Origin of the sequence: Kineosporia sp. A_224 (assembly GCF_002198655.1) — a bacterium.
GTDB lineage: Bacteria > Actinomycetota > Actinomycetes > Actinomycetales > Kineosporiaceae > R-H-3.
In genome coordinates this window covers 25,628-80,305 of sequence record NZ_MWLN01000204.1, presented here as the reverse complement: position 1 = coordinate 80,305, position 54,678 = coordinate 25,628, and the positions used below count along the sequence as shown (strand labels likewise).

The window sequence follows — 54,678 nt, the reverse complement described above, 5'->3', positions numbered from 1 at the left end:
TGGTCGCCGACGCGGCGCCGCGGTCCGCTNGCCCGCCGCTGCCGCCGCTGCCGCCGCTGCCGCCGCTGCCGACGTCGTCGACCCGGTGTGCGGGATGACGGTCCGGCCGTCGCCCGCCGCGTTCCCCTACGAGCTCGACGGCACCACCTACCACTTCTGCTGCGCCGGCTGCCGGACGGCGTTCTCCAAGGCCCCCAACGACTACCTCCCGGAGGGTTCGCGGTGCTGATCACGAACACGTTCGAGGTCTCCCAGCCGCTGCAACGGGTCTGGGAGTTCTTCGGGAACATCCCGCAGGTCGCCGCCTGCCTGCCCGGCGCGGCCATGACCGACGACCTCGGCAACGACACGTACGGCGGCCACGTCGGGATCCGGATGGGCCCGGTGAAGATGCAGTTCGCCGGCAAGGCCGCGATCACCGAGCGGGACGAGGCGGCGCACCGGATCGTCATCGACGCGTCCGGGGCGGACGAGAAGGGCCGCGGCCAGGCCGCGATGCTCGTCACCGCCCGGCTGTCCGCGGCCGGCGGCGCCACGAAGGTCGTCGTCGAGCAGGACCTGCAGCTGTCCGGCGCGGCCGCGCAGTACGGCCGCGGCATGATCAACGACGTCAACGCCGTCCTGCTGCGGGACTTCTCGGTCAACGTCCAGAACCGGATCACCGCCATCGCCGAGGGCCGCGACCCCGACTCGGTCGGCACCGCGGCGGCCGCCAGCGGCCTGGCCATCGGCCTGCAGGCCGTTCGGATGGCGCTGCTGCGGGTGTTCCGCCGGTTCTTCCTGCCCTACCGCCCGGCGACGAGCTGAGGAGCTCCTGATGACTCTCTGGTGGATCGGCAACGCCCTGCTGCTGCTCGTCGTGGCCCCCGTGCTCGTCGCGCTGCTCAACCGGGTGCTCGCCGCCCTCGAACGGATCCGCGGTGCCGCGGACGACATCCTCGCCGGCGGCGTCGCGCTCGTCGGGGAGCTGGAGCCCGCTCCGGCACTGCTCGCCAAGACCGACACGACGGTCGCCGCCGTCGCCCAGGGCGCCGTCCGGTACGCCGGCTCGGTCGCGAAGCTGCTGGGCTGAGAGGAGCCGACATGCCTGCCGTCGCCGTGGTCACGCTCGTGATCGCCACCGTCATCATCGCCGCCGCCGCGCTCGGGCTCGCCCGGGTCATCGGCCACCTGAAGGCCGTCGCCGGCACCCTGGACGCCGTCATCGGCGGGGTCCGGGCGGTCGCCGACCGGACCAGCACGGTGCCGACCGTCGTGCCGTCGGTCAACGCCAGCCTGAAGCCCGTCCGCGACTTCTGCGAAACGATCTGAGGAGCCCGATGTCCGTCCTTCACGCCGCCGGCGAGGGGTCGACGACCGGCTGGGTCGTCGGCTACACGATCGGGGTCGTCGTCGTCCTCGTCGTCGTCGCACTCGTCGTCCCCATCCTCCTGCTGGCCCGCCGGATCGGCGGCCAGGCGCAGGCGATCGACGACTCCCTGCAGGAGTCGGTGCGCAACACGGCGGCCCTCGCCGGGCTGCGCACCACGAACGAGCACGTGCCCGTCATCGTCGCGGGGCTGCAGCGCGGCCGCGCCCGGCTGGGAGGCTGACCCGTGAACGCCACCGTCGCCCTCGCCCTGACCGACACCCAGCGCCAGCTGTGGTGGGGCGCGATCATCGCCGGGCTCGTCGTCGTCCTCGCCGTCGCGGCCCTGCTCACCGTCCTCGTGCTGCTGGTCCGGACCATCGACCAGCGGGTCGCCGCGGTCAAGGCCACCCTGGCCCAGGCCGCCGCGAACACCGCCGACACCGCGCTGCTCGCGCAGACCGCGGCCGGTGTGGACGCCGTCCTCGCCGAAGGCCTCGAGCACCACCTGTTCCTCGGCCGCGTCCTCGGGAAGGTCCGCACATGACCACGCTCGTCGTGCTCTCCGTCGTCGACGTCGTCCTGCTCGTCGCAGGGCTGGCGCTCTACCTGTGGATCGTCGGCGGCCAGCTCGGCCGGGTCGCGACGAACCTCGAGGACTGCGCCGAGCTGGTGCGCACGATCAAGCGCAACGCCGAGGCGATCGAACCGGGGCTGCAGCAGGTCACCCGCACCGGTGGCGTCGTCGCCGGCGCGCTGCCGCTGCTCTACGGGATGGCCGAGGGCATCGTCGCCGGGGTCACGTACGAGCCCGCCCCCGCGGAGGAGCTCGCGCACCCGGCCCCGGCCCGGCCCGCGATGGGCCGTCGCCGCACCCGGCTGCACGAGGGCGTCGGCTACGACCCGGAGAAGCTGCCGGCCTGACGGCGCCCAGAGTGCAGCCGGACCCCGAATCTATTCTATGAACTTCTATGTCGATGGCACGTGTCGCTATGGATTCTATTCATAACGAGCCATAGGCTCACCGCGTGACCCTTTCGGGCAGCCAGGAGCAGGTGCCGGACGACGCCGCTCGCGTCAAGCAGTGGACCGAGGGCGGCGAGTCCTACACCCTGGAGTTCAAGAGCGAGCAGCGCGAGAGGATCAACGACCGCGACCTCGTCGAAGCAGTGGTCTGCCTCGCCAACGGCTCGGGGGGAGTACTCCTCCTCGGCGTAGAGGACGACGGGACGATCACGGGCTCCCGGCCTCGGCACGAGTCCGGGCGAACCGACACGCTCCGGGTCCAGGCGCTCATTGCGAACCACACGCAGCCCCCCGTGTCCACGACGGCGACGCTCGTCGACGTGGACGACAAGGTCGTCCTCGTCGTTCATGTACCTGACAGTCCTCGCGTCGTCGGCACCAGCCGTGGCACCTACGTGCGGCGCGCAGTGGGCGCTGACGGTCGACCCACCTGCCTGCCGTACCACGCGCACGAGATGCTGGCCCACGAGGTCGACCGGGGCGCCGTCGATTGGGCTCGGCTGACCGTCAGCGGCGCCACGGCCAGCGATCTCGATCCCCTCGAATTCCACAGACTCCGGCGACTCGTCAAGACAGCCACCGGGACGTCGGACCACGTCCTCGCAGAGCTGTCCGACGAGGAGATCGTGAGCGCTCTCGGGCTCGCCACCCATGACGGGAGCGTGACGTCCGGCGCGCTGCTCCTCTTCGGCAAGGACGACGCTCTCGCACGCTTCCTACCGACGCACGAGGCAGCCTTTCAAGTGCTGCGCGGCCTCGAGGTGGAGACGAACGAGTTCTCCCGGGCTCCCCTTCTGCGCCTGGCCGAGGAGTTGTTCGCCCGGTTCCGCGCTCGCAACAGCGAGGAGGAACTCGACTTCGGTCTGCTCCGTATCCCCGTGGCGTCGTACTCCCAGACCGCGTTCCGCGAAGCATTGGCGAATGCACTCATCCACCGCGACTACACCCGGCGCGGTGCGGTGCACGTCCAGTGGAGCGAACATCAGCTCGAGATCTCGAGCCCTGGCGGCTTCCCGGGCGGAATTCGGGTCGACAACCTCCTCGTCGCACCACCTCACCCTCGAAGCCCGTTGCTCTCCGATACGTTCAAACGCGCGGGTCTCGTGGAGCGAACCGGCCGCGGCATCAACCGCATGTTCGCCGAGCAGTTGCGCGTCGGCCGCGAGGCACCTGACTACGGCAGGAGTTCAGCCGACCACGTGGTGGCAGTCCTTCCCGGAGGGCCCGCCAACCTTGCGATGACTCGCTGGGTGCTCGAACAGGAGGCAACCCGAGGCCGCCCGATCGACCTGTCGGACCTTCAGGTCCTGACCGAGCTCAGCCGTGAGCGCCGAGCCTCTACGGGTGAGCTCGCGATCGTGCTGCAGCGCAGCGAGGCGGAGGCCCGACGGCTCCTGACACGAATGGTCGAGCGAGGTTGGGTCGAGGCCCGCGGCGAGGGCAGGGGGCGCAGCTGGCACCTGTCGGCCGCTGTCTACCGAGCGTTGGAGTCACCTGCCGGGTACGTCCGCACCCGAGGATTCGAACCGCTCCAGCAAGAGCAGATGGTGCTGCAGTACGTCGAGGCTCACGGGAGCATCACTCGGGCCCAGGCCGGCGACCTGTGCTCGCTCGCACCCGAGCAAGCCGGTCGTCTGCTCCGCAGGCTGTCCGACAAGGGCAACCTGGTCATGCGCGGCGAGCGGCGTTGGAGCACGTACGTCCTGCCGTGATCGGCGGGCATACGCCCGTTGTTGTCACCCGGAGGCCTCGTCCGTCGGCGTCTTCGGAGTCGTCAGGGGTCCCGTGGTCGCCGGGGTGCTGTAGCCACCGATCCACTCCTGCCGCCAGGTCGACTCGTACTGCTCGTCGTTGCAGGACGGCTTGTACACCGCGAGCAGCTCGTGGACGATCTGCTCGCGGTGCGACGGCAGACCGCCGGGCACCTCGAACCAGGCGACGAAGAGCTTGAAGCGGTCGCCGGCGCGCTTGACCCAGCGTGCGGAGTGCTTGTGCTGGAACGGGAAGCCCACGGTCGAGAGGTCGTCGGCGTGCCAGGCGTAGATGACCGCGAACTGCTCGCGGGCGGGGTCGGTCTTCGCCATGACGACGTAGACGCCCGGCTTGGCCGGCGCGGTGAAGCCGGCGAGCACGCGCGGCCCCTCGAAGAAGTAGCCCGAGAGCGTCCCGAGGCGGATCATGCGGGCCGGTCCCAGCCCTCGTCGTCCTCGTCCTCGCTGACCGCGTCCTCGTGCACGACCGGCCACGCGGGCAGCCCGGCCTTCCCGGCGGCGTCGGCGAAGAGCTCGCGGCCACGGGTCAGCGCGTCCTCCCGGGAGCCCGCCTCGACGACGAGCTGCGCGCCGTAGCGCGGGGTGCCCAGCCCGGACGCGATCCCGCCGTGCCCGGCGACGGCGTCGGCGAGCTCGACGACCTCCTCGCGGGTCACCACGCGGTCCCCCTCGGCGACGACCGAGACGCTCCACCTCACGACAGCTCCTCCTTGTCCCGCAACGGCTTCACTCGTCGGGCGTCACAGCGTCGGCAGGATGCCGGCGAAGTCCTCGAGGCTGCGCAGGTCGTGGCCCGACAGCAGCAGGTCGACGTACGGGGCGGCGACCATCATCCCCATCGTGCTCGGGACGAAGTCCACGGCGTCGCCCTTGTGCGGGTTGAGCCAGACGACCGTCCGGCAGAGCCGCGAGAGCCGCTCCATCGCGTCCGCGAGGACGGCCGGGTCGCCGCGGTCGAGCCCGTCCGAGCAGATGACGACGACACCCCCGCGGCACACGCCACGCCGGCCGTGGTCCCGGACGAACGCCCGCAGCGAGTCGCCGATCCGGGTGCCGCCCTCCCAGTCGAAGACGGCGTCCGCGGCCCGTGAGAGCGCGTCGTCCGGGCGGCGCCGGTCGAGCGAGCGGGTGATCCGGGTCAGCCGGGTGCCGAAGCAGAACACCTCGACCCGGGTCGTCGCGCGTCGCGTCGAGTAGGCGAAGTGCAGCAGGTTGCGCGAGTAGTCCGACATCGAGCCGGAGACGTCGAGCACGAGCACGAGCCGCCGGGTGCGGCGCCGGTGCCGCAGCCTGCGCAGCTCACCGACCTCGCCCTGCCGGCGCAGCGCCTCCCGGACGGTGCGCCGGACGTCGGGCCGGCGGCCGGACCGGTCGGACGCCGTCCGCCGGCTGCGCCGCCGCGGCGGGGCGAGCCGGATCGCCGAGATCATTCGCCGGACGGCGAGCAGCTCGTCCGGCGTGCAGAGCGCGAACGCCTTGCGGCGCAGGATCTCCGCGTTCGCGGCGACGTGCCCCATCGGGGTCTGCTCGCCCTCCTGCTCCTCGTCGCCGGGCTCGTTCTGCGGCACGGTGAGCTCGGCGACGACCCGGGCCGCGGCCCGGAGCACGGTCCGCTCCGGCTCCGGCCTGCGGTCCGCCTCGTGGAGGAAGAAGCGGCGGAAGACCGCGTCGTAGACCGGGATCTGGTCGCGCCGGGTGACGAGCGTCGTCCGACCGCCCCAGTAGAGGTCCTCGACGTCCGACAGCCGGAGCACCGCCATCGCCCGGGCGTACGTGAGGACGTCACCGGACCCGACGGGCAGGCCCTCCTCGCGCAGCGCCTGGGCGAAGTCGACGAGGAGCCGGACCGGGGCCGGCACCTCGTCCGCTCCTGCCGCCGGCCCCGGCTCAGCCACCGTCGAGGACACCGTCGATCCGGGACAGCACGAGGTCGAGGTCGTCGCGCTCCTTGACGACGGCGCCGAGCGAGTCGCGCAGCGCGTCGGCGGTGAGCTCGGGCTCGTCGAGCACCTGCAGGGTGCGGACCCAGTCGATCGACTCCGCGACGCCCGGCGGCTTGGACAGCTCCATGTCGCGCAGCCGGTTCACCGCGGCGACGACCTGCGCCACGAGGCCGTCGGCGGCCTCCGGGGCCCGGGCCAGGATGATCTCGGCCTCCCGCTCGGGCGTCGGGTAGCCGACCCAGTGGTAGAGGCAGCGCCGCTTGAGGGCGTCGTGCAGCTCCCGGGTCCGGTTCGAGGTGAGGACGACGAGCGGCGGGCTCGGGGCCACCACGGTGCCGATCTCGGGGATGCTGATCTGGAAGTCCGACAGCACCTCGAGCAGGAACGCCTCGAACTCGTCGTCGGCCCGGTCGACCTCGTCGATGAGCAGGACGGCGCCGTCCCCCGCCCGGACGGCGGCGAGCAGCGGCCGCTCGACGAGGAACTCGGGGCCGTAGAGCCGGTCCACGGTGCCGTCGTCGGTGAGGTCGTGCTGGGAGAGCGCGCGGACCTGGAGCAGCTGCCGGGCGTAGTCCCACTCGTAGAGCGCCTGCGCCGGGTCGATCCCCTCGTAGCACTGCAGCCGGATCAGCCGGCGCCCGAGCATCGTCGCGAGCACCTTGGCGATCTCGGTCTTGCCGACGCCGACCTCGCCCTCGAGCAGGAGCGGGCGGTCCAGGGACAGCGCGACGTAGGCGGCCGTGGCCAGGCCGCGGTCCGCGAGGTAGCGCTCCTGCCGCAGCCGCTCGGTCAGGTCGGCCACGCTGGTGGGACGCGTCATCGGGTCCTCTCGGGTCGCGCCCCCGCGGGGCGTACGTGCGGGCGTACGTGCGGTGGTGCGGTCAGCCGTCGGAGGGCGTCGGCCCGAGGACGAGGTCGCGCAGCGAGCCCTCGCCGGTCTTGCCCTCGCGGGCGAGCAGGTCCTTCCAGGCGGACCGCAGGTCGGTGCCCGGCTCGGCCATCCCGTCGAAGCTGAAGTCGCGCATGTTGCGGCAGATCTTCGCCGGGCCGCAGTCGTCGTCCTGGGGGCCGGACGCGTCGGCGGCGGACCCGACCGGGGTCTCGGTCACGGTGCCTCCTTCAGGGGGTGGCGGTGCGGGCCGCCGGGACGGCCGGGGACGGGTCCTTGCCGGCCGCGACGGCGACCGCCTCGGCGAGGACGGCGAGCGCGACCTCGGCGGGCGGGCCGGCGCCGATGTCGAGCCCGGCCGGCGCGTGCAGCGCGGACAGGTCGGTCACGCCGCGGTAGCCGAGCCAGTCGACGCACGCGCCGATCGCCCGCCGGCCGCCGACGAGCCCGACGTAGCCGACGGACGACGCGAGGGCACCGACGAGCGCGGGGCCGGCGACCTCCGGGTCGTGACCGACGACGACGACCTTGTCGAGCGACGACAGGCCGGCGACGACGGCCGCGGCCTCGGCGCCGTTGCCGAAGACCCGCGGCTGCCAGCCGAGCAACACCGCGGCCGGCTGCAGCGCGGCGACGACCGGGCCGCCACCGACGAGGACGAGCGCGGGCACCGGGCGCAGCACGGTGACGACCCGGTCACCGGACGCCTGCGTGCTGCTCCCGCCCGCCTGGAGGCCGGACTGCGCGTCGTCCGGGTCGACGAACCGGACGGCGGGCTCGCCGTCCACGGGCAGGTCGAGGACCAGCCCGGCCGGCCGGCGGTCCCGGACCCGGTCCCAGAACTCGGCGGGCAGGGCGTCCGCGGGGGTGACGACGAACCGGGCCCGAGCGTCGGTGGGCAGCCCGGCGACGAGCGCCTCGGTGACCCCGACCGTGAGGGTGACGAGCCGCGGGACGCCGCGCTGCGGCGCGACGTCCGCGAGCCGGGCGTCGAAGACGCCGCCGAGCACCGACCCGACCCGGCCGCCGCCCGCCGTCAGCGCGAGCGCGGCACCGGGCTCGGCGCCGTCCAGCCCTTCGCTGTCGACCAGCCAGGCGACATCGACCCGCGTGCCTGCGCGCAGGCAGCCGAGCACGCTGAAGGCGATGTCGTACACGTTTCGAGCGTAGGTGGGCCGGACCCGTGGTGCACGCTGTCGATCGGGTCCTCCGTGACCCGATCGGGTCAGATTCGCCGCCGCAGGTCAGGGGCGGGTGAGCGCGTCCGGTGCGCCACCGGCCAGGCCGGTGCTGACACCCTCGGCGTCCCGGCCCGTGACCCGGACGCCGTTGCTCCGCTCGAAGGGCAGCTCGGGCTGCTCGGCGGCGTCCTCGAGGGAGTGCTTGCCGAGCTGGGCGGCGTCCGGCAGGGCCACCGGGTAGACGCCGGTGAAGCAGGCCGTGCAGAGCCGCTCGACCGGCTGGTGGGTCGCGGCGACCATGCCCTCGAGCGAGATGTAGCCGAGGCTGTCGGCGCCGATGCTCGCGCGGATCTCCTCGACCTTGAGGCCGTTGGCGATGAGCTCGGCGCGGCTGGCGAAGTCGATGCCGTAGAAGCAGGGCCAGGTGACCGGCGCGCTGGAGATCCGGACGTGGATCTCGGCGGCGCCGGCCTCGCGGAGCATCCGGATCTGGGCGCGCTGGGTGTTGCCGCGGACGATCGAGTCGTCGACGACGACGAGCCGCTTGCCCTTGATGACGTCGGTGAGCGGGTTGAGCTTGAGCCGGATGCCGAGCTGGCGCAGGGTCTGGCTCGGCTGGATGAAGGTCCGGCCGACGTAGGAGTTCTTCACGAAGCCCTGGCCGTACGGGATCCCGCTCGCCTCGGCGTAGCCGACCGCCGCGGGCACGCCGGACTCCGGGACACCGATGACGAGGTCGGCCTCGACCGGGTGCTCGGCGGCGAGCCGGCGGCCCATGTCGATCCGGGAGGCGTGCACGCTGCGGCCGGCGATCGTCGTGTCCGGCCGCGCGAGGTAGACGTACTCGAAGACGCAGCCGCTCGGGGTCGCCTCGGCGAACCGGCTGGAGCGCAGGCCGTCGCGGTCGATCGCGACGAGCTCGCCGGGCTCGATCTCGCGGATGTAGCTCGCGCCGATGGTCGCCAGCGCGGGGGTCTCGCTCGCGACGACCCAGCCGCGGTCGAGGCGGCCGAGGACGAGCGGGCGGATGCCGTGCGGGTCACGGGCGGCGTAGAGGGTCTCCTCGTCCATGAAGACGAGGCTGAACGCGCCCTTGAGCAACGGCAGGATCTCCAGCGCGGTGGCCTCGAGGGTGCGGTCCGGGTCGCCGGCGAGCATCGCCGTGACGAGCGCGGTGTCCGTGGAGTTGCCGCGCTGCCACTCGGCCCGGTTCTGCTCGTCGACGCCCTCGCCGAGGTGGTCGAGGAGCCAGCGGCGCAGGTCCTTGGAGTTCGTCAGGTTGCCGTTGTGGGCCAGCGCCACGGTGCCGGAGGCGGTGTCACCGATCGTCGGCTGCGCGTTCTCCCACGTCGAACCGCCGGTCGTGGAGTAGCGGCAGTGCCCGACGGCGATGTGCCCCTGGAGCGTCGACAGCGCGTTCTCGTCGAAGACCTGGGCGACCAGGCCCATGTCCTTGTAGACGAGGAGCTGGCGGCCGTTGCTCACCGCGATCCCGGCGGCCTCCTGGCCGCGGTGCTGCAGTGCGTAGAGCCCGAAGTAGGTGAGCTTGGCGACCTCTTCACCGGGGGCCCAGACCCCGAAGACGCCGCATGCGTCCTGGGGGCCCTTCTCGCCGGGCATGAGGTCGTGGGAGAGCCGTCCGTCGCCGCGAGCCACGGGTCCAGTGTCACACAGCCGCAGGGGCCTACCGGCGGCGGCGCTCGACGAGCAGGGCGGCCGCGGCGCCGACGACGCCGCCGACGAGGCCGAGGATCGCCGCGAAGTAGCGCACCAGGGTGCCCGTCGAGAACTCCGCGGTCTGGGCCGGGTCGTCGAACGCGAGCGCCACGACGACGCCGAGGACGACCCCCACGACGACCCCGGTCCCGACGAACGGGGCGTACCTCGGCGCCCGGCGCAGCCGGACCTCGACGGCGCCGTCGGGCAGCTTCGGCTGCGGTGCCGGGTCGGCCGCGGGGGTGTCGCTCACCCGGACGACGCTAGCCGACGGGCCGCCGCCCCGCACGGTCCGCGCTCGTCGACCCGATCCCGGGTCCGCAGCCCGGATCGGGTCGACAGGAGCGGATCACTCCAGGGGGAGCAGGCCGGAGAGGTCGGCCCGCTCGCCGCTCGCGCTGACCCGGCCGGTCGCGACGGCGTCCGCCCACGTCGTGCGGCCGGTCGCGAGGGCGAGCCAGGTGTCGGCGTCCGTCTCGACGACGTTCGGCGGGGTGCCGCGGGTGTGCCGGGGGCCGGGGATGCACTGGACGACCCCGAACGGCGGCACCCGGACCTCGCACGCCCCGCCGGGGTAGCGGTCGGCGAGCTCGGCGAGGGTCCAGCGGACGGCGGTCGCGAGCACCGGGCGCGGCGGCGGGACGCCGTCGGGCGCCGTCCGCCAGGCCGTGACGGCGGCGAGCCCGTCGGCGGGGTCGATCCTGCGGCGCGGCGGCACGGCGCCGATCCTGCCAAGCGGGCCGGGGCACGGTCCACACGGGGATGCCGCGGTCCGGTGGTCGCCCCCGACGGCGTGGTGCACTACCGCCATGCCGACGCTCGGGTTCCTGCACACCGCGCCGGTCCATGTGGAGACGTTCCGCGGCCTCTCCCGGGCGGCCGCGCCCGGCGTCGACGACGTGCACGTCGTCGACGCGGACCTGCTCGCCGACGCCCGCGCGGACGGCGTGGACGCCGTCCGGGCCCGGGTCGCCGAACGGGTCGGCGAGCTCGCGGCGGCCGGCGCCGACGTCGTCGTCTGCACCTGCTCGACGATCGGGGCCGTGGCCGAGCAGGCGCCGGCAGGCGTGCCTGTGCTGCGGGTCGACCGGCCGATGGCCCGCGCCGCGGTCGCCGGCGGCGGGCGGGTCGGTGTCGTCGCGGCGGTGGGGTCGACGGTCGGCCCGACCCGGGCGCTGCTGCGCGCGGAGGCGGCGGCCGTGGGCAGCGGGGCGACGCTCGTCGACGCACCGTGCCCGGCGGCGTGGCCGCTCTTCGAGGCCGGCGACGTGCACGGCTACCTCGACGCAGTCGCCGCCCACGTCGGGGCCCTCGTGCGCTCCGGCACGGTGGACGTCGTCGTCCTGGCCCAGGCGAGCATGGCCCCGGTCGCGGCCCGGTTCGCCGGCGGCGGCGTCCCGGTGCTCGCCAGCCCGGCCGCGGCCGTGTCCGCGGCGGTGGCGCTGCTCGCCGGAGGCGGCGGTCCGGCCGTAAACCCCTGAGCCCGCGGGCCCGGCCGCCGCTAGCGTCGTGCGCATGCGCGACCTCCCGCCCGGCTGGGCCACCGACCTCGCCGTCGACGTGCTCATGGGCTCGACCGTCGAGGACCGCGGCGACCACCTCGTCGTCCGGACGCCGAACAACCCGAGCTTCCACTGGGGGCACTGCCTCTTCGTGCTCGACGACGCGCGGATCGACGACCCCGGGCACTGGCTCGGCGTCTTCGCGCAGACCTTCCCCGAGGCGAGGTGGGTCGCGCTCGGGCTGCCCCGGCTGCCGGCCGACCTCGCCCCGTGGACAGCCCTCGGCCTCGAGGTCGGGCTCGACGACGTCCTGACGACCCGGGAGCTGCCGGAGCTGCTGCCGGCCCCGCCGGGCTACACCGTCCACCGGCTCGTCACGGACGAGGACTGGGAGCAGCACACCGCCCACGAGCAGCGCGAGAACGCCCGCACCGGCGAGTACCCCGCCGAAGGGCACGAACGCTTCGTCCGGGCGCAGACGGCGTCCCGCCGGGTCGTCTGCGAGCGCGGCGACGCGGCCTGGTTCGGGGCCTTCCACGAGGGCGTGCTCGTCGCCGACCTCGGGATCGTGCGCTGCGGGGACGACGCCCGGTACCAGTCGGTCGGGACCGAGCTCGAGCACCGGCGCCGCGGCCTGGCGGGCCACCTGCTCGGCGTCGCCGCCCGCTGGGCGGCCGACCGCGGGGCCCGCCGCTGGGTCATCGTCACCGAGGCGACCAACCCGGCCGGCCGGGTCTACCGCAGCGTCGGCTTCGCCCCGGACCGGGGCAGCGCCCAGGCGTACCGCAAGCCCGCGTACTGACCGTCGCAGACAACGTGGTCGCGGGCGCGAACACGCGTGATCCACCGCAGACCCGGCACGACCCCCGGACGTGCCCCGCACCCGGGGCCACGACGGCATCCCTGAGCACGCCACCGGTTGACAACCTTGTCAGCCAGTCGCGACGATGAGCCCTTCCGGACACCGTCAGTGGCGACGGCCCCGCCCCGTCGGGTTCGGCCCCAGACCGTGATGCACGTGCGCCGCGCGGCGCGACAGCCGACAGGGGTCCCACGAGATGAGCGCCTCCACCGACGACACCGCCCGAGCGGGCGTCGACGGGGGCGAGTTCCGCCGCCCGACGATGCGGGACGTCGCCGCCCGCGCCGGGGTGAGCCTCAAGACCGTCTCCCGGGTCGTCAACGCAGAGCCGGGCGTCTCCCCCGCCCTCGCCGACCGGGTCCGGCGTGCGGTCGCCGAGCTGGACTTCCGCCCGAACGTCGGGGCGAGCAGCCTGCGCCGCGCCGACGGCAAGACGGCGACGGTCGGCCTGCTCGTCGAGGACGTCGCCAACCCGTTCTCGTCGGCGCTGCAGCGCGCGGTCGAGGACGTCGCCATGCCGCGCGGCGTCGTCGTCTTCTCCGCGAGCCTCGACGAGGACCCGGAGCGCGAGCGGGAGCTGGCCCGGGCCTTCGCCGCCCGCCGCGCCGACGGCCTCATCCTCGTGCCCGCGAGCGACGACCAGTCCTACCTCGAGGCTGAGGTGCGGGCCGGGACGGCGGTCGTCTGCGTCGACCGGGCCTGCCGCGGTGTCGACGTCGACTCCGTCGTCGCGACGAACCGCAGCGGTGCCGCCGAGGGCGTCCGGCACCTGTTCGCCGGCGGCCATCGCCGGGTCGCCTTCCTCGGGGACCGGCAGGCGATCTGGACGGCGAGCGAGCGCTACCAGGGTTACCTCGACGCGTTCGCCGCCGCGGGCTTCGAGATCGACCCGTCGATCGTCGTCCACGACCTCACCGACACCGGGGTCGCGGACGGCGCGACGTCCACGCTGCTCACCCGGCCGAACCCGCCGACGGCGCTGTTCACCGCGCAGAACCTCGTGACGATCGGGGCCCTGCGCGCGCTGCGCCGGCTCGGCGCCGAGCGCACGGTCGCGCTCGTCGGCTTCGACGACTTCCCGCTCGCCGACCTCGTGACGCCCGGCGTCACCGTCGTCGCCCAGGACCCGACGGCGATCGGCAAGCTCGCCGCGAGCGTCCTGTTCTCCCGGCTCGCCGGCGACACGTCACCGACCCAGCTGCACGTCGTGCCGACGACGCTCGTGCGCCGGGGCTCGGGCGAGATCCCGCCGCCGCGCTGACGGCCGGCCCGGCGGCGGCAGGGCCGGGTCAGCGCCGGGTCAGGCCCCGGGAGCGGGCAGTCCGGAGGGCTCGCCGGCCGGCCGCGGGACGCCGTGCGTGCCCGCGTGGACGTCCTGCGGCGCGTCGCCGGGAGGCCGCCCGTGCACGGCGACACGGCGCGGCGTCCGCTTCGCCGAGTACATCGCCAGGTCGGCCCGGTGCAGCAGGTCGCCGCGCGCGACCGGCCCGTCGTCGTCCGGGGCGTGCGCCACGCCGAACGTCACCGAGACCGACACCCGCACGCCGCCGACCGAGAACGGCGCGTCCAGCGTGCGCACCAGCGCCAGCGCGAGGGCGTGCCCGCCGTCGCGCGGGTCGCCGTCCGGCACGGGCAGGAGGACCGCGAACTCGTCGCCGCCGAGACGGGCGAGCACGGCGTCCTCCGGCACGCAGGCCAGCAGCCGCAGCGCCGCCTCGCGGAGCAGGTCGTCCCCGGCGGAGTGCCCCAGGGTGTCGTTGACCTGCTTGAACCGGTCGAGGTCCCCGAGCAGGACGACGACCGGCACGGCGAGCGGCGGCTCGAGGGCGGCGTCCAGCGCCTCGTAGAGGCCGCGCCGGTTCGCCAGCCCGGTGAGCTCGTCGGTGCGGGCCTGCACGTGGGCCTCGGCGTGCCGGCGCTCGGACGTGTAGGCGAGGGCCAGCCGGGAGAGGGCGGCGAGGATCGCGGTCACCGCGAGGACCACTCCCGCCATCGGCAGCCGGGCCCGGGAGCCGACCGCGAGGATCGTCAGGGCGGTCAACGACGCGGCGAACGGGACGACGAGCGCGGCCGCGCTCCAGGTGCGGCTCGCCGTGCGGCCGTTGCCGTCGGGCACCGGCGCGGCGAGCAGCGAGACGACGGCGGCGCCGAGCACCCAGACGCCGTCGACGGGTGTCCCGGTCTGCCAGTCGCCCAGGCTGATCCGGACGACGAACCACCAGTCCGCAGAGCCGAACAGGGCGATCCCCAGGGCGAACCAGCCGGAGATCCGCTCCGGGCCGGAGACGGCGATCCCGGCGACGAGCAGCGTGAGGACGACGACGTCGCAGATCGGGAAGGCGAGGATCAGCGCCACCGGGACGCCGCCCGCGCGCGCCGACTCCACCGCCGGCGGGACGACGAAGCAGACGAACGCGGCCCCGATGGCGAGCGCGCCGACGACGGCGTCGACCGCCGGGCCCGGGCGGGCGGCCCGCAGCCGGCCGCGCAGGAGCATGGCGACCGCGACGACGGCGAACGGGTAGCAGACGACGTAGAGGAGCAGGCTGGGGACGACGGTCCACTGCGGCTGCACGTCGCCGGTGTGCGCGTTCGCGACGACGTTCCCGAGCCCGAAGAAGGTGATCCACACGGCGACCGGGACCCGCCAGCCGCGGTGCCTGCGGTCACGGGCCGCGAGCACCCAGACGTACGCGGCGCACAGCTCGATCGCCAGGACCTGCAGGACCAGCTCGCGCCAGATGTGGTGACCGCTCGGCCCGACGAGGAGCGCGCTCAGGTAGACCCCGGTCGCGACGAGGGCGGCCCGCCGCACCAGGGCCGCGGCACCTGGCTGCTGCGGCCTCATGCTCCTGAGTCGGCCTCCCCGGGCTCCCCCTTGATGGCGCACCCGGATGACCGCCCTAGGCTGCGGCTGTGACGAGCGCCTTCGACGACGCGACAGCGGTACGGGCCACGGGCGGGGGCACGTTCGCGATCACGATAGACCCGCAGTGGTCGATCGGCGGCCGGGCGAACGGTGGGTATCTGCTCAGCGTGACGACACGGGCCGCGATGACCGCCCTGGCGGCGGCGGGCGGCGGTGCGGCCACCGACGGTGACGCCGCCCGGCCCGCGCTCGAGCCGGTCGCGGTCACGGGGGCCTTCGCCGCCGCCGCTGCGTTCGGCCCGGCCACCGTCGAGACCGAGGTGCTGCGCCGCGGGCGGTCGACGGCCGTCGTCCGGGCGCGGCTCGTCGCGGACGGCGCGACCTGCCTGGAGACGCTCGTCACGGCGGGCACCCTCGGGCCGGACGACCCGCTCGTGCCCGGCCCCGCGCGGCCCCCGATGCCGGACCGCGAGGCGTGCGTCCGGCTGCCGCCGAAGGGGCCGGGCTTCGACGTCCCGCTCATGGGCCCGCTCGACCAGCGCCTCGACCCGGCCACCCTCGGCTTCGCGATGGGCAGCCCGAGCGGTGCGGGCGAGCTGCGCGGCTACGTGACCTTCGACGACGGCCGCGACCTCGACCCGCTCGCCCTGCTCCTCGTCGCGGACGCCCTGCCACCGGCGACCTTCGACGTGCCCGGGCTGCACCTGGGCTGGGTCCCGACGCTCCAGCTGTCGGTGTTCGTCCGGGCCGTCCCCGCGCCCGGACCGGTCGTCGTCCGGCACGTCGCCCGCAGCGTCGGCGCGGGTGCGGTCGACGAGACGACGGACGTCTGGGACTCGACCGGCCGGCTCGTCGCCGTCGGCCACCAGCTCGCGCTGGTCCGCGCCGTCTGACCGACCGTCCGGCCCTCAGGCGCCGAAGACCGCCGGCAGCGTCCCGCTGTGGGCCGCCGCCAGCTCCTCGAGCGACAGCGTGAACAGGCCCTCGACGGTCAGGCCCGGGCCGCCGTCCGGCCCGGCGGCGTCGTCGACGCTGCCGATCCGGGCGAGCGGGTAGCCCTGCGCGGCGCACAGGTCGGCGAACCGGGCCTGCCGGTCCGCCGGCACGGCGACGACAGCGCGCGCCGTCGACTCGGCGAAGAGCGCGACGAAGGGCGTGACGCCGTCCCGCGCGCAGACCTCGTCGAGCCGCACCCGGGCGCCGACGCCGTACCGCAGGCAGGCCTCGACGAGGGTCTGCGCGAGGCCGCCGTCGGAGACGTCGTGGGCGGCCGACACGAGGCCCTCGTGCGCCGCCGCGACGAGCACGTCGCCGAGGGTGCGCTCGGCGCCGAGGTCGACCGCCGGGGGCAGGCCGCCGAGGTGGGCGTGCTCGACCCACGCCCACTCCGAACCGGCCAGCTCCTCGCGGGTCGTGCCCAGCAGGTAGACCGCCTGCCCGGGCTCGCGCCAGCCGGACGGCGTCCGGCGCGCGACGTCGTCGAGCACCCCGAGGACGCCGACGACGGGCGTCGGGTGGATCGCGACGTCGCCCGTGGAGTTGTAGAACGACACGTTGCCGCCGGTCACCGGGATCCCCAGCTCGAGGCAGCCGTCGGCCAGGCCCGTGACGGCCCGCTCGAACTGCCACATCGAGTCCGGGTGCTCGGGCGAGCCGAAGTTCAGGCAGTCGGTGACACCGGCCGGCCGGGCGCCGGCGGTGACGACGTTGCGGTACGCCTCCGCGAGCGCCAGGCGCGCCCCCTCGTAGGGGTCGAGCGCACCGAAGCGGCCGTTGCAGTCCATGGCGATCGCGACGCCGAGCCCGGTCTCCTCGTCGACCCGCACGACGCCCGCGTCGTCCGGCATCGCGAGCGCCGTGTTGCCGCGGACGTACCGGTCGTACTGGTCGGTGACCCACGCCCGGCTGCAGAGGTTCGGCGAGCCGACCATCCGGAGCAGGAGGGCCCGCAGCTCGTCACCGGAGGCGGGCCGGGGCAGCGCGTCGGGGACGTCCGCCTGCCGCGCGTCGAGCCAGGCCGGCCGGGCGTACGGGCGGTGGTAGACCGGGCCCTCGTGGGCGACGGTCCGCGGCGGGACGTCGACGATCGTCTGCCCGCGCCAGCGGACGACGAGCCGCCCGGTGTCGGTGACCTCGCCGACGACGGTCGCCTCGACGTCCCATTTCGTCGTGATCTTCAGGAACGTGTCGAGGTCGGCGGGCCGGACGACGGCCATCATCCGCTCCTGCGACTCGCTCATGAGGATCTCCTCGGGGCGCAGCGAGGGGTCGCGCAGCGGGACGTCGTCGAGCATGGCGAGCATGCCGCCGTCCCCGTTGCTCGCGAGCTCGCTGAACGCGCACGACAGCCCGGCCGCGCCGAGGTCCTGGATCCCCGTGACGACCTCGGCCGCGAAGAGCTCGAGGCAGCACTCGATGAGCACCTTCTCCGCGAACGGGTCCCCGACCTGGACGGCCGGGCGCTTCGTCGGGCCGCCCTCCTCGAAGGTCTCGCTCGCGAGGATCGAGGCGCCGCCGATGCCGTCGCCGCCGGTGCGGGCGCCGAAGAGGACGACGAGGTTGCCCAGGCCGGTCGCGTTCGCGAGGTGGATCTCGTCGTGCCGCAGGACGCCGAGGGCGAGCGCGTTGACGAGCGGGTTGCCCTGGTAGCAGGGGTCGAACGCGACCTCGCCGCCGATGTTCGCCAGGCCCAGGCAGTTGCCGTAGCCGCCGACGCCGGCGACGACACCGGGCGCGACCCGCTGGGTGTCCGGGTGGTGCAGGTCGCCGAAGCGCAGGGAGTCCATGACGGCGACCGGCCGGGCGCCCATCGAGATGATGTCCCGGACGATGCCGCCGACGCCCGTCGCGGCGCCCTGGTAGGGCTCGACGAACGACGGGTGGTTGTGACTCTCGACCTTGAAGGTCACGGCCCAGCCGTTGCCGATGTCGATGACGCCGGCGTTCTCGCCGATCCCGACGAGGAGCTTGGAGCGCATCTCCTCGGTCGTCTTGTCGCCGAACTGGCGCAGGTGCACCTTGCTCGACTTGTACGAGCAGTGCTCGGACCACATGACCGAGTACATGGCGAGCTCGGACGACGTCGGGCGGCGGCCGAGGATCTCCCGGATCCGGTCGTACTCGTCCTCCTTGAGGCCGAGGTCGCGGTACGGCTGGACGACGTCGGGCGTCGTCGTGGCCTGCTCGACGGTGTCGAGGGTCGGTCCGCCGACGGTCGATGGGGTCGGTGCGGTCGACTCGGTCGTCTCGGCGCTGGTCACGGTCTCCGGTCCAGGGGGATGCGCGGGGTCGGACGGCGCCCACGCTATCGCGACGGGTGGGGCGGCCCGGGCGCCGCCCGGCACCCGGGCGGCGTCCGGCGCACCGACGCCCGGGCGCCCCACGTCGTCGTCGGGCCGACGTCGTGCTCCGTCGACCACAGGAACAGGTGCCGGCGGGTCGAGGTGGCGATCCCGTGGTGCGCCCGGCCCCCGGCCCGCAGCAGCGGGAGCAGCGACCCGAGCCCGGGTTCCGTGCCGCGGTCGAACCACACCGCGGACGGTGTCGTCCTGGCGAGCGTCTGCGGCCTGCCGATGAGGACGACGCGGCCGCCGCCGGGCCCGTCGAGGTCGAGGACGACCCGGCCCTGCACCTGCCGCCGGCGCCGCGCGGCGCCGGCGGCGACGTCCACCCGGGTCCGCAGCTCCCACTCACCGTCCTGCGCGATCGTCACGGTCTGGGCGACCATGACGGACGCCGTCTCCGAGCGCACGGCGAGCCTCCAGACGACGTCCTGCGGCGGTCCCGCGACCGGCGGCGGGGCCGGGAGCAGCGGCCCGGTCGGCAGCTGGACGACGACGCGCGCGGCCACGGTCAGGCCGCCGCGGTCGGGGACGCGGAACCGGACGCCGCGGGTGCCTCGGAGTCGACCGGTGGCAGCGCCGGGGACGTCACCGGCGCGGTCCGCACGGCGGCTCTGCCCCTGCCGGGGTCGCCGGCCGACACCGCCACGGTGGCCGCGCCGACCGGCACCTCCACGGCGCAGACGACCTCGGCCGTGGCCCCGACCTGGAGCAGGGTGCTGTTCTCCTGGCCGTTGGCGGCGTCCTCGCAGCGCTTCATCGGCACCGAGACCCCGTCGACCACGGCCCGCAGGTCCTGGCGGAAGGTGAAGTAGACGCCGGTGGCGTAGTACGTCGGGACCTGGCGGTGGGCCACCCGCAGCCGCAGGTTCAGGAAGCGGGTCCCCGTGCGGGCCCGGCCGCCGTACGCGGGCAGCCCGTCGAGCCCGTACGCGGCGTCCGTCACCGTGACCGTGGCGCCACCGCCGCCGTTGCCGGTGAGGACCTTCCCGACCGGCCCGACGGTCGCCGGCACCGGGTAGGCCGGGGTGGCGGCCGGCGCACCCGCGGCCGGGAAGACCGCGGGGACGGTCCCGGACTCGTGGACGTCGAGGGTCCAGCCGTCGAGCGACGCCGGGTCGACGGTGTCGAGGTACGCGTAGGCCTCGACCGTCGTCCCGGACTGCACGACCTCGTCGCCCCGCGACGGGCGGATCTGCGCCTCGACGGAGTCACCGCCCTTCGTCAGCCCGATCTGCGCCAAGGACAGCTGCCACGTCTCGGTGGTGTTCCGCACCTTGAACCGGACGAGCACCCCGGGCTGCTCACCGGACGGGAACGGTGCCGGGACAGCCGTCGACCCGGTGACCGCGTCGCCGACGGCGAAGGGCGCGTGGAGGACGACCTGGGTGACGGTGTACTCCATCCCCGCGTAGTCGACGGGTGCCGGTGGGCCCGGCACCGCGAGCGGTGTGACGCTCGGCGCGGGCCGGGACGGTGCGGCGGAACCGCTGTCCGTGGGACCGGCGGTGCCGGCGCCCGCCCCGAACGGCAGGGCGCAGCCGGACAGCAGCAGAACGGGGACGAGGGCCGCGGGCAGGGCACGGCGGAGGGTCGTCGAGGTCATGCGGCCGGACGCTAGGCAGCCGCGGTCACCGCCGGGTCACCAGCGGGTCACCGCCCGGGCGCGGTCCCGGTCGCAGCCCCGTCGCAGCCCCGTCGCAGCCCCGTCGCACTCAGCGCGCGTACCGCTCCGCGGCCCGCGCCCGCGCCTTGGCCGCCTCGACCTCCCGGTCCTTGGGCGCGCCGTGCGCGACGAGGGCGTCGAGCAGCCGCTGGGTCGCCGCGGCGACCTCCTCGACGGCCCGGTCGAACGCCTCGGTGTTGTCCTTGGCCGGCTTCGGCGAGCCACTCACCTTGCGGACGTACTGGACGGCGGCCGCATGCACCTCGTCCGGCGTCGCCGGCGGCGCGAAGTTGTGCAGGGGGCGGATGTTTCGGCACATGCGACCGACGCTAGCCCGGGGCGCGGGCAGGTGTCAGGAGAGTGGTCAGCCGTGCAGGTTCTCGTCGTGCTCGTTGACCTGGACCACGACGCCGTCCGGGTCCGCGACCCGGAACGACCGGCCGAACGCCTCGTCGACGACGGCGTCGGGCGCGTAGCCGGCCGCGACGAGCCGGGCGTGGACGGCGCCGAGCGGCTCGTCCGTGACGAGCGCGAGCTCGCACCAGCCGGGCCCGTGCTCCCCGGCCGGGCCGCGGTCGGCCGGCGGCTCGGCCCGGTGCAGCGCGAGCGAGCCGGAGGTCGCGGGCAGGTCGGCCCAGACGCCCGACGCGGCGGTGGCGCCCGGGTCCAGCCCCAGCACCCGGTAGAAGGCGATCGCCGCCGCGACGTCGGCGCTGTACCGGATCGGCATGACTCTCACGGCTGCTCCCTCACGACGGCCCCTCACGACGGCCCCTCACGACGGCTCCTCGCCCAGGCGCGCGAGGTGCTCCCGAAGCGCCTCCTCGACGAACCTCGACAGCGACTGCTCGGCGTCGACCGCGGCGTGCTTCACCTGCCGGACCAGGGTCCCCGGCAGGTAGACGTTGAACTGCTGCTTGTCGTCGTCCGGCACGAGGCCGAGCGTACCTCTGAGCTAGAGTGCTAGCAAGCGAGCATCTGGACCGGTCGGGCTCAGGACGGGACGACGATCTCGACGCGGCGGTTGAGCTGCCGGCCCGCCGGGTCGTCCTTGCCGCCCGTGCTGTTCGCGGCGACCGGCCGGGTCTCGCCGAAGCCACGCGCCGTCATCGGGGCGTCGAGCCCGGCCGCGGTGAGCGCGTCGACGACGGCCTGCGCCCGGCGCAGCGAGAGGTCCTCGTTGTAGGCGTCGCTGCCCTTGGAGTCGGTGTGGCCGTCGACCTGCACGCGCTTCGTGGTGCCGCCCAGGGCTGTCGCGACGCCCGCGAGCACCTCCTGCGCCTCGGGTCGGACGGCGTCGGAGTCGAAGTCGAAGAGCAGGCCCGCCGAGATCCGGATCAGGGTGCCGCAGGGCCGGCCGACGGGCTTGAGCTTCGCCAGCTTCGGGAGCGTCCCGAGGAGGGCGAACTTCGGCATCGGCGCGATGGTGATCGGGGCGTCGTTCATCGTCCCCGTGCCGTCACCGTTGACGACCACCTCGCCGTACTCCCCGATCCAGCTACCGGACCCGTCGCCGTTGTTCTCGACGACGCCCGCCGCGCCGACCCAGCGGCCGGACCCGTCCGCCGCGACGTCGTAGGAGTCCTCGCCGACGACCGAGCCGGAGCCGTCGGCCTCCACCTGGTAGACGATCTCCCCGGTGTACTGACCGCTGCCGTCGGCCTCGACGGCCAGGACGGCGTCCGGTGCGGTGATCTGGCCCGACCCGTCCGCGGCCACGTCGTAGATCACCTCGTCGCCGACGAGCTGGCCGCCGCCGTCGGCGTCGATGTCGCTGACGCCCGCGTCGGTGATCGTCTGCCCCTCGCCGCTGGCGCCCGCCCGGTTGACCACGGCACCCTTCGCGTCGCAACGGGCCCCGGTCACCTCGACCCCGGGCGGGAGCGGCACGGCGGCAGCGATCGCGGAGCGGGTGCGGGTCGCGGCGGCGGTGAGCGCGGAGACGTCCGGCACCCGGTAGACGGGGAACTCGGGGAGCCGGATCTCGTCGGTGCTCGCGGCCGCGTCGGTGCCGCCGGCGGCGCCCGGCGCGTCGGCCCCGGCGGCGCCCTCGGCGGCCGTCGAGGTCGCGGGGGTGAACCGGACGCCCGCCCCGCTGCAGCCGGTGAGAGCCACGGCGAGCCCGAGGGCGGCGACGGCGAGCAGCGGGCGGGCGGGGGCGGTCACGGTGCGCATCGGGACTCCTGGTCATGGCCGGACGGACGACACACGGTAGGAGGACCGCCGGGCCCGAAAGGTTCACGGCCCCGTGATGCGCAGCTGCGCGGCACGCAGCGTGAGGTAGTCGCGCTCGGCGACGTTCGTCGTCCGGCCGGCCGCGCGGGCGTACGCGGCGGCGGCCGCGACGTGGTCGCCGGCGCTCTCGTGCAGGTGCGCCCGGACGGCGTCGAGCCGGTGCCCGGCGGCCAGCGGGCCGCCGTCGAGGGTGGCGAGCAGCGCGAGGGCGGCGTCCGGGCCCTCGACCATCGAGAGCGCCACCGCCTTGTTGAGCGTGACGACCGGGTTGCCCGACAGCCGCTCGAGCGCCGCGTAGAGCGCGAGCACCTGCCGCCAGTCCGTCGCGGCCGCGGACGGCGCCCGGTCGTGGACGGCGGCGATCGCGGCCTGCAGCGCGTACTCGCCGATCGGGCGCCGGGCCAGCGCGGCGTCGGCGAGGGCGGCCCCCTCGGCGACGAGGGCGGCGTCCCACAGCGAGCGGTCCTGCTCGGGCAGCGGGACGAGCTCACCGGCGGGCCCGGTGCGTGCCGGGCGCCGGGCGTCGGTGAGGAGCATGAGCGCGAGGAGCCCGGCGACCTCGCCGTCGTCCGGTCGGGCCTGGTGCAGCAGCCGGGTCAGCCGGATCGACTCCGCGGAGAGCTCGACCCGGTGCAGCCCCTCCCCGCCCGTGCTCGTGTAGCCCTCGTTGAAGACGAGGTACAGCACGTGCAGGACGACGCGCAGCCGGTCGGCGAGCTCGTCGGCGGGCGGCATCGCGAACGGTGCCGCCTGCGCCCGCAAGGTCGCCTTGGCCCGCGAGATCCGTTGCGCCATCGTGCTCTCCGGCACGAGGAAGGCCCGGGCGACCTCCGCCGTCGTCAGGCCGCCGACGGCGCGCAGCGTGAGCGCCACCGCGGACGCCGGGGTGAGGGCCGGGTGGCAGCACAGCAGGAGCAGGACGAGCGTGTCGTCGGTCGCCGTCGCGTCCGCGGGCGGCGGTTCGACCGCCACGACCTCCTCCCGCCGGCGCCGCGCCGTCTCGCTGCGCCAGTGGTCGACGAGCCGGTGGTGCGCCACCTGGAGCAGCCAGGCCGTCGGGTCGGCGGGCACGCCGGCCCCGCCGGGCGGCGGGGCCCAGGCGCCGACGGCGGCGAGCAGCGCCTCCTGGACGGCGTCCTCGCACGCCGCGAAGTCGCCCCAGCGCCGGGCGAGCGCGCCGAGGACCCGCGGCGCGAGGTCGCGCAGCAGGTCCTCGGTGCGGTCGGTCACGACGGCGCCGGCGGGGCTGCGGTCAGGAGTCCGACCCGGGCACGGCCATGATCTGGCGCACGTGGATCGGCTGCTGGATCGGGACGCCCTTCGCACCGGGCGCCGCCGAGGCCCGGGCGGCGATCTCCAGCGCCCGGTCGAGGGAGTCGACGTCGACGACCCGGTACCCGGCGAGGAACTCCTTGGCCTCCAGGTACGGGCCGTCGGTGACGACCGGCGCGCAGACGCCGTCGGCGGTGACGACCTTCGCGAGGTCCGGGCCGGACAGGCCCTGGGCGTCGACGAGCTCGCCGGCCGCGTCGAGCTCGGCGTTGAGGTCGACCTGGAACCGGATGTGCGCCTCGACGTCCTGCGGGGCCCATTCGTACATCGGGACGTCGCAGCCGGCGCCGCCCTCGAAGTTCTGCAGCAGCATGAAGCGGGGCATGGTGTCCTCCTCGTCGTCGAGGTGCCGGGGTGGCAGCCTCACAGACCCAGGACGGAGCCGCCGTCCCGTTCTCGACATCGGCTCCCGACGTCGCCCGCGGGGACGGTCAGGCGGAGAGCACCGCGCCCAGCGCCGACGTGAAGAACCGCAGGCCGTCGGTGCCGTCGTAGCGGCCCCGGGCGTCGCGGTCGGTGCCGAAGAGCGCCTCGACGGCGTGCTCGGGGTGCGGCATGAGGCCGACGACGGTCCCGCTCGCGTTGGCGATCCCCGCGATGTCCCGGTACGAGCCGTTCGGGTTGCCGTCGAGGTAGCGGAACACGACGCGGCCCTCGCCCTCGAGCCGGTCGAGCGTCGCGTCGTCCGCGACGAAGCCGCCCTCGCCGTTCTTCAGCGGGACGACGATCTCCTCGCCCGCCGCGTACTCGCTCGTCCAGACCGTCGACGTCCGCTCGACCCGCAGCCGCTGGTCCTTGCAGACGAACTTGCGGTGGTCGTTGCGGATCAGCGCCCCCGGCAGCAGGTGCGACTCGCAGAGCACCTGGAAGCCGTTGCAGATGCCCAGCACGGGCAGGCCGGGAGCAGTCTGCTCCGGCGGGCCGGCGAGCCGGACGATCTCGCTCATCACCGGGGAGAACCGGGCGATCGCACCGCAGCGCAGGTAGTCCCCGTAGGAGAACCCGCCGGGCAGGACGACGGCGTCGACATCCCTGACGTCCGCGTCGCCGTGCCACAGGGCGACGGCCTCGCCGCCCGCCACCCGGACGGCGCGCGCGGCGTCCACGTCGTCGAGCGTGCCGGGGAAGGTGACGATTCCGATCCTCACGCGGGCAGCCTATCCGGCGTCACCCTTCGTGGCGGCGACCGGGCGGGCGTACCGCCGTCCGGATGGTCCGCCCCGCACCGCCCCGGCGGCGGCCCGCGAACCGTCAACCGGCACCCCGCGGATGCCGATCTGTCTGGCAGGAGATCGACTCGGGAAGGACCCCACCATGACCGCCAGCGTGCAGCACCGGCCCCGCGGCAACCGCCGCGGTCGCCGCCGGGACGGCGGCCGCCGCCGCACGATGGTCGTGGCCCTCCCCCTCGCGCTCGTCGCGAGCAGCGCCCTCGTCTACCAGGCCTCGAACGCCGCGTTCACGGCGTCGACCGACAACGGCTCGAACACGTGGTCCTCCGGCACGGTCGCGATCTCCGACGACGACTCGAGCTCGGTGATGTTCCAGGCGACCGGCCTCAAGCCCGGCGACACCGGGATCAAGTGCATCAACGTCACCTACTCCGGCACGCTCGCGGGCGGCGTCCGGCTCTACGTGACGTCCCCGTCCGGCACCCTCGGCCAGTACCTCGACCTCACCGTCGAGGAGGGCACGGGGGCGACCGGCGGCGCGACGCTGTCGTGCTCGGGCTTCTCCGCGACGTCGACGCTCAGCGCCGGCGGCCAGACCCTCACCTCGTTCGCGACCGCGCACACCGACTTCGGCTCCGGGGTCTCGTCGTGGGCGCCGACCGGCGCCTCGCCCGAGGCCCGGAGCTACCGGGTCACGTACACGCTCCAGGACACGAACTCCGCGATGGGCCAGTCGGCCGCCGCGACGTTCGTCTGGGAAGCGCAGAACTCCTGACGTGCAGTCCGGCGTCTGCGTCGACCTCGCGCCCGCACCGGGTCTGCGCGAGCGCGCCGAACCGGTCGCGCTGACGGCGGCCGTCGCGTGGCTGTTCGTCCTCGCGTGCCTCGCGCTGTGGTCGCTCGGGCCGCTCGTGGTCGGCTGGCGTCCCGCCGTCGTCGTCACCGGCTCGATGCTCCCGACGATCCGCCCCGGCGACGTCGTCGTCGTCGACCCCGGCGCGACCGGCCTGCACCGCGGCGAGATCGTCCTCGTCCGTGACGCGTCCCAGCCCTCCGGCCGGGTCGCGCACCGCGTCGTCGAGGTCAAGGGCAACGGCGACCTCGTGACGAAGGGCGACGCGAACCCCACCGCGGACCGCGCGCCCCGGCACCCGGCCGACGTCGTCGGCCGGGTCCGCCTCGTCGTGCCGGCCGCGGGCCGGCTCGCGATGCTCCGCCACGGGCCGACCCGCGGCGACCTCGCATGGGCGGGCGTCGCCGTCCTCGCCTGCCTGACGCTCGGCGTCGTGCGGCCCGCGGGCCGCTGACGGCTCAGCTCCCGGGGGCCGGGGCCCGCAGGTCCCTGCGCCGCGGGGGCGGCACGGCACCGGACGGTGGAGCGGCCGACCCGCCCGCAGGCATCGCGTAGTCGCCTGCGGCCACGACCCGGTCCCGGCCGGTGTTCTTCGCGTGGATGAGCGCCGCGTCGCTCGCGTGCACGAGCGCGGCCGGCTCGGTGCAGTGCTCGGGCACCGCCGCGACCCCGAAGCTCGACGTGACGGGCACCGGCTCGGTGACGCCGTGGAGCGCGAGCCGGACCTTCTCCGCGAGCGCCATCGCCTCGTCGGTCGTGCCGCCCGGCAGCAGGACGCCGAACTCCTCGCCGCCGTACCGGGCCGCCGTCGCACCGAACGCCCCGGCGTGCTCCATGAGGACCCGCGCGACGATCTGGAGCACCTCGTCACCGGCCTGGTGCCCGTACCGGTCGTTGACGGACTTGAACTTGTCCACGTCGGTGAGGACGAGCGCGTACGGCGTGCCGGACGTCGTCCAGCCTTCGTGCAGCCGGGCGAGCATGTCGTCGAAGGTGCGGCGGTTCGCCAGGCCGGTGAGGCCGTCGGTCGAGGCCCGGCGCTCGGCCGCCACGAGCAGGTCGGCACGCGACCAGGCGAGGGACGCAGTGGCCGTCGCCTGCGCGAAGGTCTCCAGGGCACGGTTCTCGGTGCGGTCCCCGCGGCCGCGCAGGGCGACGACGAGGACGATCCGCTCGCCCGGTGCGTCCGTGATGTCCGCGACGGCGATCCGCCGCGCGTCCGGGAGCAGGGCGCTCAGCCACGGGTCCCGCTCCGGGTCGAGCCGCAGCGCGAGCGCCAGGTTGTCGGCGCTGCGGGGCAGGTCGAGGAGGGCGGACGTGCCGGCGTCCGCGACGACGACCGGCAGCCGCCGCCGGTCGGCGCCGGAGCCCTGCCCGCGACGGTCGGAGGCGACGTCCGCGACGAGCTGGACGGAGCCCCCGACGGTCCGCAGCACGACGGCGCGGGTCGCGCCGATGCTCACGCCGGCGAACCCGGCGAGGTGCCCGGCGACCTCCTCGACCCGGGTGGCGAGGTGGAGCCGCTCGGCGAAGCGGGCGAGCGCCTCGGCGTCGAAGCGGCGACGGCGCAGCTCGCGCTCCGCCGCCGCCGCGGCCGCGGCGGTCGTGATCGTCACGAGCCACAGGCTCAGCAGGTCGACGGCCAGCCGCTGCTCGCCGTCCAGACCGCCGGGCAGGACGGCGGGGGGCGGGAGCAGGCCGGTCTCCTGGCTGCGCAGCGCCACGAGGAAGAGCACCGAGAGCCACAGCGCCACCTTGATCCCGGTGCGGAACGAGGCGAGGAGGACGACGGCGACGAGCAGGGCGAGCGGGCCGATGTCGACGCCGGCGCGGTGCCCGAGGGTCTCCCGCAGGTACGTGACGAACAGCCCGTCGACGAGGAGAGCAACGCCGAAGCAGCGGGCGGCGACCGGTGTGCTGGCGACCCGGACGGCGAGGCTGAGCAGCGTCGTCAGCGCGAGGTAGACGGCGCTCGCCACGAGCACCGTGCGCAGCTGCGGCAGGTGCAGCGCGAGCAGCATGCCGTGCAGGACGACGAGGTAGAGCACCCGGAAGCCGACCATCGCCGCGACGCGGTCGCCGAGCGGCACGATCTCGACGCCGGCGGCGCCCTTGGCGGCCGCGCTCATCCGGTCCGCCCGCCGGCCCGGCCCGGGGCGAACACGTCGGGGAAGACCGTGTTGGTCTCCCGCCGGGTCGTGCTGGCCGCGGCGAGCTTGGGGTCGCGCCGGTCGATGAAGTCCTGGACGAGCAGGAACAGGCCCGCGACGAGCAGGGCGGCGAGCGGGTACTGCGGCTCCCGGACGACCGCGACCGCGACGGCGCTCGCGCGCTGGGCGGCCTCCCGGACAGCCCGCAGGAACGGGGCGCCGGCGTCGAGGTCGACGTCGGGCTCGTCGACGGCCGGGGTCCCGGTCGGGCCCGGGGTGACGGTCGTCGTCGGGGCCGGGGTCGGCGTCCCGGTCGGGGTCTGGGTGGGCGACTGCGTGGGGGACTGCGTCGGGGGCGGCGTCGGGTCGACGACGGGCGGCGTCTTCGGGGGCTCGGTCGTCGGGGTGTCGGTCGGCCCGGGCGGGTCGACGACGACGTCGCGGTCGAGCCGCCAGACGAGGTCCCCGCGGGCCGTGAGCCCCTGCACCTGCAGGTCGGGGTCCATGAGGACGGTGACGCGGAAGCTGCGGACCGGCTCCGCGGCGGGGGCCCAGCCGGTCGCCAGGCCGTTCCCCGCGGACGCCGCAGCGAGCCGGTCGAGGGTGCCGGTCCACAGCGTCGTCCCGGTGAAGCCGGTGCAGTCCCCGAAGCGACCGCCCTCGCCCGACTCCAGCGTCACGGTGACGTGCGGGGCGAGCGCCCCCGACACGTCGACGGCGGCGAACCAGACCGCGTCGCCCGCCCGCGCCGTCCGGGTGCCGACCCGTACGCATGCGGACAGCGGCCGGCCCGGGGCGAGCCGGTCCGCGGCGGTGAACAGGGCCCGGCCGCCGTCGTCGTCGAAGAGCGAGACGCCGCCCTCGGACTCGGCACCAGCGGCAGGGGACGCGAACGCCCAGGCGAAGCCGACGAGGAGCACGAGGCACGCCACGACCAGGGACTGGCGCCCCGCGGTCACGGCTCGCCGGCGCGCGGGCACGACGACGCCTCGAGTGGATGGCCCCACAGGTGACCTATCGGCAGGCAGCCGTTGTGTCTTGACCCTGCCGAAGGGCCGATGACCTGCGCAGATACCCGAACGGCCGAGCGCTGGTGCGCCCGTTCGGGTCAGTCCGCGGCGACGACCCGGACGACGTCCTCGATGACCGGGTTGGACAGCAGCGTCTCGGCGGCCTCACGGACCCGGGCGAGCACCTCGTCGGTGACCTCGCCGGTCACCTCGAGCTCGAAGCGCTTGCCCTGCCGCACGCTCGCGAGCTCGGCGAACCCGAGCCGGGCCAGGGCGCCGGCCACGGCCTTGCCCTGCGGGTCGAGGATCTCCGGCTTCGGCATGACGTCGACGACGACACGTCCCATGGTGTTCGGCTCTCCTGCCGGTCGGGGTCTGCGGCCAGCCTATCGACGTCGGCCCGACGACCGACATCGGCTCGACCGGCCGGGCGCGGAGTGCTTGGGTACCTGCATGCGCGTCACCCACCTCGGTCACTCGTGCCTGCTCGTCGAGGCGTCCGGCGTCCGGGTGCTCGTCGACCCCGGGGCGTTCAGCCACGGCTTCGAGGAGCTCACGGACCTCGACGCCGTCCTCGTCACGCACCAGCACGTCGACCATCTCGACGTGGAGCGGCTCCCGCAGCTGCTCGAGGCGAACGACGGCGCCCGTCTCGTCGTCGAGCCCGAGACGGCCGCCGAGCTGACCCGGGCCGGCATCGAGGCCGCGCCCCTGCACCCCGGCGAGACCCTCCCGCTCGCCGGCCTCACGGTCACCGCGGTCGGCGGCGAGCACGCGCTCATCCACACCGACGTGCCCCGGATCGGCAACACCGGGTTCGTCCTCGCCGAGGAGTCCGGGCCGCGGCTGTTCCACCCCGGCGATGCGATCGACACCGTCCCCGAGGGCGTCGACGTCCTCGCCCTGCCGCTCGCGGCCCCGTGGTCGGCACTCAAGGAGACGGTGGACTTCCTGCGGGCGGTGGCACCGCGGTCGTGGTTCCCGATCCACGAGGCGCTGCTGTCGGACGTCGGGCGCGGGGTGTTCCTGCGGGTCGGCGGGAGCCTGGCACCGGAGGGGTCGCAGCGCCTGGAGCTGGACGGCGCGACGCAGCTCTAGACGAACGTGCGCCCGGTGAGGCGCTCGTACGCCTCGACGTAGCGCGCCCGGGTCCGCTCGACGACGTCGTCGGGCAGCGGGGGCGGCGGGACGTCGGAGGCGCGGTCCCAGCCGGACCCCGGGGACGTCAGCCAGTCGCGCACGTACTGCTTGTCGAAGCTCGGCTGCACCCGCCCCGGCCGCCACCCGTCGGCCGGCCAGAACCGGGACGAGTCCGGGGTGAGCACCTCGTCGCCGAGGACGACGGCACCCGCCGCGTCGCGGCCGAACTCGAGCTTGGTGTCGGCGAGGACGATCCCGCGCTCCCGGGAGAGCTCCTCGGCGCGCCGGTAGACCGCGAGCGTGAGCACCCGCAGCCGGGACGCGTCGTCCGCCCCGATCGTCGCCGCGACCTGCTCGAAGGTGACGTTCTCGTCGTGCTCGCCGAGGTCGGCCTTGGTCGCCGGGGTGAAGATCGGCTCGGGCAGGCGGGAGCCGTCCTCGAGGCCGGGCGGCAGCGGGACGCCGCAGACGGCGCCGGCCGCCCGGTACTCGACGAGCCCGGAGCCGGCGAGGTAGCCGCGGGCGACGCACTCGACGGGGTACATCTCGAGCCGGCGGCAGACCATCGCGCGCCCGGCGACGACCGCCGGGACGTCGAGGCTCACGACGTGGTTCGGGACGAGGTCGGTGAGCCGCTCGAACCACCACGTCGACAGCGCCGTGAGGATCCGGCCCTTGTCCGGCACCGGCGTCGAGAGCACGTGGTCGTACGCCGAGATCCGGTCGCTCGCGACGACGAGCACGGTCTGCGACGCCTCCGCCGCGGGGCCGCCGTCCGGCACGTAGAGGTCGCGGACCTTGCCGGAGTACACATGACGCCAGCCCGGGACCTCCTGCGGCGCAACAGGTCCGGCCGGTCCGCCGGGCGCCGCGGCGACCTCGCTCACGCGGGGCCGCCCGCGAGCGCGACGTCCCCGGCCGCGGCCCGGGCCGCGATGTCGGAGCGGTGGTGCGCCCCGGCGAGCGAGAGGTGCGAGACCGCCGCGTAGGCGACGTCGCGGGCGGCGGCGAGGTCCGGGCCGGTGCCGACGACGGACAGCACCCGGCCTCCCGCGCTGAGCACGGCGCCGTCCGGGCCGGCCGTGGTGCCCGCGTGGAGCACCCAGGCGCCGGGGACCGCGGCGGCCTCGTCGAGCCCGCCGATCGGGTCACCGGTCCGCGGCGACGCGGGGTAGCCCTGCGAGGCGACGACGACGGTCACGGCGGCGGCGTCCCGCCAGCGCAGCGTCGGGAACGTCGCGAGGGTGCCGGTCGCGGCGGCGTTCAGCAGGCCGGCCAGCGGCGTCGCGAGCCGGGCCAGGACGACCTGCGTCTCCGGGTCGCCGAAGCGGGCGTTGAACTCGATGACCCGCACGCCGCGCGACGTCATCGCGAGGCCGCAGTAGAGCACCCCGGCGAAGGGGGTGCCGCGGCGGGCCATCTCGTCGACGGTCGGCTGGGCGACACGGTCGACGACGGTCCGGGTCAGGTCGGGCGCCGCCCACGGCAGCGGCGAGTAGGCGCCCATGCCGCCGGTGTTCGGGCCGGCGTCGTCGTCCCCGACGCGCTTGAAGTCCTGGGCCGGCGCCAGCGGGACGACGGTCACGCCGTCCGTGATGCAGAAGAGCGACACCTCGGGCCCGTCGAGGAACTCCTCGACGACGACCCGGCCGCCCGGCCGCGCGAGGCACCCGGCGGCGTGCTCGAGGGCGGCGGCGCGGTCGTCGGTGACGACGACGCCCTTGCCGGCGGCGAGCCCGTCGTCCTTGACGACGTAGGGGCCGCCGAAGGCGTCGAGCGCGTCGGCGACCTCGTCGACGGTCTCGCAGACGTGCGCCATCGCGGTCGGCACGCCGGCGGCGGCCATGACCTCCTTGGCGAACGCCTTGCTGCCCTCGAGCTGCGCCGCCTCGCCCGACGGGCCGAAACAGGCGATGCCCGCGGCCCGGACGGCGTCCGCCACCCCCGCGACGAGCGGGGCCTCAGGGCCGACGACGACGAGGTCGGCGGCGACCTCCGCGGCGAGCGCGGCGACGGCCTGCGGGTCGAGCGGGTCGACCGACCGCAGCTCGGCCGCGACCGCCATGCCGGGGTTGCCGGGTGCCGCGACGACGGCCTCCACGGCCGGGTCCGCGGCGAGCGACCTCACGAGGGCGTGCTCACGCGCGCCGGTACCGATGACGAGGACCTTCACGGCGCTCAACCCTAGAGGCTGTGCGGCCCCCGCCCGGACGGCGTCCGCAGGTCAGGACGGCGCGCGGGCCCGGCGGGCAGGACGCGCGCGGGCCCGGCGGGCCGCGCCCGCCCTACCGGTCGGGCCCGCCGGACGTCCGTGGGGCGCTCCCGCGCGCCGGGGACGCCGGTCAGCCGGCCGGCGCCGTCAGCAGCTCCTCGAGGCGCTGGACGTCGAGCACCGCGGCCGGGCTCGTCGCGCCGACCATCTCCGACACCCCGGCGATGAAGCCCGTGGGCTCCGCCACGAGGGTCAGCGCGACCCGGGTGTGCCCCGGGCCGGCCTCGGCCATCCGGAGCTCACCGTCGAACGCGGGGCCGGCGAGCGCGTGCCAGGCGATCCGGTGCTCCTTGGGGTGGTGGCCCACCGCGACCTCGACGTCCCGGGTGCGTCCCGGGCCGTCGACCCCGCCGGTGACGGTGAAGACGAACCGTTCGAACGACGTCCGGCGCACCGACCGCACCCCGGTGAGGAACCGGGGCCACTCCTCCACGGCCGAGAGCCGTGCGTACACGTGCTCGACGGGCAGGTCGACCACGCTCGAGGCTTCCTGACGTGTCATGGCTACCACCTCCAGGCGGTGCGTCGACGTCGGGCGCCGTCGGCCCCGGCGGCCGCCGACACGTTCACGCTAGGACTGCGGTGGTGGCCCGGCTGGGGGACGATCGTCGCGTGAGCCTCGCCGACCGGGTGACGTCCGGTGCCCGCACCACCCTGCGGCGACGCACCCGGCTCGGCCTGACCCGGCTGCGCCTGACCTGGTGGGGTGCCGCCCAGAGCGCCCTGGCCGGGGCGCTCGCCTGGGAGTTCGCCGTCCACGTGCTCGGTCACAGCGGGCCGTTCTTCGCCGCGGTCGCCGCGATCGTGTGCCTGTCGACGACGTACCTCAACCGGCTCCGTCGGGTCGTCGAGATGGGCATCGGCGTGACCCTCGGGGTCGCGATCGGGGACGCCGTCGTCCGGGAGATCGGCCGCGGCGGCTGGCAGATCGGCGCCGTCGTCCTCGTCGCGATGCTCGTCGCGCTGCTCCTCGACGGGGCACCCCTCATCATCAACCAGGCCGCCCTGCAGGCCGTCTTCGTCACGGCGCTGCCGCCGCCGGTCAACGGGTACGTCGCCCGCTGGGAGGACGCCCTCGTCGGCGGTGTCGTGGCCCTCGTCGTCGCGTTCGCGCTGCCGTCCGACCCGCGCCCGGCGATGCGGGACGCCGGCGGCGCCGTCGTCCACCCGATCGCCGACGCGCTGCGGCAGTCGGCGACCGCCGCCCGGGTCGGGGACGTCGAGCGCGCGTTCGACGCGCTCGAGCAGGCCCGCGCGACCCAGCCGGCCATCGACCGCTGGCGGGACGCCGTCCGGGCGGGCGAGGAGGTGAGCCGGCTGTCGCCGCTGCGCCGGCACGCCCTCGCGGAGATCTCCGCGCACCGGGCGGCGCTGGCGCCGGTGGACCGGGCGATCCGCAACGTCCGGGTCGCGCTGCGCCGGGCGGTCGCGGCGGCCGAGGACGAGCAGGCGCTCGGCGGCCGGGCGGACCCGTCGGCCGCCGGGTCGTCCGCTGCGACACCCGCCGACCGGGACGACGGGGCGTCGACGAGCCCGCTGCCCGTGGTGGCGGGCAGCCCGGCGCACCTGCTGCCGCCGTCGGTGGTCGAGGTCCTCGACGGGCTGGCGTCGGTGTTCTACACGCTGCCGGGAGCGCTGCGGGACCGGGACGGCGAGGGCGGACGCCGGGCCGTCGCGGCGCTCGACGACGTCACCGACCGGCTGCGCCCGGAGCGGCTGGAGATGCCGACGATGAACGCGACCGTCATCGTCGCGCAGGTCCGGTCGGCGGTCGTCGACCTCATCCAGGTGCCGGGCGTCCCCGAGCACGAGGCGCGGGCGAAGCTGCCGCGGTAGCGCTAGCCAGCTGGAGTCAGCCCGCGCGCGCCTCGAGGACCGCGAGGTCGCGGGTGGCGTAGCGCAGGTGCTCGACCTCCTCCTCGAGGGTCACGGCCAGGCACTCCCAGACCGGCCGCTCCTCCTCGGGGTAGCCGGGGGCCGGCGGCCGCCGGCAGGGCCGGCCGAGGACGTCGTCCGTCAGCGCCCCCAGGACGTTCCGCAGGACCTCGCGGCGGGAGGCGAGCGCGGCGAGCACCTCGTCGGACGAGGGCCGGGCGTCGACGTCGATGCCGAGCGCGGCGCCGTCCGCGGCCGGGTACCAGCTCTGGGGCAGGCCGAGCCGGTGGTAGGGCCGCTCCTCGTCGAGGACCGTGCGGCTCACCCAGGCGTCGGTGACGAACACCAGGTGCCGCAACGTCTCCAGGAAGGACCACTCCTCGTCGACCCGCTCGTCGAGCGCCGCGTCGCCGAGCCCGCGCGCCCGCTCGACCGCGCCGGCCCAGAGGCCCTCGAGGGTGGCCCACATCGCGCGGAAGTCGCCCGCCGTCCGCATGCTGCGCAGCTGGACGCGCTCTGGGTGACGCCGGTCGAGCTCGGCCGCGACGAAGTCGGTGACGTCGACGCCGTTGACGACGAGCCGCTCGACGTAGCCGGAGAGGTCGACGTCGACGAGGACGCCGTCCCGGACCCGGACACCCGTGAGGTCGCAGTCGACGAAGCGCGCGCCCGTGAGGTCGCGGACCTCCAGGCGCGCACCGCGGTGGGCGTCGGTGTGCTCGGGCCCGAAGGGGCCGGCGTCGAAGCGGTGCGGCCCGAACTGTGGCGTCATGCCGTCATCCTGCCGCGCGGCTCACCCCGCGAGCGCACGCCCCTGCTCGGCGGCCGCGAGCAGGTCCGGTGCCGGGAGGCCGTCACCGGCGGCGAGGGCCGCGAGCCACTCGGCCGTCGTCGCGACGCTCGCGAACGCGCTGCCGAGAGCCACGAGAACCGCGGCGTGCAGCGCGTGCGCCTCGACCGTCTCGGCGCCGACCGCGAGCGGCAGGGTGCCGGTCGCGTCGGAGAGCACCTCGACGCCGAAGCCGAGGTGCGCCGCCTGCCGCGCCGTCGTGTCGACGCAGAGCTGGGTCATGTACCCGACGATCGTCAGCGTCGCGATGTCGTTGGCGCGCAACCACTCCTCGAGGTCCGTCCCGGTGAACGACCCGGGGTAGGCCTTGCGCACCAGGTGGTCGCGGGGCCGGTCCTCGACGAACGGGTGCAGCTTCCAGCCGTCGCTGCCCTCGGCGAAGACCGCGTCGTCCGGGGCGTCGGTGTGCTGGACGACGACGACGGGCACACCCGCCGCGGTCGCGGCGTCCATCGCCTTCGCGACGTTCGCCGTCGACACGTCGAGCGGCGGGTGCGTGATCGGCAGGCCGGCCCCGGGGAAGACCCCGGGGTCGTACTCCTGCTGGACGTCGATGACGACGAGGGCCCGCGCGGGGACCGCCATCAGAGCGTGCCCTCGACGGCCGTGAGCGCCTCGTCGAGCAGGGCCAGGCCGTAGCGCGCCTCGTCGTCCGTGATGTTCAGAGCGGGGACGACGTGGGTGCGGCTGCCGTTGATGAACGGGAGCAGACCGCGCTCCTTGCACGCCGCACCGAGCGCGAGGATCGGTGCGTTCGCCTCGCCGGCCGCGTTGAACGGCACGAGCGGGGTGCGGGTGGCCTTGTCCCGCACCAGCTCGAGCGCCCAGAAGGCGCCGGAGCCGCGGACCTCGCCGACGATCTCGTGCCGGGCCTGCAGGTCGGCCAGGGCCGGCCCGAAGATCTCGCGGCCGAGCCGGTCGGCGTTCTCGACGACGCCCTCGTCGGCCATGACGTTGATCGTCGCGACGGCGGCCGCGCACGCGAGCGGGTGGCCGGAGTACGTGAGGCCGCCGGGGAAGACCCGGTTCGAGAACGTCTCGTACACCTTCTCGGAGACGATGACGCCGCCGAGCGGGACGTAGCCTGAGTTGACGCCCTTGGCGAAGGTCACGAGGTCAGGCTCGGTGCGGGTGTCGTCGACCCGGTTGCCGGCGCCGTCCTCGTCGCCGAGCTCGCAGGCGAACCAGCGGCCGGCGCGGCCGAAGCCGCTCATGACCTCGTCGGCGATCCAGAGGATCCCGTACTTGTCGCACAGCTCGCGCACGCCGCGCAGGTAGCCGGGCGGCGGGATCATGATGCCCGCGGTGCCGGGGATCGACTCCAGGACGATCGCGGCGATCGTCGAGGCCCCCTCGAGGACGATCGTCTGCTCGAGGTGCTCGAGGGCGCGGGCGCACTCCTCGGCCTCGGTCGTCGCGTGGAAGTGCGAGCGGTAGAGGAACGGCCCGAAGAAGTGGACGACGCCCTCGGCGCCGTAGTCGTTCGGCCAGCGCCGCGGGTCGCCGGTGAGGTTGATCGCCGTCGTGGTGTTGCCGTGGTAGCTGCGGTAGCGGGCGAGCACCTTGCGGCGGCCGGTGTGCAGGCGGGCCATCCGGACGGCGTTCTCGATGGCGTCCGCGCCGCCGTTGGTGAAGAAGACGTGGCTGAACGAGGCGCCCGGCGCGCGCTCGACGATGAGCCGGGCGGCCTCGGAGCGGGCGTCGTTGACGTGCTGCGGCGCGATCGTGCAGAGCTTCGCCGCCTGGTCCTGGATCGCCGCGACGACCTTCGGGTGCTGGAACCCGATGTTCGTGAAGACGAGCTGGCTGGAGAAGTCGAGGAACGGGCGGCCCTCGCCGTCCCACACCCACGAACCCTCGGCGCCCGCGGCGACGAACGGCTTGAGGGCGGCCTGCGCCGACCACGAGTGGAAGACGTGCGCCCGGTCCAGGTCGTACGCCCGGGCCGACCCGGCCGGGTCGGGGGTCGGCGTCGGCGCCGTGGAGGGCAGCGGCGGGCGGGTCGAGGCGGCGCTCGGGGCAGGCACGGTGCTCGTCATGGCGGCAGCCTAGGCCGCCCCGGCGGCGACGCCCAGGGAGCACACCGTCAACCTGAGGCACCCATAGCCGTCACTGTGTCGGCGGGCCGGGAGTGAGACCACCCCAAGGGGTGCAGACCGGTCGGTCTGGCGCCCCTGGCGGCCGGCGGACCGGTCCGGCTCGGTAGACAGGGCCACCGGCCACCAGGGGACGTTCTCGGGTCGGTCGGCCGTGCGGCCGGACCGGGGCTGACGGATCAGGCGGGGTCCGGGACCACCAGGTCGGAGGGGACGCGAGGCTTCGGGAGCCCGTGGGTCGTCACCGCACCGCCACGGCCGGACTCGTCGGCGATCCGCTGCGTGCGGGCCGCCCGCTCCGCGGCGTCCACCGTGCGCAGCCGCGCAGGGCGGGCGGGGGCCGGCAGGACGGCGAGCCGGTCCTGGAGCCGCTGCAGGTCCAGGCCCGGGTCGGCGACACCGGCGCCGAGCAGCTCGGCCATGCTCGCGAAGAAGCTGCGCGGGTACGCCTTGCGCTGCAGGAAGACCCTCGTCCGGCGGCCGTTCACCGGGGCGAGCCGGAGCGTGCCGTCCCAGGGCGGTCCCTCGAGCGAGCGCCACGTGAAGCGGTGGTCACGGGCCTGCCAGCGGACCGCGACGAGAACGTCGTAGTCCTTGCGCCCCTGCCGGACCGTGAACACGTACCGCTCGTGCGAGGACCGGGTGGCGGTCTGGAGCCCGGCCAGGAAGGTCGGCCACTGGGTGATGTCCCACAGCTGCGTCTCCACCACGGACAAGGGCAGACCGACGACGGCCATCGCCTCCATGGACATGCGTTCTCCTCGGGCATCACAGTTCCTGGACAGGTCGACTCCCCCGCGCCTCGATTCCGCCAGCGCCCCCACGACTGCCGGCCGGTCCTCCCGCCGCCACCTGTCCCCACCCCGACGCGGTGGGAACAGGCGGCTCACGGCGGATGACCGACACCCTTGTCGGCCCTCTTCGGCCAGCATGGGTGCCCCTCACCAGTCGCCGCGTCGGCCCGTCGTGTGATAGCCCGACCGGGTGTCGCGTGACCGGGCGTGGGCCCGAACCGCCGCGCTGAGCACGGACGAAGCCCTTGTGTGGCAGGAAATCCGGCCCCCGGACAGCCGAACGGCCGACCGGAGTGTCACCCGGTCGGCCGTTCGGTTCGTGCTAGCGGTCGCCGTCGAGGGCTCACCAGCGTCATGCCCGCAGCCATCTCGATGTGGACCTGGTGGATTCAGGCTCCGGAGATCGGCGACGTCGTTCGGGTCTGGGCGAGTGACGCTCACTCGAGTCCAGTCTGAAGCACCGGCCGGACCGAGGACCGGCAGCCGTTCGCCGACCCCGCCCGACCCATCCGCACGCACAAAGAGTCAGATCAAGTCGAACTCCCCACGCTTCACGCCGAGGACGAACGCCTCCCATTCCTGACGGTTGAACGAGAGGACGGGGCTGGCGCCGTCCTTGGAGTCCCTTACACCGATGGCGTCGGGCCGGACAGCAACCTCGACGCATCCGTCTGCGGCACAAAACGACGACCGCTTCCAGAGAGCGTCTGGAAGGGACTCTCGTGCTGAACTGCTGGACAACGCTCCTCCTGGGAACGGCCAGCGCGTCTCCGCCGCTGGCCGCTGGCTTTGACTAGTTGGACGGGGACAGTTCACTGCGGATGGTGCTGAGCAGCTCACGCGAGGATCGCTCACTGAGGGCCACCGACTGTGTGAGGAAATCAAAGATCTCCAGGTACCGGGACACGTCACTGTCCTTGTCGAGGAAGAGCTGGCCGAGCAGTCCCTCGATGTAGACCGTGTCCCGAATCGACGAATCGGCGAAGCGCAGGACGGCGAAGCGTCCATCGAGTCCAGGGTGCACACGCACCGCCTGCGGGACGATCTGCACGACGAGGTTCGCAAGATCCATTCGTTCGAGCACGGCGTTGATCTGCTCACGTCCAACTCGCTCGTCGCCTGGCATTCGTCGGAACACAGACTCATCTAGGACGACATGTAGCTTCGGCGGGTTGGCTGACGTCAGCAACATCTGCCGCCGCAGTCGCACGCGAACGATCTCGTCGATGCGGTCAGGCGTTAACTGTCCTGGTGGCCGCAGGACGGACAGCAGAGCGCGCGCGTAGGCCTCGGTCTGCAGGAGGCCGGGCACTAGATGGGCATGGTTGACGGAGATATCCGATGCAGCCTGTTCGAGTCCCACAAAGGTCTCGTAGTCCGCGTCGATCTCTGCATCCTGGTACCAGGAAGTTTCCAACGCCTGCGCCGCCAGAGACATGAGCCGGTCACGCTCATCCAGCGACACTCCGTACAGCAAGCACAGGTCGCGGACGTCACGCGGCGAAGCGCGTCGCGCCGCGGTCTCGAGTCGGGAGATTTTCGATGCTGAGACAAGGAGATTCGCAGCTACAGCCTCGACTGTGAGGTCCTTGGCAAGTCGCAACTCACGCAGTCGCTCGGCCAACTCCCGCATCCGCGTGGTGGGCGTGCTACGCGGCGCGGCGGCCACATCGCCTCCTCACACATGACGCTGTCATTTGCCATGGGCTGTTGCTCTTGGCAAGGCTCCAGCCAGGTTCCTATCCTGATCGCACCCCTCGCGTCCGCAGAATCGCCCATTGTAACCAAGATGTTACATTCAGTAATCTTCGCGGCGACCTAGAGGTCGTCGAACTCCCCACGACGCACACCCTCAACAAATGCGGCCCACTCGGCCCGGGTGAAGGTGAGCGAGCCACCGCATCGATTCTTGGAGTCGCGGATGGCTACCGACTCAAGCGTCGCACCAACCTCTACGCAGGCCGCTTCCCCACAGGCTGCGGCGCGCCGCCATACGACACCCTCGTCGGACGTCGCCTCGTACCCAGCTGCCGTCATCCCCGTATCCCTTCGACAGGCACGGGCCGGACAACCATCGACGCTGACGCCACCGACCCGCACCGGTGCTGGTCCCCCGGCCGCTCACGGTGGCGACCGTGGGGCCCTCCACGGTCGCATGCATGCAGAAATGTGCACAAGAGCCGCAGGCGATCATCGCGCCCGCCGGAGCCGGCACAACGGAAATCATCGGTCATTCACGGCCCGATCGACGAGATTCGACGCTGCAAACGTTGCACGGCAGGATGTATGACGTTTCATAGTGGCTCGAGCCGGACGCCGCCGATCACCCACCGTTGCGTCAACCCCGCACGGTCACGCACCGATCTGCGATCTTGGCAATTGCCACAGTCACAAAGCGAATTGCTGCTTGCCATGGGGAACTTCCTGCGTCACATTGACATCACAGGGAATAGAAACCGGCGGAAGGTCCTCGTCCTCGAACTGAGCAGCTCGCACCGGCACCCGGTGCTCGCGACAGCACAGTCGAACGACCGACCCTTCCGGCCGCGGGAGGGGAGGCAGGACATGGTGGACACCGCTTAGAGCCGGCAGCGCACGCGCCCGGCCGCGGACGTTCTCGACGACATCGCCGTCGTCGGCCCGCGAGACGACACCCGAACCACAGAACTGACGAACGCTGCAGCTGACCAACGGTGGCATCGCCGCCCCGGCCGGTCGCAGCGTTTCGCTGACCCCAAAAAGGCGACGGGCCCCGGTGCTGGAACACCAGGGGCCCGCCCAGTCGCCTCTCGAAAGCCACCCAGCGATGAGCGCACTCGAAGGAGACGAACATGGACCACCTTACGCGCGGACCGCGCATACTCCAAGGCCGTACACCGTTGTGGCGCATCGGCGTCCGGGAGCAGTTCCCGCTGCCGGGGGTGTCGGCCTGGCTGCTCGCCGTCGGCATCGTCCTCGGCTCCGGGGCACTCCAGGCCCTCTTCTGGAGCGGGTCGTGAACGGCACCCTGGGGGCGTCGACGCCGGACGACGAGCGCGACACCTTCACCGAGGCGTTCACGTCGGACGCCTACGAGGGCAACGGGTCCGGCGTCGTCGCCGAGCGCAAGCCGTCGGCGCCGGCACCGGTCGATCGGCCGTTCTGGCAGAACCAGTACGACCCCGGCACCGACCGCTCGGCGCCTCGGGCCCGCGGGCCGGAGGGGCTGACCCAGGCCGCGTGGCCGGTCGGGGCGATGCTCGTCGTCGCAGGCGTCGCGGTCCTGATGTACCACTTCGTCGGCGAGCCCATGGCCATCATGGTCGGCAGTGCCCTCACGGCGCTGGCGATGCTCGTCGTCAACCACTACGTCGATTGAGGCACCGGACGACGTAGCGCAGGTCGGCCGGCCCGGGGACCCGCACCCCCGGGCCGGCTCTGCTGTGTCGCACGGGGTGCCGCACCGGGTGTCACACCGGCACCCGCGGGCCGGGCTCGGCGAGCACCGCCAGCAGGTCGCCGTCCGCGTGCAGCCGCTCGACGACCTCGGAGTGGTCGAGCTGGACCAGGGTGTCGTCGAGCTCGTCCCAGGTGCGCGGTGCCGCGGCGTGCGGCAACGTCCTGCCGCGCAGCGAGTACGGCGCGATCGTCGTCTTCGTGGGGCTGTTCTGCGACCAGTCGATGAGCACCTTGCCGGGCCGCAGCGCCTTGGTCATCTTCGACGTCACGAGCTTGGGCCGGGCCCGCTCCAGCTCCTCGGCGACCCGGCGCGCGTAGCCGTGGACGTGCTCGGCGTCCTGCTTCCCGGAGACCGGCGCGTAGAGCTGCATCCCCTTGCTGCCGCTCGTGACCGGGTGGCACTCGAGCCCGTCGGCGGCGAGCCGCTCCCGCACCAGGTGCGCGACCTCGGCGCACTCCGGCAGCCCGGCCGGCGCGCCCGGGTCGAGGTCGACGACGAGCCGGTCCGGGGCGTGGACGGCGCCCCGCGGGCCCACGGTCCACTGCGGCACGTGCAGCTCGAGGGCGGCGAGGTTGGCCACCCAGACGAGCCCGGCCATGTCGTCGAGCAGCGGGTAGGTGATCGTCTCGCGCGCCCGCGTCGAACCGGGCACCGGCAGCGTCACGTGCCGCACCCACGACGGCGTCCCGGGCGGCAGGTTCTTCTCGAAGAAGACGAGGCCGTCGACGCCCTCGGGCCAGCGCTTGCGGGTCAGCGGCCGGTCCCTGACGACGGCGAGCAGCGGCGCCGCGACCGCCGTGTAGTAGGCGAGCACCTCGCCCTTCGTCGTCCCGGTCGCCGGGTAGAGCACCTTGTCGAGGTTGCGCAGCACGATCCGCCGGCCGTCGACCTCGACCGGGGTGTCGGGCCCGTGGTCGGCCTTGGACGCGCGTGCCATGCGCCAACTGTTCCACGGCCCGCCGCCCGCGCCACAGCGTCGGTGCCGCTCCGGCCCTACCCCGCTGTCACCGTCGCCGGGTCGACGTCCGTCCGGACACCGAGGAACACCGGCTGCCGGATCCGGCCGTTCTCGCTGTGGCCGATGTGCCGGACGTCGACGACGACCTGCGGGTCGAGCCAGCGGGTGCCGGTCGCGTCGACCCGCGGCACCTCGGACGACCCGAACGGCGAGGTCTCCCGGGCGTGCGGCGCGAGCAGCGCCAGGACGTCGCCCTGGTCCGCGGTCGCCAGGCCCGAGCCGACCCGGCCGACGAAGCGCAGCACCGGCTCGCCGCCGCCGGGCGGCTCGAGGTCCCAGATGCCGAGGAGCAGCGCCCCGAGCCGGCGGGCGTCGTCCGTCTCGGTCCGCCAGCCGCCGACGACGCACGTCTGGACGCGGCGGTGCGGCAGCTTGAGCCAGTCCCCGTTGCGCGCCCCGGGGGCGTACCGGGACGCCCTGCGCTTGGCGACGACCCCCTCCAGCCCCTGCTCGAGCGTCGCGGCGAGGAGCACCTGCCCGTCGTCGTAGACCGGCGAGAGCTGCCAGCCGCGCAGCCCGGCCGCTGCGCCGTCCAGCCTCTCGAGGGCCTCCCGGCGCTGCGTCCACGACCGCTTCGTGAGCTCGGTGCCGTCGAGCCGGAGCACGTCGAACGCGACGAAGGTCGCGGGGGACGCCGCGGCGAGCGCCGCGGCCCGGCGCGCGTCCCGCACGTGCATCCGCTCGGCGAGCGCCCAGAAGCTCGGTACCCCGCGGCGCAGGACGACGACCTCGCCGTCCAGGAGCACGTCCGGGTGCAGCCCGGCCAGGCCGGAGAGCTCCGGCCAGGCCGCGGTGACGTCGTTCCCGAGCCGGCTCGTGAGCCGCAGCCGGCCCTCGTGGACGTCCGCGAGCACCCGCATGCCGTCCCACTTGACCTCGAAGGCCCAGGCGTCGCCGTCCGGGGGCAGCCCGGCACGCGGGTCGACGGGGGCGGCGAGCATCGGCTTCACGCCGCCATGCTGCCCGGCCACCGCCCGCGGGCGACAGCGGGGACACGGGTGCGATGGGCTGGCGCACCCCCGGCCGGAGCAGCCATGCTGCCAGGGTCAGGACCTGCGCCGCCCGGCCGATGACTCCGGGTGCCGCCGTCGGTCAGGACGAGGACATCCACCTGGTGAGGGGAGCACGGCCATGCGGGCGATCTGGAAGGGCTCGGTCTCCTTCGGTCTCGTGAGCGTGCCCGTGCGGGTCTTCTCGGCCACGCAGGAGCACGACATCCGCTTCCACCAGGTCCACGCCGAGGACGGCGGCCGGATCAAGATGAAGCGCACGTGCTCCATCGACGGCGAGGAGGTCGCGTACGACCAGCTCGCCAAGGGCTACGAGTCGCCGGACGGCCGGCTCGTCATCCTCACCGACGAGGACTTCGAGAACCTGCCGCTCTCGACGAGCCGGGAGATCGACGTCATCGAGTTCGTCCCCGCCGAGCAGGTCGACCCGATCCTGTTCAACAAGACCTACTACCTCGAGCCCGAGGCCCGCGCGAGCAAGCCCTACCAGCTGCTCCGCGAGGCGCTCACGGCCACCGACCGGATGGCGGTCGTCAAGGTCGCGCTGCGCCAGCGCGAGACGCTCGCCGTGCTCCGGGTGCGGGAGAAGGTCATCGTCATGCAGACGCTGCTGTGGCCCGACGAGGTGCGCGCGGCCGAGTTCGACGTCCTCGAGACCGACGTCGACGTCCGCCCGCAGGAGCTCGCGATGGCCCAGTCGCTCGTCGAGAGCCTCGCCGGGGACTTCGAGCCCGACCAGTTCGAGGACTCCTACACGAAGGCGCTCACCGACCTCGTCGAGGCCAAGCTCGAGGGCGCCGAGCCCGCCGTGGCGGCGGCCGAGGACACCGGCGAGACCGGCGAGGTCGTCGACCTGCTCACCGCCCTGCAGCGCAGCGTCGAGCGCGCGCGGCAGGCGCGCGGCGAGACGTCGGACGACGCACCCGCCGCGGCGAAGAAGACCGCTGCCAAGGCGCCCGCGGCGGCGAAGAAGACCGCTGCGAAGAAGGCCGCCGCGACAGAGGACGACGACGCGGCACCGGCGAAGAAGACCGCCAAGAAGGCGGCCTCCCGCAAGAGCGCCTGACGGCCGACCCGACATTCAGCGACACGCCCATGGCTCGCGACACGACACGTGAGCACCCTGGGCGTCGACACGCCGGACCGTTCACCGCAGCGCAAGCAAGCCTGAGCACGCAGTCACGAATCACACCCATGTAGTTACTCTGAATGGGTTGCACGTAACCTTGGGTCACCGGAAGGGTGATCCGTGCCGGGGGGCTTCCAAGACACGCCTTCCGCCGTCAGGCGGCCTTCCCTGGGATGTCTCTTTGCGAAACGTGGTTCGGCTGCGCCGTTTGGTCAGCCTTCTGCTCGCGACGTGCGTCGCCGCCCCGGTGCCGTTCCTGGCGACCGCTCCTGCCCAGGCGCGGCAAGCGCCACGGCCGGACCGCACCGTCCGGATCGAGGCCGACCGCGTCGACCGCGTCCCGACCCCGCGGCCGTCGTGGTGGGACTGCGGCGAGCTCTACGCCACGGGTGCGCAGTGCACGACCGTCGCGCTGCCGCTCGACTACGACCGCCCCCTGGGGCCGACGACGCAGGTCGCCGTTCTCCGCATCAGGGCCACCGACCCGGCCCGGCGGATCGGCACCCTGTTCGTCAACCCGGGTGGCCCGGGCGGTTCGGGCGTGGAGCTCGCCGCAGCCGCGCGCGACTTCCTCGACCCGCGAGTCCTCGCCCGGTTCGACGTCGTCGGGTTCGACCCGCGCGGGACGAACCTGTCGTCGGGCGTCCGGTGCTGGCCGACGATGCCGGCCCGCGACCGCGCCCTCGCCGGCGCCGGGGCCGCCTTCCCGCGCGGCGCCGTCCAGGACGCCGCCGCGGTCCGCTCCGCCCGCGCGTTCGGCACGGCCTGCTCGACGACGGGCCGCCCGCTCGCGGCGTCCGTCTCGACGGCGGAGGTGGCCCGGGACATGGACGTCCTGCGCCGTGCCGTCGGCGACGCCCGGCTGACCTACCTCGGCTTCTCGTACGGCACCTACCTCGGGCAGGTCTACGCCAACCTCTTCCCGGACCGGGTCCGTGCGATGGCCCTCGACGGCGTCCTCGACCCGCTCGCCTGGGCGGGCACGCAGGCCACCCGGAACACCCCGCAGACGACCCGGATCGGCTCGGCGAAGGCCTCGGCCCGCGCCCTGGACCGGATCCTCGTCAGCTGCCGCACGGCCGGCCCGGCGTACTGCTCGCTCGCCGCCACGGGTGACCCGAAGGCGATCTACGGCTCGCTCATGACGTCACTGCGGGCGGCCCCGATCGTCGTCCGCGGCCCGGACTTCGAGGAGCGGTTCACGTACGCGGACGTCACGTCGATCCTCGTCGACATGCTCTACTCGCCGTTCGGCTCCAACGACGTCGACGCGTTCCTCTCGCTGCTCGTCGAGCTGCGCGGCCCGACGAGCCCGGCCCGTGCGAAGGCCGCCCGCGCCGGCCTGCACCGGATCGCCGCCCGGTACCGCGACTTCGGCCGCACTGCCGGGCCGAGCCCGCGGGTCCGGGCCGCCTGGCGCCGGGCCGGGCGGACGGCGCTGCCGGCGTACGAGAACGGCATCGACGCCTACCAGGCCGTCATGTGCACCGACGGGCTCAACCCGTCGCTCGCCGCTCGCTGGCCGGTCTACGCGGCCCGGGCCGACCGCGCCGTCCCCGGTTTCGGACCGCTGTGGGCGTGGCCCTCGGCCCCGTGCGCCCGGTCCACCTGGACCGCGCGCGACGAGGACGCCTACCGCGGCCCGTTCACCCGGCGCACGGCGGCCCCCGTGCTCGTCGTCGGCAACCTGTGGGACCCCGCCACGCCGTACGAGGGGGCGGTCCGGGTCGCGCGGCTGCTGCCGAACAGCCGGCTGCTCACCGGGGTCAGCTGGGGGCACACCGCGTACGGCTCCTCGCCGTGCATCGACCGTGCCGTGACGACCTACCTGCTGCGCCAAGGGCTGCCCCCGGTCGGCAAGCGCTGCCGCGGCCTCGACCAGCCGTACACCGAACCGCTCACACCGTTCACGTCCCTGGCCGCGGGACGGGCCCCGGCCGTGGCATCGCTGCCCTCGGGGGCGGCGCCGGCCGGGCGGCCCGGGCGGGCGCCGGTGAGCCCGCTCGTCCCCTGATCCGGTGCCATGATCCGGACGGATCTGCCCGGATAGGTGAACTCCACGTCGTCCGTGCACGTTCGTCCTGGGCAGAGGCAGGCCGACGGCGTCCTGCCCCGACGGGGAGGCATGCTCATGCGAACGATCCTGGCGGTGGTGGCGAGCGGGGTCCTCGCCGCGTCGGCGGTGCTCACGGCAGCACCGGCGTCGGCGGCGGTCCCTGACCTGGACCTGCCCGAGGCGGGGGTCTTCCTCGAGGGCATCGGGGTGGACGACGACGCGGGCCTGGTCTACGTCAGTGCGACGAACCGCAGCGGGACGATCTACCGGGCGAAGGTCGGCGACGACCGGCTCGAGGTCTGGCAGGGCCCGACCCCCGGCGACAACGGCCGCGGGATCGACGTGGACGACGCGGGGCGGGTGTTCGTCGCCGGCGGGCCGAGCGCCGAGGTCCGGGTGTTCTCCCGCTCGGGCCGCCTGCTCGCCGAGCTGCCGACGGGCGAGGCGGGCTCGTTCCTCAACGACGTCCGGGTCGCGGACGACGGCTCGGTGTACGTGACGGACTCGAGCCTGCCGCGGATCTGGCGGGTGTTCCGCTCCGGCGGCACGTGGCAGATCGAGCTGTGGCGCGACGTGAGCGGCACGATCGCCTACACCCCCGCGCTCACCGACTTCGACCTCGGCGGGATCGTCACGACCCCCGACGGCAAGGCCCTGCTCACGACGCAGGGGACGACCGGGCAGCTCTGGCGCATCGAGCTGCGGAGCCGGGCGATCAGCGAGGTGCCCGTGGACGGCGCCCCGCTCGTCAACGCGGACGGCATCGTCCTGGCGGGCCGCTCCCTCTACGTCGTCCAGAACTTCAGCCGGCAGATCACCCGGCTCGAGCTGCACGACCGCTGGCGGACGGCGACCACCGAGGCGGTCGTCGCCACCCCGGCCGACCGGACCTTCACGACCGCCAAGCGGGTCGGCGGCCGACTGCTGCTCGTCGACAGCAAGTTTGGCTTCGCCCCCGCGCAGGCCGTCGCGGAAGACCGCGTCGTCTCGTTCCGGAGGTTCTGACCCCCACGCAGTTACTAGCGCGTATGACCCGATGAATGGGTCATACGCGCTAGTAACTCGGGGTTTCAGCCGAGCATGTCGTGGCGGACGACGGTGGCGTCGCGGTCCGGGCCGACGCCGACGGCCGAGATCCGGCTGCCGGACATCTCCTCGAGCGCGAGGACGTACGTCTGCGCGTTCTTCGGCAGGTCCTCGAAGGACCGGGCGCCGGAGATGTCGTCCTCCCAGCCGTCGAAGTACTCGTAGACCGGCTTCGCGTGGTGGAAGTCGGTCTGCGTCAACGGCATCTCCGGCGTCCGGACGCCGTCGACGTCGTACGCCACGCAGACCGGGAGCCGCTCGAAGCCGGTGAGGACGTCGAGCTTGGTGAGCACGAAGTCGGTGACGCCGTTGATCCGCGAGGCGTAGCGGGCGACCGGGGCGTCGTACCAGCCGCAGCGGCGCGGGCGGCCCGTCGTCGTCCCGTACTCGTGGCCGACGTCGCGCAGCCGCTCGCCGTCCGCGTCGAACAGCTCGGTGGGGAACGGGCCCTCGCCGACGCGGGTCGCGTAGGCCTTGACGACCCCGATGACGCGGTCGATCCGGGTCGGCGGCACCCCGCTGCCGGTGCATGCGCCGGCCGAGGTCGGGTTGGACGACGTGACGAACGGGTACGTGCCGTGGTCGACGTCGAGCAGGGTCGCCTGGCCGCCCTCGAAGAGCACCGTCTCTTCGCGGTCGAGCGCCTGCCCGAGCTCGAGGGAGACGTCGGCGACCATCGGCCGCAGCCGCTCGGTGTACGACAGCAGCTCCTCGACGACCTCGGCGACGGTGATCTCGCGTCGGTTGTAGACCTTCACGAGCAGGTGGTTCTTCTGCATGAGCGCGCCCTCGACCTTCTGGGCGAGGATGTGCTCGTCGAAGAGGTCCTGCACGCGGATCCCGACGCGGTTCATCTTGTCGGCGTAGGTCGGGCCGACGCCGCGACCGGTCGTGCCGATCTTCCGCTTGCCGAGGAAGCGCTCGGTGACCTTGTCGATCGTGCGGTTGTACGGCGCGATGACGTGGGCGTTCGCCGAGATCCGCAGCTTCGAGCAGTCGACGCCGCGGGTCGTGAGGCCCTCGATCTCCTGGAACAGCACGGAGAGGTCGATGACGACGCCGTTGCCGATGACCGGGGTGCAGCCCGGGGTGAGGATGCCGGACGGCAGCAGGTGCAACGCGTACTTCTCACCGCCGACGACCACCGTGTGCCCGGCGTTGTTGCCGCCGTTGTACTTCACGACGTAGTCGACGCGGTGACCGAGAGCGTCGGTCGCCTTGCCCTTGCCCTCGTCGCCCCACTGGGCCCCGACGAGCACGATCGCGGGCATCGCGGTCCACCTCTCACGCACAGAACGCCCCACCTGGTGGCCCGGTCGGGCCCTACCGAGGCTATCTCAGGCGAGCCGGTCGGCGAGCGCCTCGCCCAGCTGGAGGCCCGACAGGTACGCCTGCTCGACCCGGGCCCGCTCGCCCCAGCCGTCGCCGCAGACCCCGACGAGCGCCGGGTGCAGCGCGAACGCCTCGCGGTGCGGGTGCAGCGGGGCGGCGAGGGACCAGCGGTGCGCGTGGGTCAGCTCGGGCTCGGGGAGCACGTCCGCGCCGAGCAGCCGGGACACCTCGTCGAGCACCGGCTGGACCGCCGTGCCCGGGTCCTCGAGCCGGCCGGCGGAGAAGACCGACGTCGCGTGCGCCACGAGGACCGGCGCACCGTCGCCGCGCCGGCTGCCGTCGTCCGCGACCCAGGACACGACCGGCGAGCCGTCGACGAACGCGCCGTCGAGGTCGCCCCACCAGCGCTGCGACCAGGCGGCCCAGACGCTGATGACCGGCGACCACTCCATCCCGCCGTCGAGGTCGAGCCAGGTCGAGACCGGCTGGGGCAGCAGGTCCGCCGCCTGCGGGTCGGGCATGGCGAGGACGACGGCGCGCGCCGGCTCCCCGTCGACGGTGAGCCGGTCACCCTCGACGTCGACCTCCTCGACCTCGTGGCCGGTCGTCACGTCGAGCCCTTCGGCGAGGTGCTCCACGAGGCTGCGCAGACCGCCGGACGCCGACCAGCGCGGCAGCCCGGTCGTCGTCCCGACCCGGCCCTCGGGGGCCAGGAGGTGGAAGGTGTCCGTCCACGGGGCGGCGAGGCCCGCGGCCTCCCAGCCCGCGGCGACCTTGGCGAAGCGCTCGTCGCGGACCGTGAAGTACGAGGCCCCGATGTCGACCGCGTGCCGGCCGCCGGCCAGGTCCTCGGTGCGGACGGCCATCCGGCCGCCGATCCGGCGGCCGCGGTCGAGGACCTTGACGTCGTACCCGTGGGCGACGAGGACCCGGGCGCAGGAGATGCCGGAGATGCCGCCGCCGACCACGACGACGGGTGCGCTGGTGTCGGTCACCGGACCATCCTTCGGTGCCGGGCGTCCCGGCGCGAGCCGGACCCGTCGAAACGAGCGCTATGTCCGGCTTCTCAGGATCAGGCGAGCCCGAGGGTCCCGACGGCCGACCGGTCGCAGTCCGCGAGGAACGTCCGGCAGCGCTCGTGCTCGGCCGTCTCGCCGATCGTGCCCGCGGCCCGGGCGAGCGCTGCGAGCGCGCGCAGGAAGCCCTGGTTCGGCTCGTGCGCCCACGGCACCGGGCCCTGGCCGCGCCAGCCGGAGCGGCGCAGCGCGTCGAGACCGCGGTGGTAGCCGACCCGGGCGTAGGCGTAGCCCTCGACCGTGCGACCGGCCTCGAGCGCCTGCTCGGCGAGGACCGTCCACGGCAGGCTCGACGCCGGGTGCGCGGCGGCGACCTGGGCCGGGTCGGTGCCGGCAGCGAGCGCGTCGCGCGGCGCCGGGTCGTCGGCGAGATGGGTGGGCGGGATGCCGAGGAGGTTGTCGTTGAGGCTCACACTGCATCATGGCGCAGATGAGGACGCTGATCGCAGGCACCCTGCTCACGAGCGCGCTGCTCGCGGCCTGCACCCCGGCGTCCGGGGCACCGTCGTCCGCCGTGACCCCCGGCGGTGAGCCGAGCCTGACCCGGCTCGCCGGGCCCCGGCAGGCGACGGACCTCGACGTCATGACCTTCAACATCCAGGACTCGCAGATCCTCGGGGTCGACCGCTACACGTCGTCCGGACGGCGGGCGGCCGTCGCCCAGGTCGTCGTCGACGAGCGGCCGGACGTGATCGGCACCCAGGAGATGACCACGGCGCAGGCGGAGAACCTGCGCGCCGACCTGGCCCGCGCCGGCGTCCGCTACTCCCGGTACGGCCGCCCCAGGGTCAGCGACATCGATGAACCGGGGGTGGACTTCAACGAGACGGTGGCCGTGTTCTGGGACCCGGCCGTGCTCACCGACGTCGGCCACGGCGAGGTGTGGTTCTGCCCGTCGGACGTCGCCCCCAGGCAGGGCTGCGTCGACTCGGGGCCGGGCTGGGTCGCCGGCGACCCCCGGATGGCGACCTGGGTCCGGTTGCGGCACAACGGCTCCGGCACCGAGGTGGTCGTCGTCAACACCCACCTCGACGCGGCGTCGGCACCGGCCCGCGAGCGCGGCGCCGAGGTCGTCCGGGACGCCGTGGAACGGCTCTTCCCGGCCGTGCCCGTCCTGCTCACCGGGGACTTCAACAGCGGCCCGGACGCCGCCCCGCACCGGGTGCTCACGGCGGCCGGCTGGGTCGACACCTGGACGACGGCGGCGCGGACCGGGCCGGCGTGGTCGACGTTCAACCGCTTCGACCGCCGCGCCCCGCTGCCCGGGCCGCGGATCGACCGGATCTACGCCCGCCCCGGCCTGCCGGTCGTCGCGGCCGCGGTGAACACCTACCGCAGCCCGGCCGGTCAGCTCCCCAGCGACCACTACCCGGTGCTGATCCGGGTCCGGCTGCCGTGACACCCGAGGGACGCCCGGACGCGCGACCGCCCGCGCCGTCCGGGAGCGGACGACGCGGGCGGGCGGGTCGTGCAGGTCGGGCAGGTGCTGCGGGTCAGCGGGTCACTTGATCCGCGTACCGGCCGAGCGCAGGTTCTCGCAGGCCTCGACGACGCGGGCCGACAGGCCCGCCTCGGCGGACTTGCCCCAGGCGCGCGGGTCGTACGCCTTCTTGTTGCCGACCTCGCCGTCGATCTTCAGCACGCCGTCGTAGTTCTTCAGCATGTGGTCCACGACGGGGCGGGTGAACGCGTACTGGGTGTCGGTGTCGACGTTCATCTTGATGACGCCGAAGTCGACCGCGTCCGAGATCTCCTGCGGCAGGGAGCCGGAGCCGCCGTGGAAGACGAGGTCGAACGGCTTGTCCTTGCCGTACTTGGCGCCGACCGCGTCCTGGACCTCCTTGAGGATCTCCGGGCGCAGCTTGACGTTGCCCGGCTTGTAGACGCCGTGCACGTTGCCGAACGTCAGGGCGGCCATGTAGCGGCCCTTCTCGCCGAGGCCGAGGGCCTCGGCCGTGGCCATGCAGTCCTCGACCGTCGTGTACAGCTTCTCGTTGATCTCGCCGACGACACCGTCCTCCTCGCCACCGACGACGCCGATCTCGACCTCGAGGATGATCCGGGCGGCCGCGGTCAGGGCGAGGAGCTCCTTGCCGATCTCGAGGTTCTCGCCGAGCGGCACGGCCGAGCCGTCCCACATGTGCGACTGGAAGAGCGGCTCCTGGCCGTTCTTCACGCGCTCGGCCGAGATCGCGAGCAGCGGGCGGACGAACCCGTCGAGCTTGTTCTTCGGGCAGTGGTCGGTGTGCAGCGCGATGTTGACGTCGTACTTCTTCGCGACCTCGTGCGCGTAGGCGGCGAGCGCGACGGAGCCGGTGACCATGTCCTTGACCGTCGGGCCGGACAGGTACTCCGCACCACCGGTCGACACCTGGACGATGCCGTCGCTCTCGGCCGCGGCGAAGCCCGCGATGGCCGCGTTCAGCGTCTGGGACGAGGTCACGTTGATGGCGGGGTACGCGAACGACTGGGCCTTCGCCCGGTCGAGCATCTCGTTGTAGACCTCGGGGGTTGCGATGGGCATTCGATCGCTCCTGTGCTGATCGTCCGCCGTACGCGAGCGCGCCCGGCGGTGATGACGGCGCCGTCTGCTGGACGACGCCCCGCTGCGCTGCGGCGCTGCAGCGTCTCCGGGGGCAATCCTTCCAGATCCGTGACGTGAGCAAGGCCTCAGAGGTCCCGGGCGGACACGTCCACGAAACAGGCGCGACACCGGGGACGTGCGGCCTCCGAGCAGGGGTGGCGCGGCGGGTCGTCGCAGGCCCGCGCGAGGATGGTGCCGGCGCGCGTCCCCGCGGCGGGTGCGCGCCGTCGTCCGTGGCGGGGAGGAGGTGCCGGACGGTGCTCGACCTTCCGGCCCGGCCGCCGGACGTCGTCACGTGCGACGTCTGCGGCGGCCCGGCCGTGCTCGCCCGACGCGCCCCCGGTCGGCGGGACGAGGCGGTCTGCGTCCGGCACCGGGCGTTCCTCTCCCCCGCACCGCAGGACCGGGCCGGCGTCGAGCACCTCGAGCTGCGCTGGGGCCGCTGGTGCGGCGGGCAGGCGACCGTCGCGCAGGTCCTGGCGTCCGCGCGCCCGCTGCCGTGCGAGGCGTGCGGCGCCGCGGGCGAGGTGATCTGGGGCGTGGAGAACGACGGCGGCCGCTGGCACGCCGTGCTCTGCCTCGCCTGCCTGGAGCCGGCGCCCGCCGCGGCCGGGCCGTCGCAGATCAGCTCCCGGGGGCTCGGCCGGTGGGACGGCGCCCGGTGGCTGCCGGTCGACGCGGGCTGGCGGCCGCCGTCCCGGCCTGCCGCTGCGCCGCCGGGCTGAGCCGGCGGGCTGAGCCGGCGGGCTGAGCCGGGCGGCGAACGGTCAAGACGGTGCGCCCGGACGCCGATCCATCGCAGGTGGACGGCGACCGCACCCCCGCGACCGCGCCGCACGCGAACCGGTGGCAGGCCCGTCCCGTCGCCGCCGTCGCGCTGCGCGCCGCGAGCACCGTCGTCCCGCTCCTCGGCGGCGTGCTCGTGGCCCGCGCCCTCGCAGGTGCCGGGAGCACGCTGCCCGGCGGCCGTGCGGTGGCGGTGCTGCTCGGGGTGGGCGCGGCGCTCGCCGGACGCCGGGCGGCCCGGCCGTTCGTCGCGTTCGCGTCCCTGCTGCGCCTCGGCCTCGGCTTCCCCGGCCCCGCGCCGCGCCGGACGGCGCTCGCCCTGCAGCGCCCGCGGACCGTCGTCCGCCGGGCCCGGACCAGCCGCACCGGGACGGCGGCCGACAACGCCGCCGCGCTCGTCGCCCTGCTCGCCGTCGTCGGGGCGCACGACCGCCGGCACCGGCACCACACCCGACGGGTGCTCGCGCTGTGCGCGCTGCTCGCCGACCGGCTCGCGCTGCCCGCGGCGGACCGCGACCGGCTCGCCTGGGCCGCGCTGCTCCACGACGTCGGCGCGCTCGCCGTCGACGACGAGATCCTCGACAAGGCGGGCCGGCCGACGTCCGCGCAGTGGCAGGTGCTCCGCCGCCACCCCGAGGACGGCGCCCGGCTCGCCGCCCCGCTCCTGCCCTGGCTCGGCCCCTGGGGCGCCGCCGTCCGGAACCACCACGAGCACTGGGACGGCACCGGCTACCCCGACGGTCTCGCCGGCGCCGCGATCCCGCTCGCGGCCCGGGTCGTCGGCCTCGCGGACGCCTACGAGTCGATGACCGCGGCGCGGCCGTACCGCGCACCGCTCGCGACCCCGGCCGCCCGCGCCGAGGTCGTCCGCTGCCGGGGCACCCAGTTCGACCCCAAGGTCGTCGACGCGCTCCTCGCCGTCCCGGTGCCGCGGCTGCTGCGCGCCACCGGCCTCGTCTCGCTGCTCGCCAACCTGCCGATGCTCGGCACGCTCGCGATGATCGGCCGGCAGGGCGTCGCCGCGGCGGCCGTCCCGCAGGCCGCGGCCGTCGCGGCGTCGACCGCGGTCGTGCTCGGCGGGGTCGCCGCGACCGGCGGTCTCGTCGCACCCGGGCCGGGCGGGACGACGGTCGCCGGGGCCGGACCGCGGACCACGCAGCGTCCGGGCGCCGGCCCCGTCACGACACCGACCACCACGCCCAGCACGCCCACCACGACGACCGCGGCACCGACGAGCGCCGCGACGACCACACGGACCCGCACCACGA

Annotated in this window: 62 protein-coding genes and 1 pseudogene (1 of these 63 running past the window's edge); 24 read left to right on the top strand and 39 right to left on the bottom strand. The window is 74.4% G+C overall.

What is annotated here, in order from left to right; genetic code table 11:
• The 9 genes and pseudogenes from EDJALFJO_RS36565 to EDJALFJO_RS25290 all read left to right on the top strand — a co-directional run.
• Positions 1-29, top strand: a pseudogene (locus EDJALFJO_RS36565) (XdhC family protein) (its annotated part extends 781 nt beyond the left edge of the window); the annotation flags it as partial.
• A 56-nt stretch (positions 30-85) separates the two neighbouring features.
• Entirely contained in the window at positions 86-229 is a 144-nt protein-coding gene (locus EDJALFJO_RS25325; RefSeq protein WP_255392587.1) for a YHS domain-containing protein, read from the top strand.
• Positions 223-807, top strand: a complete 585-nt coding sequence (locus EDJALFJO_RS25320) for an SRPBCC family protein (RefSeq protein ID WP_088289095.1) — start codon at positions 223-225, stop codon at positions 805-807. Before EDJALFJO_RS25325 ends, EDJALFJO_RS25320 begins: the two co-directional genes overlap by 7 nt.
• A gap of 10 nt (positions 808-817) precedes the next feature.
• Positions 818-1,072 carry a hypothetical protein gene (locus EDJALFJO_RS25315; protein WP_088289094.1) on the top strand — a complete coding sequence of 85 codons (255 nt, stop codon included), beginning with the start codon at positions 818-820 and terminating at the stop codon, positions 1,070-1,072.
• Between the two features lie 11 nt (positions 1,073-1,083).
• On the top strand, positions 1,084-1,311 hold the full coding sequence (locus EDJALFJO_RS25310) for a hypothetical protein (protein ID WP_088289093.1): 228 nt from the start codon (positions 1,084-1,086) through the stop codon (positions 1,309-1,311).
• An 8-nt stretch (positions 1,312-1,319) separates the two neighbouring features.
• A complete protein-coding gene (locus EDJALFJO_RS25305) occupies positions 1,320-1,592 on the top strand; it encodes a DUF2561 family protein (protein WP_088289092.1) in 273 nt (90 codons plus the stop codon).
• Between the two features lie 3 nt (positions 1,593-1,595).
• Complete coding sequence (locus tag EDJALFJO_RS25300) at positions 1,596-1,895, top strand: hypothetical protein (RefSeq protein ID WP_198950623.1); 300 nt, start codon at positions 1,596-1,598, stop codon at positions 1,893-1,895.
• Positions 1,892-2,272: a hypothetical protein gene (locus EDJALFJO_RS25295; RefSeq protein WP_088289091.1), complete on the top strand. Its 381-nt coding sequence runs from the start codon at positions 1,892-1,894 to the stop codon at positions 2,270-2,272. Before EDJALFJO_RS25300 ends, EDJALFJO_RS25295 begins: the two co-directional genes overlap by 4 nt.
• 104 nt (positions 2,273-2,376) lie before the next feature.
• Positions 2,377-4,086 carry an RNA-binding domain-containing protein gene (locus EDJALFJO_RS25290; RefSeq protein WP_198950622.1) on the top strand — a complete coding sequence of 570 codons (1,710 nt, stop codon included), beginning with the start codon at positions 2,377-2,379 and terminating at the stop codon, positions 4,084-4,086.
• Between the two features lie 24 nt (positions 4,087-4,110).
• Here the strand turns inward: EDJALFJO_RS25290 and EDJALFJO_RS25285 are convergent, their stop codons facing one another.
• The 9 genes from EDJALFJO_RS25285 to EDJALFJO_RS25245 form a co-directional block, all read right to left on the bottom strand.
• Positions 4,111-4,554: a hypothetical protein gene (locus EDJALFJO_RS25285; protein WP_088289090.1), complete on the bottom strand. Its 444-nt coding sequence runs from the start codon at positions 4,552-4,554 to the stop codon at positions 4,111-4,113.
• Positions 4,551-4,844: a hypothetical protein gene (locus tag EDJALFJO_RS25280; protein ID WP_088289089.1), complete on the bottom strand. Its 294-nt coding sequence runs from the start codon at positions 4,842-4,844 to the stop codon at positions 4,551-4,553. The genes EDJALFJO_RS25285 and EDJALFJO_RS25280 overlap by 4 nt, the downstream gene beginning before the upstream one ends.
• A gap of 42 nt (positions 4,845-4,886) precedes the next feature.
• The gene (locus EDJALFJO_RS25275; RefSeq protein WP_233150027.1) at positions 4,887-6,041 is read right to left on the bottom strand and encodes a VWA domain-containing protein; all 1,155 of its coding nucleotides are present in this window, start codon (positions 6,039-6,041) and stop codon (positions 4,887-4,889) included.
• A complete protein-coding gene (locus tag EDJALFJO_RS25270) occupies positions 6,034-6,909 on the bottom strand; it encodes a MoxR family ATPase (protein ID WP_088289088.1) in 876 nt (291 codons plus the stop codon). The genes EDJALFJO_RS25275 and EDJALFJO_RS25270 overlap by 8 nt, the downstream gene beginning before the upstream one ends.
• A 61-nt stretch (positions 6,910-6,970) precedes the next feature.
• Positions 6,971-7,198: a hypothetical protein gene (locus EDJALFJO_RS25265; RefSeq protein WP_088289087.1), complete on the bottom strand. Its 228-nt coding sequence runs from the start codon at positions 7,196-7,198 to the stop codon at positions 6,971-6,973.
• A gap of 10 nt (positions 7,199-7,208) precedes the next feature.
• Positions 7,209-8,135, bottom strand: coding sequence for an XdhC family protein (locus EDJALFJO_RS25260; protein ID WP_143448780.1), 927 nt, complete (start codon positions 8,133-8,135; stop codon positions 7,209-7,211).
• A gap of 87 nt (positions 8,136-8,222) precedes the next feature.
• Positions 8,223-9,815: an amidophosphoribosyltransferase gene (gene purF, locus EDJALFJO_RS25255; RefSeq protein ID WP_088289085.1), complete on the bottom strand. Its 1,593-nt coding sequence runs from the start codon at positions 9,813-9,815 to the stop codon at positions 8,223-8,225.
• Positions 9,816-9,843: 28 nt separating this feature from the next.
• Positions 9,844-10,128 (bottom strand): hypothetical protein, encoded by a 285-nt coding sequence (locus EDJALFJO_RS25250; protein ID WP_088289084.1) that lies wholly within the window; start codon positions 10,126-10,128, stop codon positions 9,844-9,846.
• A gap of 96 nt (positions 10,129-10,224) precedes the next feature.
• Entirely contained in the window at positions 10,225-10,593 is a 369-nt protein-coding gene (locus tag EDJALFJO_RS25245) for a sterol carrier family protein (RefSeq protein ID WP_088289083.1), read from the bottom strand.
• Positions 10,594-10,684: 91 nt separating this feature from the next.
• On the opposite strand from EDJALFJO_RS25245, the gene EDJALFJO_RS25240 reads away from it, so the two are divergent.
• The 3 genes from EDJALFJO_RS25240 (at position 10,685) to EDJALFJO_RS25230 (ending at position 13,500) form a co-directional block, all read left to right on the top strand.
• Positions 10,685-11,356: an aspartate/glutamate racemase family protein gene (locus tag EDJALFJO_RS25240; RefSeq protein ID WP_088289082.1), complete on the top strand. Its 672-nt coding sequence runs from the start codon at positions 10,685-10,687 to the stop codon at positions 11,354-11,356.
• Positions 11,357-11,390: 34 nt separating this feature from the next.
• Positions 11,391-12,179: a GNAT family N-acetyltransferase gene (locus tag EDJALFJO_RS25235; protein ID WP_088289081.1), complete on the top strand. Its 789-nt coding sequence runs from the start codon at positions 11,391-11,393 to the stop codon at positions 12,177-12,179.
• Between the two features lie 256 nt (positions 12,180-12,435).
• Positions 12,436-13,500, top strand: coding sequence for a LacI family DNA-binding transcriptional regulator (locus EDJALFJO_RS25230; protein ID WP_088289080.1), 1,065 nt, complete (start codon positions 12,436-12,438; stop codon positions 13,498-13,500).
• Between the two features lie 39 nt (positions 13,501-13,539).
• Here EDJALFJO_RS25230 and EDJALFJO_RS35800 read toward each other — a convergent pair whose 3' ends face one another.
• Positions 13,540-15,087 (bottom strand): diguanylate cyclase, encoded by a 1,548-nt coding sequence (locus EDJALFJO_RS35800; protein WP_088289079.1) that lies wholly within the window; start codon positions 15,085-15,087, stop codon positions 13,540-13,542.
• 68 nt (positions 15,088-15,155) lie between these two features.
• Here EDJALFJO_RS35800 and EDJALFJO_RS25220 point away from each other — a divergent pair, with 68 nt between their 5' ends.
• Positions 15,156-16,001, top strand: coding sequence for a thioesterase family protein (locus EDJALFJO_RS25220; protein WP_088289078.1), 846 nt, complete (start codon positions 15,156-15,158; stop codon positions 15,999-16,001).
• Positions 16,002-16,016: 15 nt separating this feature from the next.
• Here EDJALFJO_RS25220 and purL read toward each other — a convergent pair whose 3' ends face one another.
• The 10 genes from purL to purQ form a co-directional block, all read right to left on the bottom strand.
• The gene (purL, locus tag EDJALFJO_RS25215) at positions 16,017-18,368 is read right to left on the bottom strand and encodes a phosphoribosylformylglycinamidine synthase subunit PurL (protein WP_088289114.1); all 2,352 of its coding nucleotides are present in this window, start codon (positions 18,366-18,368) and stop codon (positions 16,017-16,019) included.
• Positions 18,369-18,412: 44 nt separating this feature from the next.
• The gene (locus EDJALFJO_RS25210; RefSeq protein WP_088289077.1) at positions 18,413-18,958 is read right to left on the bottom strand and encodes a hypothetical protein; all 546 of its coding nucleotides are present in this window, start codon (positions 18,956-18,958) and stop codon (positions 18,413-18,415) included.
• 2 nt (positions 18,959-18,960) lie between these two features.
• The gene (locus EDJALFJO_RS25205) at positions 18,961-20,055 is read right to left on the bottom strand and encodes a hypothetical protein (RefSeq protein ID WP_088289076.1); all 1,095 of its coding nucleotides are present in this window, start codon (positions 20,053-20,055) and stop codon (positions 18,961-18,963) included.
• A 109-nt stretch (positions 20,056-20,164) separates the two neighbouring features.
• Positions 20,165-20,434, bottom strand: a complete 270-nt coding sequence (locus tag EDJALFJO_RS25200; RefSeq protein ID WP_088289075.1) for a DUF2277 domain-containing protein — start codon at positions 20,432-20,434, stop codon at positions 20,165-20,167.
• Positions 20,435-20,479: 45 nt separating this feature from the next.
• Entirely contained in the window at positions 20,480-20,845 is a 366-nt protein-coding gene (locus EDJALFJO_RS25195; protein WP_369812579.1) for a VOC family protein, read from the bottom strand.
• Between the two features lie 45 nt (positions 20,846-20,890).
• Positions 20,891-21,049: a ribbon-helix-helix protein, CopG family gene (locus EDJALFJO_RS25190; RefSeq protein ID WP_088289073.1), complete on the bottom strand. Its 159-nt coding sequence runs from the start codon at positions 21,047-21,049 to the stop codon at positions 20,891-20,893.
• Positions 21,050-21,108: 59 nt separating this feature from the next.
• Positions 21,109-22,290 carry an OmpA family protein gene (locus EDJALFJO_RS25185; RefSeq protein ID WP_088289072.1) on the bottom strand — a complete coding sequence of 394 codons (1,182 nt, stop codon included), beginning with the start codon at positions 22,288-22,290 and terminating at the stop codon, positions 21,109-21,111.
• Between the two features lie 63 nt (positions 22,291-22,353).
• Complete coding sequence (locus EDJALFJO_RS25180; RefSeq protein WP_088289071.1) at positions 22,354-23,580, bottom strand: RNA polymerase sigma factor; 1,227 nt, start codon at positions 23,578-23,580, stop codon at positions 22,354-22,356.
• A 22-nt stretch (positions 23,581-23,602) separates the two neighbouring features.
• Positions 23,603-24,007, bottom strand: a complete 405-nt coding sequence (locus EDJALFJO_RS25175; protein WP_088289113.1) for a YciI family protein — start codon at positions 24,005-24,007, stop codon at positions 23,603-23,605.
• 106 nt (positions 24,008-24,113) lie between these two features.
• On the bottom strand, positions 24,114-24,830 hold the full coding sequence (gene purQ / locus EDJALFJO_RS25170; RefSeq protein ID WP_088289070.1) for a phosphoribosylformylglycinamidine synthase subunit PurQ: 717 nt from the start codon (positions 24,828-24,830) through the stop codon (positions 24,114-24,116).
• 166 nt (positions 24,831-24,996) lie between these two features.
• Here purQ and EDJALFJO_RS25165 point away from each other — a divergent pair, with 166 nt between their 5' ends.
• Positions 24,997-25,629 (top strand): hypothetical protein, encoded by a 633-nt coding sequence (locus EDJALFJO_RS25165; RefSeq protein ID WP_088289069.1) that lies wholly within the window; start codon positions 24,997-24,999, stop codon positions 25,627-25,629.
• Between the two features lies 1 nt (position 25,630).
• The gene (locus tag EDJALFJO_RS25160) at positions 25,631-26,161 is read left to right on the top strand and encodes a signal peptidase I (protein ID WP_088289068.1); all 531 of its coding nucleotides are present in this window, start codon (positions 25,631-25,633) and stop codon (positions 26,159-26,161) included.
• Between the two features lie 4 nt (positions 26,162-26,165).
• Here the strand turns inward: EDJALFJO_RS25160 and EDJALFJO_RS25155 are convergent, their stop codons facing one another.
• The 3 genes from EDJALFJO_RS25155 to purS form a co-directional block, all read right to left on the bottom strand.
• Complete coding sequence (locus EDJALFJO_RS25155) at positions 26,166-27,836, bottom strand: diguanylate cyclase (protein WP_088289067.1); 1,671 nt, start codon at positions 27,834-27,836, stop codon at positions 26,166-26,168.
• Positions 27,833-28,816, bottom strand: a complete 984-nt coding sequence (locus tag EDJALFJO_RS25150; protein ID WP_088289066.1) for a hypothetical protein — start codon at positions 28,814-28,816, stop codon at positions 27,833-27,835. The genes EDJALFJO_RS25155 and EDJALFJO_RS25150 overlap by 4 nt, the downstream gene beginning before the upstream one ends.
• A gap of 149 nt (positions 28,817-28,965) precedes the next feature.
• The gene (gene purS, locus EDJALFJO_RS25145) at positions 28,966-29,214 is read right to left on the bottom strand and encodes a phosphoribosylformylglycinamidine synthase subunit PurS (RefSeq protein WP_088289065.1); all 249 of its coding nucleotides are present in this window, start codon (positions 29,212-29,214) and stop codon (positions 28,966-28,968) included.
• Between the two features lie 106 nt (positions 29,215-29,320).
• Between purS and EDJALFJO_RS25140 the strand changes: the two genes are divergently transcribed.
• Positions 29,321-29,965, top strand: a complete 645-nt coding sequence (locus tag EDJALFJO_RS25140) for an MBL fold metallo-hydrolase (protein WP_088289064.1) — start codon at positions 29,321-29,323, stop codon at positions 29,963-29,965.
• Here the strand turns inward: EDJALFJO_RS25140 and EDJALFJO_RS25135 are convergent.
• The 3 genes from EDJALFJO_RS25135 to EDJALFJO_RS25125 form a co-directional block, all read right to left on the bottom strand.
• Positions 29,962-30,894, bottom strand: a complete 933-nt coding sequence (locus EDJALFJO_RS25135; protein ID WP_088289063.1) for a phosphoribosylaminoimidazolesuccinocarboxamide synthase — start codon at positions 30,892-30,894, stop codon at positions 29,962-29,964. The two genes, EDJALFJO_RS25140 and EDJALFJO_RS25135, sit on opposite strands and share 4 nt — an antisense overlap.
• Complete coding sequence (gene purD / locus EDJALFJO_RS25130) at positions 30,891-32,180, bottom strand: phosphoribosylamine--glycine ligase (protein WP_088289062.1); 1,290 nt, start codon at positions 32,178-32,180, stop codon at positions 30,891-30,893. The genes EDJALFJO_RS25135 and purD overlap by 4 nt, the downstream gene beginning before the upstream one ends.
• A 169-nt stretch (positions 32,181-32,349) precedes the next feature.
• The gene (locus tag EDJALFJO_RS25125; RefSeq protein WP_088289112.1) at positions 32,350-32,781 is read right to left on the bottom strand and encodes an SRPBCC family protein; all 432 of its coding nucleotides are present in this window, start codon (positions 32,779-32,781) and stop codon (positions 32,350-32,352) included.
• Between the two features lie 110 nt (positions 32,782-32,891).
• Here EDJALFJO_RS25125 and EDJALFJO_RS25120 point away from each other — a divergent pair, with 110 nt between their 5' ends.
• A complete protein-coding gene (locus EDJALFJO_RS25120) occupies positions 32,892-34,115 on the top strand; it encodes an aromatic acid exporter family protein (protein ID WP_158220562.1) in 1,224 nt (407 codons plus the stop codon).
• Between the two features lie 16 nt (positions 34,116-34,131).
• On the opposite strand, the gene EDJALFJO_RS25115 is transcribed toward EDJALFJO_RS25120, so the two are convergent.
• From EDJALFJO_RS25115 to EDJALFJO_RS36560, 7 genes are all read right to left on the bottom strand, one after another.
• A complete protein-coding gene (locus tag EDJALFJO_RS25115; protein WP_088289060.1) occupies positions 34,132-34,926 on the bottom strand; it encodes a DinB family protein in 795 nt (264 codons plus the stop codon).
• A 21-nt stretch (positions 34,927-34,947) separates the two neighbouring features.
• Positions 34,948-35,589, bottom strand: a complete 642-nt coding sequence (locus EDJALFJO_RS25110) for a cysteine hydrolase family protein (protein WP_088289059.1) — start codon at positions 35,587-35,589, stop codon at positions 34,948-34,950.
• On the bottom strand, positions 35,589-37,043 hold the full coding sequence (locus EDJALFJO_RS25105) for an aspartate aminotransferase family protein (protein WP_088289058.1): 1,455 nt from the start codon (positions 37,041-37,043) through the stop codon (positions 35,589-35,591). The genes EDJALFJO_RS25110 and EDJALFJO_RS25105 overlap by 1 nt, the downstream gene beginning before the upstream one ends.
• 236 nt (positions 37,044-37,279) lie before the next feature.
• Complete coding sequence (locus EDJALFJO_RS25100) at positions 37,280-37,852, bottom strand: hypothetical protein (RefSeq protein ID WP_088289057.1); 573 nt, start codon at positions 37,850-37,852, stop codon at positions 37,280-37,282.
• A gap of 567 nt (positions 37,853-38,419) precedes the next feature.
• A complete protein-coding gene (locus EDJALFJO_RS36145) occupies positions 38,420-38,710 on the bottom strand; it encodes a DUF397 domain-containing protein (RefSeq protein WP_304441296.1) in 291 nt (96 codons plus the stop codon).
• A complete protein-coding gene (locus EDJALFJO_RS35795) occupies positions 38,688-39,563 on the bottom strand; it encodes a helix-turn-helix transcriptional regulator (protein ID WP_088289056.1) in 876 nt (291 codons plus the stop codon). Before EDJALFJO_RS35795 ends, EDJALFJO_RS36145 begins: the two co-directional genes overlap by 23 nt.
• Before the next feature lie 149 nt (positions 39,564-39,712).
• On the bottom strand, positions 39,713-39,931 hold the full coding sequence (locus EDJALFJO_RS36560; protein WP_088289055.1) for a DUF397 domain-containing protein: 219 nt from the start codon (positions 39,929-39,931) through the stop codon (positions 39,713-39,715).
• Between the two features lie 958 nt (positions 39,932-40,889).
• On the opposite strand from EDJALFJO_RS36560, the gene EDJALFJO_RS25080 reads away from it, so the two are divergent.
• Complete coding sequence (locus EDJALFJO_RS25080) at positions 40,890-41,252, top strand: hypothetical protein (protein ID WP_088289054.1); 363 nt, start codon at positions 40,890-40,892, stop codon at positions 41,250-41,252.
• Positions 41,253-41,343: 91 nt separating this feature from the next.
• Here EDJALFJO_RS25080 and ligD (EDJALFJO_RS25075) read toward each other — a convergent pair whose 3' ends face one another.
• Together ligD (EDJALFJO_RS25075) and ligD (EDJALFJO_RS25070) are read right to left on the bottom strand one after the other, a co-directional pair.
• Positions 41,344-42,270, bottom strand: coding sequence for a non-homologous end-joining DNA ligase (gene ligD, locus EDJALFJO_RS25075; RefSeq protein ID WP_088289053.1), 927 nt, complete (start codon positions 42,268-42,270; stop codon positions 41,344-41,346).
• Positions 42,271-42,326: 56 nt separating this feature from the next.
• A complete protein-coding gene (gene ligD, locus EDJALFJO_RS25070; RefSeq protein WP_233150030.1) occupies positions 42,327-43,292 on the bottom strand; it encodes a non-homologous end-joining DNA ligase in 966 nt (321 codons plus the stop codon).
• A 190-nt stretch (positions 43,293-43,482) separates the two neighbouring features.
• Here ligD (EDJALFJO_RS25070) and EDJALFJO_RS25065 point away from each other — a divergent pair, with 190 nt between their 5' ends.
• The 3 genes from EDJALFJO_RS25065 (at position 43,483) to EDJALFJO_RS25055 (ending at position 47,551) form a co-directional block, all read left to right on the top strand.
• Positions 43,483-44,427 (top strand): Ku protein, encoded by a 945-nt coding sequence (locus EDJALFJO_RS25065; protein WP_088289051.1) that lies wholly within the window; start codon positions 43,483-43,485, stop codon positions 44,425-44,427.
• A gap of 271 nt (positions 44,428-44,698) precedes the next feature.
• A complete protein-coding gene (locus EDJALFJO_RS25060; RefSeq protein ID WP_143448778.1) occupies positions 44,699-46,504 on the top strand; it encodes an alpha/beta hydrolase in 1,806 nt (601 codons plus the stop codon).
• Between the two features lie 117 nt (positions 46,505-46,621).
• Positions 46,622-47,551 (top strand): gluconolaconase, encoded by a 930-nt coding sequence (locus EDJALFJO_RS25055; protein WP_143448777.1) that lies wholly within the window; start codon positions 46,622-46,624, stop codon positions 47,549-47,551.
• Positions 47,552-47,616: 65 nt separating this feature from the next.
• On the opposite strand, the gene EDJALFJO_RS25050 is transcribed toward EDJALFJO_RS25055, so the two are convergent.
• From EDJALFJO_RS25050 to EDJALFJO_RS25040, 3 genes are all read right to left on the bottom strand, one after another.
• A complete protein-coding gene (locus EDJALFJO_RS25050) occupies positions 47,617-48,903 on the bottom strand; it encodes an adenylosuccinate synthase (RefSeq protein ID WP_088289048.1) in 1,287 nt (428 codons plus the stop codon).
• A 66-nt stretch (positions 48,904-48,969) separates the two neighbouring features.
• Complete coding sequence (locus EDJALFJO_RS25045) at positions 48,970-49,959, bottom strand: NAD(P)/FAD-dependent oxidoreductase (RefSeq protein WP_088289047.1); 990 nt, start codon at positions 49,957-49,959, stop codon at positions 48,970-48,972.
• Between the two features lie 77 nt (positions 49,960-50,036).
• A complete protein-coding gene (locus tag EDJALFJO_RS25040; RefSeq protein WP_088289046.1) occupies positions 50,037-50,453 on the bottom strand; it encodes a DUF3151 domain-containing protein in 417 nt (138 codons plus the stop codon).
• 17 nt (positions 50,454-50,470) lie between these two features.
• Between EDJALFJO_RS25040 and EDJALFJO_RS25035 the strand changes: the two genes are divergently transcribed.
• Complete coding sequence (locus tag EDJALFJO_RS25035; protein WP_158220561.1) at positions 50,471-51,439, top strand: endonuclease/exonuclease/phosphatase family protein; 969 nt, start codon at positions 50,471-50,473, stop codon at positions 51,437-51,439.
• A gap of 102 nt (positions 51,440-51,541) precedes the next feature.
• Here the strand turns inward: EDJALFJO_RS25035 and fbaA are convergent, their stop codons facing one another.
• Positions 51,542-52,564, bottom strand: coding sequence for a class II fructose-bisphosphate aldolase (fbaA, locus tag EDJALFJO_RS25030; RefSeq protein WP_088289044.1), 1,023 nt, complete (start codon positions 52,562-52,564; stop codon positions 51,542-51,544).
• 317 nt (positions 52,565-52,881) lie between these two features.
• On the opposite strand from fbaA, the gene EDJALFJO_RS25025 reads away from it, so the two are divergent.
• Complete coding sequence (locus tag EDJALFJO_RS25025) at positions 52,882-53,349, top strand: hypothetical protein (protein WP_088289043.1); 468 nt, start codon at positions 52,882-52,884, stop codon at positions 53,347-53,349.
• Between the two features lie 77 nt (positions 53,350-53,426).
• The coding region (locus EDJALFJO_RS25020) for an HD-GYP domain-containing protein (protein WP_158220560.1) at positions 53,427-54,678 on the top strand (1,252 nt) is incomplete at its 3' end.

What these genes read in the sequence shown, in the direction of transcription:
- EDJALFJO_RS25165 (WP_088289069.1), top strand. Translation starts at nt 24,997, where the DNA reads ATGACCGCCAGCGTGCAGCACCGGCCCCGCGGCAACCGCCGCGGTCGC.
- fbaA (WP_088289044.1), bottom strand. Translation starts at nt 52,564, where the DNA reads ATGCCCATCGCAACCCCCGAGGTCTACAACGAGATGCTCGACCGGGCG.
- EDJALFJO_RS25240 (WP_088289082.1), top strand. Translation starts at nt 10,685, where the DNA reads ATGCCGACGCTCGGGTTCCTGCACACCGCGCCGGTCCATGTGGAGACG.
- EDJALFJO_RS25305 (WP_088289092.1), top strand. Translation starts at nt 1,320, where the DNA reads ATGTCCGTCCTTCACGCCGCCGGCGAGGGGTCGACGACCGGCTGGGTC.
- EDJALFJO_RS25115 (WP_088289060.1), bottom strand. Translation starts at nt 34,926, where the DNA reads ATGACGCCACAGTTCGGGCCGCACCGCTTCGACGCCGGCCCCTTCGGG.
- EDJALFJO_RS25105 (WP_088289058.1), bottom strand. Translation starts at nt 37,043, where the DNA reads ATGACGAGCACCGTGCCTGCCCCGAGCGCCGCCTCGACCCGCCCGCCG.
- ligD (WP_088289053.1), bottom strand. Translation starts at nt 42,270, where the DNA reads ATGGCACGCGCGTCCAAGGCCGACCACGGGCCCGACACCCCGGTCGAG.
- EDJALFJO_RS25050 (WP_088289048.1), bottom strand. Translation starts at nt 48,903, where the DNA reads ATGCCCGCGATCGTGCTCGTCGGGGCCCAGTGGGGCGACGAGGGCAAG.
- EDJALFJO_RS25235 (WP_088289081.1), top strand. Translation starts at nt 11,391, where the DNA reads ATGCGCGACCTCCCGCCCGGCTGGGCCACCGACCTCGCCGTCGACGTG.
- EDJALFJO_RS25295 (WP_088289091.1), top strand. Translation starts at nt 1,892, where the DNA reads ATGACCACGCTCGTCGTGCTCTCCGTCGTCGACGTCGTCCTGCTCGTC.
- EDJALFJO_RS25065 (WP_088289051.1), top strand. Translation starts at nt 43,483, where the DNA reads ATGCGGGCGATCTGGAAGGGCTCGGTCTCCTTCGGTCTCGTGAGCGTG.
- EDJALFJO_RS25100 (WP_088289057.1), bottom strand. Translation starts at nt 37,852, where the DNA reads ATGTCCATGGAGGCGATGGCCGTCGTCGGTCTGCCCTTGTCCGTGGTG.
- EDJALFJO_RS25310 (WP_088289093.1), top strand. Translation starts at nt 1,084, where the DNA reads ATGCCTGCCGTCGCCGTGGTCACGCTCGTGATCGCCACCGTCATCATC.
- purS (WP_088289065.1), bottom strand. Translation starts at nt 29,214, where the DNA reads ATGGGACGTGTCGTCGTCGACGTCATGCCGAAGCCGGAGATCCTCGAC.
- EDJALFJO_RS35800 (WP_088289079.1), bottom strand. Translation starts at nt 15,087, where the DNA reads ATGAGGCCGCAGCAGCCAGGTGCCGCGGCCCTGGTGCGGCGGGCCGCC.
- EDJALFJO_RS25110 (WP_088289059.1), bottom strand. Translation starts at nt 35,589, where the DNA reads ATGGCGGTCCCCGCGCGGGCCCTCGTCGTCATCGACGTCCAGCAGGAG.
- EDJALFJO_RS25155 (WP_088289067.1), bottom strand. Translation starts at nt 27,836, where the DNA reads ATGAGCGCGGCCGCCAAGGGCGCCGCCGGCGTCGAGATCGTGCCGCTC.
- ligD (WP_233150030.1), bottom strand. Translation starts at nt 43,292, where the DNA reads ATGCTCGCCGCCCCCGTCGACCCGCGTGCCGGGCTGCCCCCGGACGGC.
- EDJALFJO_RS25285 (WP_088289090.1), bottom strand. Translation starts at nt 4,554, where the DNA reads ATGATCCGCCTCGGGACGCTCTCGGGCTACTTCTTCGAGGGGCCGCGC.
- EDJALFJO_RS25185 (WP_088289072.1), bottom strand. Translation starts at nt 22,290, where the DNA reads ATGCGCACCGTGACCGCCCCCGCCCGCCCGCTGCTCGCCGTCGCCGCC.
- EDJALFJO_RS25270 (WP_088289088.1), bottom strand. Translation starts at nt 6,909, where the DNA reads ATGACGCGTCCCACCAGCGTGGCCGACCTGACCGAGCGGCTGCGGCAG.
- EDJALFJO_RS25035 (WP_158220561.1), top strand. Translation starts at nt 50,471, where the DNA reads ATGAGGACGCTGATCGCAGGCACCCTGCTCACGAGCGCGCTGCTCGCG.
- EDJALFJO_RS36560 (WP_088289055.1), bottom strand. Translation starts at nt 39,931, where the DNA reads ATGACGGCAGCTGGGTACGAGGCGACGTCCGACGAGGGTGTCGTATGG.
- EDJALFJO_RS25125 (WP_088289112.1), bottom strand. Translation starts at nt 32,781, where the DNA reads ATGACACGTCAGGAAGCCTCGAGCGTGGTCGACCTGCCCGTCGAGCAC.
- EDJALFJO_RS25055 (WP_143448777.1), top strand. Translation starts at nt 46,622, where the DNA reads ATGCGAACGATCCTGGCGGTGGTGGCGAGCGGGGTCCTCGCCGCGTCG.
- EDJALFJO_RS25140 (WP_088289064.1), top strand. Translation starts at nt 29,321, where the DNA reads ATGCGCGTCACCCACCTCGGTCACTCGTGCCTGCTCGTCGAGGCGTCC.
- EDJALFJO_RS25205 (WP_088289076.1), bottom strand. Translation starts at nt 20,055, where the DNA reads ATGACCTCGACGACCCTCCGCCGTGCCCTGCCCGCGGCCCTCGTCCCC.
- EDJALFJO_RS25200 (WP_088289075.1), bottom strand. Translation starts at nt 20,434, where the DNA reads ATGTGCCGAAACATCCGCCCCCTGCACAACTTCGCGCCGCCGGCGACG.
- EDJALFJO_RS25195 (WP_369812579.1), bottom strand. Translation starts at nt 20,845, where the DNA reads ATGCCGATCCGGTACAGCGCCGACGTCGCGGCGGCGATCGCCTTCTAC.
- EDJALFJO_RS25315 (WP_088289094.1), top strand. Translation starts at nt 818, where the DNA reads ATGACTCTCTGGTGGATCGGCAACGCCCTGCTGCTGCTCGTCGTGGCC.
- EDJALFJO_RS25230 (WP_088289080.1), top strand. Translation starts at nt 12,436, where the DNA reads ATGAGCGCCTCCACCGACGACACCGCCCGAGCGGGCGTCGACGGGGGC.
- EDJALFJO_RS25175 (WP_088289113.1), bottom strand. Translation starts at nt 24,007, where the DNA reads ATGCCCCGCTTCATGCTGCTGCAGAACTTCGAGGGCGGCGCCGGCTGC.